Annotated in this window: 53 protein-coding genes (1 of these 53 running past the window's edge); 31 read left to right on the top strand and 22 right to left on the bottom strand. The window is 72.7% G+C overall.

Translation table 11 applies throughout. The features are described from left to right. Positions 1-99, top strand: the end of a protein-coding gene (locus ACFQS7_RS19340) for a glycoside hydrolase family 5 protein (RefSeq protein WP_380068763.1). 1,029 nt of this gene lie to the left of the window's left edge; only the last 99 of its 1,128 coding nucleotides appear in the window; its start codon lies off the left edge, out of view; the stop codon is at positions 97-99. A gap of 270 nt (positions 100-369) precedes the next feature. Continuing rightward, entirely contained in the window at positions 370-777 is a 408-nt protein-coding gene (locus ACFQS7_RS19335) for an ester cyclase (RefSeq protein WP_380068762.1), read from the top strand. A 111-nt stretch (positions 778-888) separates the two neighbouring features. Here ACFQS7_RS19335 and ACFQS7_RS19330 read toward each other — a convergent pair whose 3' ends face one another. The 8 genes from ACFQS7_RS19330 to ACFQS7_RS19295 all read right to left on the bottom strand — a co-directional run bounded on the left by ACFQS7_RS19330 (position 889) and on the right by ACFQS7_RS19295 (position 10,147). Next, entirely contained in the window at positions 889-1,671 is a 783-nt protein-coding gene (locus ACFQS7_RS19330) for a WecB/TagA/CpsF family glycosyltransferase (RefSeq protein ID WP_380068761.1), read from the bottom strand. A gap of 11 nt (positions 1,672-1,682) precedes the next feature. Continuing rightward, positions 1,683-2,789 carry a hypothetical protein gene (locus ACFQS7_RS19325; protein ID WP_380068760.1) on the bottom strand — a complete coding sequence of 369 codons (1,107 nt, stop codon included), beginning with the start codon at positions 2,787-2,789 and terminating at the stop codon, positions 1,683-1,685. Beyond that, the gene (gene wecB / locus ACFQS7_RS19320) at positions 2,786-3,982 is read right to left on the bottom strand and encodes a non-hydrolyzing UDP-N-acetylglucosamine 2-epimerase (RefSeq protein ID WP_380068759.1); all 1,197 of its coding nucleotides are present in this window, start codon (positions 3,980-3,982) and stop codon (positions 2,786-2,788) included. The genes ACFQS7_RS19325 and wecB overlap by 4 nt, the downstream gene beginning before the upstream one ends. A gap of 428 nt (positions 3,983-4,410) precedes the next feature. Then, on the bottom strand, positions 4,411-6,324 hold the full coding sequence (locus ACFQS7_RS19315; RefSeq protein ID WP_380068758.1) for a PHA/PHB synthase family protein: 1,914 nt from the start codon (positions 6,322-6,324) through the stop codon (positions 4,411-4,413). Positions 6,325-6,506: 182 nt separating this feature from the next. After that, complete coding sequence (locus tag ACFQS7_RS19310) at positions 6,507-6,869, bottom strand: HPF/RaiA family ribosome-associated protein (protein WP_380068757.1); 363 nt, start codon at positions 6,867-6,869, stop codon at positions 6,507-6,509. A 57-nt stretch (positions 6,870-6,926) separates the two neighbouring features. Further along, positions 6,927-8,492, bottom strand: a complete 1,566-nt coding sequence (locus ACFQS7_RS19305; protein ID WP_380068756.1) for an alpha-amylase family glycosyl hydrolase — start codon at positions 8,490-8,492, stop codon at positions 6,927-6,929. Positions 8,493-8,497: 5 nt separating this feature from the next. Then, positions 8,498-9,154: an HAD family hydrolase gene (locus tag ACFQS7_RS19300; RefSeq protein WP_380068755.1), complete on the bottom strand. Its 657-nt coding sequence runs from the start codon at positions 9,152-9,154 to the stop codon at positions 8,498-8,500. 54 nt (positions 9,155-9,208) lie between these two features. Further along, positions 9,209-10,147, bottom strand: coding sequence for an NAD(P)/FAD-dependent oxidoreductase (locus ACFQS7_RS19295; protein WP_380068754.1), 939 nt, complete (start codon positions 10,145-10,147; stop codon positions 9,209-9,211). Between the two features lie 168 nt (positions 10,148-10,315). Here ACFQS7_RS19295 and ACFQS7_RS19290 point away from each other — a divergent pair, with 168 nt between their 5' ends. Further along, positions 10,316-10,834, top strand: coding sequence for a DUF4142 domain-containing protein (locus ACFQS7_RS19290; protein WP_380068753.1), 519 nt, complete (start codon positions 10,316-10,318; stop codon positions 10,832-10,834). 105 nt (positions 10,835-10,939) lie between these two features. On the opposite strand, the gene gmk is transcribed toward ACFQS7_RS19290, so the two are convergent. Together gmk and ACFQS7_RS19280 are read right to left on the bottom strand one after the other, a co-directional pair. Then, a complete protein-coding gene (gmk, locus tag ACFQS7_RS19285; protein WP_380068752.1) occupies positions 10,940-11,575 on the bottom strand; it encodes a guanylate kinase in 636 nt (211 codons plus the stop codon). Further along, the gene (locus ACFQS7_RS19280) at positions 11,572-12,453 is read right to left on the bottom strand and encodes a YicC/YloC family endoribonuclease (protein WP_380068751.1); all 882 of its coding nucleotides are present in this window, start codon (positions 12,451-12,453) and stop codon (positions 11,572-11,574) included. Before ACFQS7_RS19280 ends, gmk begins: the two co-directional genes overlap by 4 nt. A 48-nt stretch (positions 12,454-12,501) precedes the next feature. Here ACFQS7_RS19280 and ACFQS7_RS19275 point away from each other — a divergent pair, with 48 nt between their 5' ends. The 5 genes from ACFQS7_RS19275 (at position 12,502) to ACFQS7_RS19255 (ending at position 18,556) form a co-directional block, all read left to right on the top strand. Beyond that, positions 12,502-13,314 carry an SDR family NAD(P)-dependent oxidoreductase gene (locus tag ACFQS7_RS19275; protein WP_380068750.1) on the top strand — a complete coding sequence of 271 codons (813 nt, stop codon included), beginning with the start codon at positions 12,502-12,504 and terminating at the stop codon, positions 13,312-13,314. A gap of 179 nt (positions 13,315-13,493) precedes the next feature. Then, on the top strand, positions 13,494-16,067 hold the full coding sequence (locus tag ACFQS7_RS19270; protein ID WP_380068749.1) for an ABC transporter permease: 2,574 nt from the start codon (positions 13,494-13,496) through the stop codon (positions 16,065-16,067). Positions 16,068-16,250: 183 nt separating this feature from the next. Next, a complete protein-coding gene (locus tag ACFQS7_RS19265) occupies positions 16,251-17,045 on the top strand; it encodes a Bax inhibitor-1/YccA family protein (RefSeq protein ID WP_380068748.1) in 795 nt (264 codons plus the stop codon). Positions 17,046-17,133: 88 nt separating this feature from the next. Continuing rightward, the gene (locus tag ACFQS7_RS19260) at positions 17,134-17,604 is read left to right on the top strand and encodes a DUF1348 family protein (RefSeq protein ID WP_380068747.1); all 471 of its coding nucleotides are present in this window, start codon (positions 17,134-17,136) and stop codon (positions 17,602-17,604) included. A 4-nt stretch (positions 17,605-17,608) separates the two neighbouring features. Next, the gene (locus ACFQS7_RS19255) at positions 17,609-18,556 is read left to right on the top strand and encodes a cation diffusion facilitator family transporter (RefSeq protein WP_380068746.1); all 948 of its coding nucleotides are present in this window, start codon (positions 17,609-17,611) and stop codon (positions 18,554-18,556) included. A 112-nt stretch (positions 18,557-18,668) separates the two neighbouring features. Here the strand turns inward: ACFQS7_RS19255 and ACFQS7_RS19250 are convergent, their stop codons facing one another. Further along, complete coding sequence (locus tag ACFQS7_RS19250) at positions 18,669-21,218, bottom strand: cation-translocating P-type ATPase (RefSeq protein ID WP_380068745.1); 2,550 nt, start codon at positions 21,216-21,218, stop codon at positions 18,669-18,671. Positions 21,219-21,412: 194 nt separating this feature from the next. Here ACFQS7_RS19250 and ACFQS7_RS19245 point away from each other — a divergent pair, with 194 nt between their 5' ends. The 5 genes from ACFQS7_RS19245 (at position 21,413) to ACFQS7_RS19225 (ending at position 24,493) form a co-directional block, all read left to right on the top strand. After that, positions 21,413-22,105: a CBS domain-containing protein gene (locus tag ACFQS7_RS19245; protein ID WP_380068744.1), complete on the top strand. Its 693-nt coding sequence runs from the start codon at positions 21,413-21,415 to the stop codon at positions 22,103-22,105. A 32-nt stretch (positions 22,106-22,137) separates the two neighbouring features. After that, positions 22,138-22,515, top strand: a complete 378-nt coding sequence (locus ACFQS7_RS19240; RefSeq protein WP_380068743.1) for a hypothetical protein — start codon at positions 22,138-22,140, stop codon at positions 22,513-22,515. Between the two features lie 33 nt (positions 22,516-22,548). Further along, positions 22,549-22,683 carry a hypothetical protein gene (locus ACFQS7_RS19235; RefSeq protein WP_380068742.1) on the top strand — a complete coding sequence of 45 codons (135 nt, stop codon included), beginning with the start codon at positions 22,549-22,551 and terminating at the stop codon, positions 22,681-22,683. Positions 22,684-22,778: 95 nt separating this feature from the next. Next, positions 22,779-23,948, top strand: coding sequence for a zinc-dependent alcohol dehydrogenase (locus ACFQS7_RS19230; RefSeq protein ID WP_380068741.1), 1,170 nt, complete (start codon positions 22,779-22,781; stop codon positions 23,946-23,948). Positions 23,949-23,956: 8 nt separating this feature from the next. After that, positions 23,957-24,493, top strand: a complete 537-nt coding sequence (locus tag ACFQS7_RS19225; protein WP_380068740.1) for a cyclase dehydrase — start codon at positions 23,957-23,959, stop codon at positions 24,491-24,493. An 84-nt stretch (positions 24,494-24,577) separates the two neighbouring features. On the opposite strand, the gene ACFQS7_RS19220 is transcribed toward ACFQS7_RS19225, so the two are convergent. The 5 genes from ACFQS7_RS19220 to ACFQS7_RS19200 all read right to left on the bottom strand — a co-directional run bounded on the left by ACFQS7_RS19220 (position 24,578) and on the right by ACFQS7_RS19200 (position 30,491). Beyond that, a complete protein-coding gene (locus ACFQS7_RS19220; RefSeq protein WP_380068739.1) occupies positions 24,578-24,994 on the bottom strand; it encodes a tellurite resistance TerB family protein in 417 nt (138 codons plus the stop codon). A 73-nt stretch (positions 24,995-25,067) separates the two neighbouring features. Further along, positions 25,068-27,860, bottom strand: coding sequence for an ATP-dependent DNA helicase (locus tag ACFQS7_RS19215; protein WP_380068738.1), 2,793 nt, complete (start codon positions 27,858-27,860; stop codon positions 25,068-25,070). Between the two features lie 39 nt (positions 27,861-27,899). Further along, positions 27,900-28,457: a histidine phosphatase family protein gene (locus ACFQS7_RS19210; protein WP_380068737.1), complete on the bottom strand. Its 558-nt coding sequence runs from the start codon at positions 28,455-28,457 to the stop codon at positions 27,900-27,902. A gap of 7 nt (positions 28,458-28,464) precedes the next feature. Continuing rightward, positions 28,465-28,971, bottom strand: coding sequence for a DUF29 family protein (locus ACFQS7_RS19205; protein WP_380068736.1), 507 nt, complete (start codon positions 28,969-28,971; stop codon positions 28,465-28,467). Positions 28,972-28,988: 17 nt separating this feature from the next. Next, on the bottom strand, positions 28,989-30,491 hold the full coding sequence (locus ACFQS7_RS19200) for a flavin-containing monooxygenase (RefSeq protein ID WP_380068735.1): 1,503 nt from the start codon (positions 30,489-30,491) through the stop codon (positions 28,989-28,991). A 235-nt stretch (positions 30,492-30,726) separates the two neighbouring features. On the opposite strand from ACFQS7_RS19200, the gene ACFQS7_RS19195 reads away from it, so the two are divergent. Continuing rightward, positions 30,727-31,458, top strand: a complete 732-nt coding sequence (locus tag ACFQS7_RS19195) for a YbaY family lipoprotein (protein ID WP_380068734.1) — start codon at positions 30,727-30,729, stop codon at positions 31,456-31,458. Positions 31,459-31,460: 2 nt separating this feature from the next. On the opposite strand, the gene ACFQS7_RS19190 is transcribed toward ACFQS7_RS19195, so the two are convergent. Next, on the bottom strand, positions 31,461-32,477 hold the full coding sequence (locus ACFQS7_RS19190; RefSeq protein ID WP_380068733.1) for a D-cysteine desulfhydrase: 1,017 nt from the start codon (positions 32,475-32,477) through the stop codon (positions 31,461-31,463). A gap of 527 nt (positions 32,478-33,004) precedes the next feature. Here ACFQS7_RS19190 and ACFQS7_RS19185 point away from each other — a divergent pair. Beyond that, positions 33,005-34,135: an acyltransferase family protein gene (locus tag ACFQS7_RS19185; RefSeq protein ID WP_380068732.1), complete on the top strand. Its 1,131-nt coding sequence runs from the start codon at positions 33,005-33,007 to the stop codon at positions 34,133-34,135. Between the two features lie 150 nt (positions 34,136-34,285). On the opposite strand, the gene ACFQS7_RS19180 is transcribed toward ACFQS7_RS19185, so the two are convergent. The 3 genes from ACFQS7_RS19180 to ACFQS7_RS19170 all read right to left on the bottom strand — a co-directional run bounded on the left by ACFQS7_RS19180 (position 34,286) and on the right by ACFQS7_RS19170 (position 37,325). Further along, positions 34,286-35,533, bottom strand: a complete 1,248-nt coding sequence (locus ACFQS7_RS19180) for an MFS transporter (RefSeq protein ID WP_380068731.1) — start codon at positions 35,531-35,533, stop codon at positions 34,286-34,288. Positions 35,534-35,540: 7 nt separating this feature from the next. Next, the gene (locus ACFQS7_RS19175; protein ID WP_380068730.1) at positions 35,541-36,164 is read right to left on the bottom strand and encodes a hypothetical protein; all 624 of its coding nucleotides are present in this window, start codon (positions 36,162-36,164) and stop codon (positions 35,541-35,543) included. Positions 36,165-36,326: 162 nt separating this feature from the next. Then, positions 36,327-37,325 carry an aspartate-semialdehyde dehydrogenase gene (locus tag ACFQS7_RS19170; RefSeq protein WP_380068729.1) on the bottom strand — a complete coding sequence of 333 codons (999 nt, stop codon included), beginning with the start codon at positions 37,323-37,325 and terminating at the stop codon, positions 36,327-36,329. Positions 37,326-37,450: 125 nt separating this feature from the next. On the opposite strand from ACFQS7_RS19170, the gene ACFQS7_RS19165 reads away from it, so the two are divergent. Together ACFQS7_RS19165 and ACFQS7_RS19160 are read left to right on the top strand one after the other, a co-directional pair. Further along, positions 37,451-39,049, top strand: coding sequence for a lysine--tRNA ligase (locus ACFQS7_RS19165; protein WP_380068728.1), 1,599 nt, complete (start codon positions 37,451-37,453; stop codon positions 39,047-39,049). Further along, positions 39,046-40,995, top strand: a complete 1,950-nt coding sequence (locus ACFQS7_RS19160; protein ID WP_380068727.1) for a lysylphosphatidylglycerol synthase domain-containing protein — start codon at positions 39,046-39,048, stop codon at positions 40,993-40,995. Before ACFQS7_RS19165 ends, ACFQS7_RS19160 begins: the two co-directional genes overlap by 4 nt. Before the next feature lie 9 nt (positions 40,996-41,004). On the opposite strand, the gene ACFQS7_RS19155 is transcribed toward ACFQS7_RS19160, so the two are convergent. Then, the gene (locus ACFQS7_RS19155; RefSeq protein ID WP_380068726.1) at positions 41,005-41,652 is read right to left on the bottom strand and encodes a helix-turn-helix transcriptional regulator; all 648 of its coding nucleotides are present in this window, start codon (positions 41,650-41,652) and stop codon (positions 41,005-41,007) included. Positions 41,653-41,833: 181 nt separating this feature from the next. On the opposite strand from ACFQS7_RS19155, the gene ACFQS7_RS19150 reads away from it, so the two are divergent. From ACFQS7_RS19150 to terL, 12 genes are all read left to right on the top strand, one after another. Next, positions 41,834-42,268: a hypothetical protein gene (locus ACFQS7_RS19150; RefSeq protein WP_380068725.1), complete on the top strand. Its 435-nt coding sequence runs from the start codon at positions 41,834-41,836 to the stop codon at positions 42,266-42,268. After that, complete coding sequence (locus ACFQS7_RS19145) at positions 42,265-42,729, top strand: hypothetical protein (RefSeq protein WP_380068724.1); 465 nt, start codon at positions 42,265-42,267, stop codon at positions 42,727-42,729. The genes ACFQS7_RS19150 and ACFQS7_RS19145 overlap by 4 nt, the downstream gene beginning before the upstream one ends. 142 nt (positions 42,730-42,871) lie before the next feature. Further along, a complete protein-coding gene (locus ACFQS7_RS19140) occupies positions 42,872-43,093 on the top strand; it encodes a hypothetical protein (protein WP_380068723.1) in 222 nt (73 codons plus the stop codon). Positions 43,094-43,098: 5 nt separating this feature from the next. Next, on the top strand, positions 43,099-44,490 hold the full coding sequence (locus ACFQS7_RS19135) for a portal protein (RefSeq protein WP_380068722.1): 1,392 nt from the start codon (positions 43,099-43,101) through the stop codon (positions 44,488-44,490). Between the two features lie 5 nt (positions 44,491-44,495). After that, the gene (locus tag ACFQS7_RS19130) at positions 44,496-45,200 is read left to right on the top strand and encodes a capsid assembly protein (RefSeq protein WP_380068721.1); all 705 of its coding nucleotides are present in this window, start codon (positions 44,496-44,498) and stop codon (positions 45,198-45,200) included. Between the two features lie 266 nt (positions 45,201-45,466). Further along, positions 45,467-46,300 carry a phage capsid protein gene (locus tag ACFQS7_RS19125; RefSeq protein WP_380068720.1) on the top strand — a complete coding sequence of 278 codons (834 nt, stop codon included), beginning with the start codon at positions 45,467-45,469 and terminating at the stop codon, positions 46,298-46,300. Positions 46,301-46,367: 67 nt separating this feature from the next. Then, entirely contained in the window at positions 46,368-46,937 is a 570-nt protein-coding gene (locus ACFQS7_RS19120) for a hypothetical protein (RefSeq protein ID WP_380068719.1), read from the top strand. A 3-nt stretch (positions 46,938-46,940) separates the two neighbouring features. Next, entirely contained in the window at positions 46,941-48,815 is a 1,875-nt protein-coding gene (locus ACFQS7_RS19115) for a hypothetical protein (protein ID WP_380068718.1), read from the top strand. Continuing rightward, positions 48,815-49,213 (top strand): hypothetical protein, encoded by a 399-nt coding sequence (locus ACFQS7_RS19110; RefSeq protein ID WP_380068717.1) that lies wholly within the window; start codon positions 48,815-48,817, stop codon positions 49,211-49,213. Before ACFQS7_RS19115 ends, ACFQS7_RS19110 begins: the two co-directional genes overlap by 1 nt. A 35-nt stretch (positions 49,214-49,248) precedes the next feature. Further along, positions 49,249-51,567, top strand: coding sequence for a phage tail fiber protein (locus tag ACFQS7_RS19105; RefSeq protein WP_380068716.1), 2,319 nt, complete (start codon positions 49,249-49,251; stop codon positions 51,565-51,567). A 5-nt stretch (positions 51,568-51,572) separates the two neighbouring features. After that, complete coding sequence (locus tag ACFQS7_RS19100) at positions 51,573-51,893, top strand: hypothetical protein (RefSeq protein ID WP_380068715.1); 321 nt, start codon at positions 51,573-51,575, stop codon at positions 51,891-51,893. Next, positions 51,868-53,310, top strand: coding sequence for a phage terminase large subunit (gene terL, locus ACFQS7_RS19095; protein WP_380068714.1), 1,443 nt, complete (start codon positions 51,868-51,870; stop codon positions 53,308-53,310). The genes ACFQS7_RS19100 and terL overlap by 26 nt, the downstream gene beginning before the upstream one ends. Here terL and ACFQS7_RS19090 read toward each other — a convergent pair. After that, positions 53,307-53,531 (bottom strand): hypothetical protein, encoded by a 225-nt coding sequence (locus ACFQS7_RS19090; RefSeq protein WP_380068713.1) that lies wholly within the window; start codon positions 53,529-53,531, stop codon positions 53,307-53,309. The genes terL and ACFQS7_RS19090 overlap by 4 nt on opposite strands. 72 nt (positions 53,532-53,603) lie before the next feature. On the opposite strand from ACFQS7_RS19090, the gene ACFQS7_RS19085 reads away from it, so the two are divergent. Together ACFQS7_RS19085 and ACFQS7_RS19080 are read left to right on the top strand one after the other, a co-directional pair. Beyond that, complete coding sequence (locus tag ACFQS7_RS19085) at positions 53,604-53,936, top strand: hypothetical protein (protein WP_380068712.1); 333 nt, start codon at positions 53,604-53,606, stop codon at positions 53,934-53,936. Beyond that, positions 53,933-54,379, top strand: coding sequence for a cell wall hydrolase (locus tag ACFQS7_RS19080; RefSeq protein WP_380068711.1), 447 nt, complete (start codon positions 53,933-53,935; stop codon positions 54,377-54,379). Before ACFQS7_RS19085 ends, ACFQS7_RS19080 begins: the two co-directional genes overlap by 4 nt. Positions 54,380-54,995: the final 616 nt, after the last annotated feature.

Genomic DNA, 54,995 nt, shown 5'->3' with positions numbered 1-54,995 from the left:
TGGGGCTATGGCGACATCATGGGCTTCCCGGCCCGGCCGGGGCCGCATCCGGCCCGGCTGGACCCGGCCCTGCTGCGGGCGCTCGGGCTGGGCGGCTGATGCCGGTGCCCGCATTGCACGGCCTGCGGCGGGCGAACGGCGCCCGCCGCCCGGGCGCGCAGCGGGCCGTGCCAGCGGTCATCGACGTCGACCGCCGGCACTAGCGCAGCGGCGCAGACAGGCGGTTCAGCGGTGGATGACGGTGCCTGCTGGCTGCCAAGCTTGCCCCTGCACCCTCCAATTGTTGGGGTTGCTCCACGGTTCGATGAGGCGATGATACGGGCTCGCGGGCAACGGAGGCCGGACCCGCTCTCGTGAGGGAAGGCGCGCATGCCTACGGAACAGAACAAGCAGCTCATTCGCGGGTTCATCGAGCAGGTCATCAACGAGGGTAACCTGGACGCCGCGGGAAATTTCATGGCGGACGATGTCGTTGAGCTTGAGCCCTTCCCTGGGCAGCAACCTGGGCTTGCTGGCGTGAAGGACGTTCTGCGGGGAATGCGCGTCGCATTCCCTGATATGCGGTGGACTGTGGAGGAGCAGATTGCCGAGGGCGACAAGGTGCTTACGCGCTTTGTCTGGACCGGGACACACGCGGCCGAGTTCTTCGGGGTCCCAGCCACGCACCGCCGAGTTTCAGTCCGGGGCATGGTGATCGACCGAATAGAAGCTGCAAAGGTGAAGGATACGCGAATTCAAATGGACGTTTTCGGGCTGATGCAGACGCTTGGGGCTTGAGCGTCCAGTGCAGCGACACGGACAGGTGGTTCAACGGGTCGACGACGGTGCCTGCTGGTTGCCCGGTCCGACCCTGCGTCCTCCGATTGTGTCGCTGCACTGGCCGCCGGCTCAGCGTTGGACCGCCACCTGCTGCCGGCGGAAGCGGTCCCGCAGCACCAGCCCGATGAACCGGCTGTTGCCGACCAGGTAGCGCCGCCAGAGCCGGCGCGGCTCCAGCAGCATCCGCCAGGCCCATTCCAGCCCGGCCGCCTGCATCCAGCGCGGCGCCCGCGGCACCAGGCCGGCCAGCACGTCGAAGGCGCCGCCCACCCCCATGATGAACTTCACGCCCAGCTGGCCCCGGTGCCGCTCGCACCAGATGTCCTTGAAGGGGGAGGGCATGGCGACGAACAGCAGGTCGGCGCCCGATTCCGCGATCTGCCGCACCACAGCCTCGTGCTCGGACGGCGCGAAGTAGCCGTCGCGCCAGCCCGCCAGGTCCAGCCCGGGATAGTCCGCCCGGCACTGCGCGACGAAGCGCTCCAGCACCTCCGGCTTCGCGCCCAGCAGGAAGACGCGCAGGCCGTGGGTCGGCGCGTCGCGCAACAGGGCCTGCAGCAGGTCGATGCCCGCCACCCGCTCCGGCACCGGGCAGCCGAGCAGCCGGCTGGCCCAGACCAGGGACATCCCGTCCGCGACGACGCAATCCGCCGCCGCGGCGGCCTGCCGCAGCCCCGCATCGTCCTGCAGCGCGACCAGGTGCGAGGCATTGGCGGTGAGCAGGATGCGGGCGCGCTGGCTGGTCCGGCCGGTCTCCAGGCACCAGTCGAGCGCCTCCGGCATGGTCATCGGATCGACCGGGCAATCGAGGATACGGACCGGGGCGGGCCGGGCGGACTTGGCCTGGGACATCGGCGCGCGCCTCATACGATGTGGCCGCCGGGGGCGGCGCTGGCCTCGATGGCCGTGGCATAGAGCAGCCAGCCCCATTCATAGGGCCGGATCTCCCGGTTCAGCCGGAAGCGCGGCTGCGCCGGCTCCGCCGCCGGGCTGGCCAGCAGGATGCGCGACTGGCGCAGCCGGTGGCCGACGCTGCCCTCGTCGCGCTCGATGCTGCGCCAGATGATGCCGGAGGCGGGCTCGACCATGTCGATGCCCAGTTCGTTCGCGTGCAGCCAGGCGCGGCTGCGGGCGGCGGCGGCGGCATGGCAGCGGCCGCCGGCGACCGCGAGGGCGCGCAGCGCCATCGGCGCCATGCTGTGCTGGTGCACCGAGTAGACCGGGTAGCGCTCGATCACCTCGCCGGTCGAGGCGTCGTGGTGCCACCACCACTGGCCGAGCGGCCCCTGCGCCGCGACCAGGCGGGCGCCGCAGCGCTCCGCCAGGTTGCGCCGTTCCGCATCGCCATGGGCGATGGCGGCGAAGGCCAGCGCCTGCAGCGGGTAGACCTGGTCGGCGAAATTGGCGATGCGGCCGCGCAGCCGGTGGCGCAGCGGCGCCGCCGCGCCGGCATGGCGGAAGACCAGCGTGCCCGGGTGCAGCCGCTCGTCGAGCTCGCGCAGCGCGGCGCAGCAGGCCGGCCGCAGGCTGGCGATGTCGGCATGCAGCAGGCCGCTCGCCAGCCAGGCCACCTCCATGGTGGTGAGGCCCGGGATCGCCTGCTCCAGCGTCACCGGGTCCAGCCCGGCCTCGGCCAGCAGGGCGAGCGGCGCGGCAGCGCCGATCGCGCTGTTGGCCCAGAGCACCAGGCCGATGCCGCCCGGATAGGCTTCCTCCCGCACCCGGGCGGCGAGGTGGATGCAGAGCTCGACCGGGTCGTCGACCACGGCGCGGAGCGGGATGCCCGCGCGGCTCAGGCCGATGAGGCAGATGGCGGAGCTGGTGATGCTCTCGGTGCCGAGGGTCGGCGCCCAGGCGCCGGCGCGGATCTGCCGGGCGAAGCGGCCGGAGTCGGGATCGATGCAGTCGCGCAGCCGGGCGAGGCAGAGCGCGTGCAGATCGGGGATGGCGGTGTCCAGGACCTGGCTCATGCTGTGACGGTTCCATCGGTGACGGGCAGGAAGATCGGCGGCGGCATGGCGGCGACGACGCGGGATGGGGCGCGCCGCGGCCGGGCGCTTTTGCCGACCGCGGCGGCGACCAGCGCGGCGATCCGCTCCGCCGCGCGGCCGTCGCCATAGGGCGAGACGCCCTTGGCCATGGCGGCATAGGCGGCGGGCGAGGTCAGCAGGGCGGTGGCCTCGGCCAGGATGCGGTCCGGGTCGGTGCCGACCAGCTTCGCCACGCCCAGCTCCACCGCTTCCGGCCGTTCGGTCGTCTCGCGCAGCACCAGGACCGGCTTGCCGAGCGCCGGCGCTTCCTCCTGCAGCCCGCCGCTGTCGGTCAGGACCAGGGTGCAGTGCCGGATGGCCGCGACCAGCTCGGGATAGGCGAGCGGCTCGGTCAGCGTCACCTGCGGATGGCCGCCGAGCCTGGCATGGGCGAGGTCGCGGATATTGGGGTTGGGATGCACCGGGTAGAGGATGTGCAGGTCCGGGAAGGCGGCGCAGAGCCGCTGCACCGCGGCCATCACCTGCTCGGCCGGCGGGCCGAAGCTTTCGCGCCGGTGCATCGTCATCAGCACCAGGCGGCCGTTGCGCGGCAGGCCGGCCGGCAGGGCGGGCGCCCGGCGGGCGACGTCCATCAGCGCGTCGATGACGGTGTTGCCGGTGACATGGACGCTCTCCGGCGGCACGCCCTCCCGCAGCAGCGCGCGGCGGGCGCCTTCGGTCGGGGCGAAATTCAGCGTCGCGGCGCGGCCGGCGACGATGCGGTTGAACTCCTCCGGGAAGGGGTTCTGCAGGTCGCCGGTGCGCAGCCCGGCCTCGACATGGCCGAAGGGGACGCGGCGGTGGAAGCAGGCGATGGCGGCCGCCATGACGGTCGTGGTGTCGCCCTGCGCCAGCACCATCGCGGGCGGGTCGCGCGCCAGCAACGGGTCCAGCCCGTCCAGGATGCCGGCGGCCAGGCCGGAGAGGCTCTGGTTCGGCCGCATCAGGTCGAGATCGACATCGCCGGCAAGACCGAAGGCGGCGAGCGCCTGGTCGAGCAGCCCGCGGTGCTGGCCGGTGAGGAGGAGGCGCACCGAGAGGCCGCGGCGGCGACGCAGCGCATGCACCACCGGCGCCATCTTGATCGTTTCTGGTCGGGTACCGACCACGCACAGCAGTTTGCCGGAGACCATCGCCTTACCCTCGACTGAACGTCGACAATGTTCCTTCTCAGAATAGAATCATAAAGTAACATTTCCGCTTTTTAATGCAACCAATTTGGATAGCCGCAAATTATACTCGGGTTTTTGATCTGGATGGCTTTTCGCATTCGCAGTCTTACATGAAGACGGCACCGGGCGCAGACCATGGCGCCGCGTTCCTCACGCCCGTTACACGAATTCCCGGAGGCATCATCTTGGGTGATGCTGACATGCAAACGAACATTACATTAGCCCATGCCGTGGCGAATGTAACGTGCGCGTGTCCATTAGGGGCTTCGCATGCATGTGAAATGATGGACCTGGCACGCAACGCCACGCCAGGCGCAGGCGTTGGGGCGCGCCTGGCTTGCCGTCAGGGCAGGCGGCATGCCGGGCGGCGCGCCGCCCGGCGCACGGCGCTACTTCTGCAGCACGTAGGTCCCCGGCGCGTCGACCAGCGGCGGGTGCGCCTTGCTGCCCATGCCGGGCGGCTTCACCTTGCGGCCGGACCGCTCGGCCAGCCAGGCCGACCAGTCGTGCCACCAGCTGCCGTCATGCTTCGTCGCGGCGCGCTTCCAGGCGCCGGCGGTCTCGGCCCCGGGTTCCGAGGTCCAGTAGCTGCCCTTGCCGCCCGGCGGGTTGATGACCCCGGCGATATGGCCGGAGGAGCCGAGGATGTAGCGCACGCGGCCGCCCGCCAGCCGGGAGATCTGCCAGGCGGCGTCCCAGGGGACGATGTGGTCCTTCTCGGCGCCCACGGCGTAGATGTCCTGGGTGATGGCGCCGAGGTCGAGCGGCTGGCCCTTCAGCACCACGCGGCCGGGCACCATCAGGTTGTTCTCGACATAGGTGTTGCGCAGGTACCAGGCATGCGCGGCGCGGGCCATGCGGGTGCCGTCGCTGTTCCAGTAGAGCAGGTCGAAGGCCGGCGGCTTTTCGCCGAGCAGGTAGTTGTTCACCACGTTCGCCCAGATCAGGTCGTTCGAGCGCAGCAGGTTGAACATGTTGGCCATCTCGCGGCTGTCGAGGTAGCCGCGCTGCAGCATCTGCGCCTCGATCGCGTCGATCGCGCCGTCGCCGAGGAAGATCGCGGTGTCGCCGACGCGGGAGAAGTCCTGCAGCGAGACCATGAAGGTCACCGCGTTGAAGCGCTTGTCGCCCTCGGCCGCCAGCCAGGCCAGCACCATCGCCAGCAGCGTGCCGCCGATGCAGTAGCCCATGACGTTCAGCGTGTCGGACCCGCTGATCTCGCGCACCACGTCGCTAGTCTCGATCACGCCAAGCTCCATGTAGTCCTCGATCATGGTGTCCTCCATCGACGCGTCGGGGTTGCGCCAGGAGACCACGAAGACGGTGAAGCCCTGCTTGACCATGAAGTCGACCAGGCTGTTCTTCGGCTGCATGTCCATGATGTAGAACTTGTTGATCCAGGGCGGCAGGATCAGCAGCGGCCTGGCATGCACGGTGGGCGTCTGCGGGGTGTACTGGATCAGCTCGACCAGCTTGTTCCGGTGCACCACCTTGCCCGGCGTCATCGCCAGGTTGCGGCCGGGGGCGAAGGCGGTCGCGTCCACCATGGACAGCCGGCCGGCCTGGACATCCTCCAGCAGGTTGCGCGCGCCGTTGGCCAGGCTGGCGCCGCCGGTCTCCATCGCCCGCTTCAGCGCCACCGGGTTGCTGGCCAGCAGCAGGGTCGGGCTCATCGCATCGACGAATTGGCGCAGGTGGAATTCCAGCCGCTGGCGTTCGGCGGCATCCAGCCCGGGGCTGTCCTTGCCGCGCTGCACCAGCCATTCGGAGGCGAGGAGGTAGGATTCCTTCAGCGTGCGGAAGACCGGGTTGGCCTGCCATTCAGGGGCGGCGAAGCGCTTGTCGAAGGCCGGCTTGCCCCCCTGCCCGCCCTCGGGCGCCGCCTCGCCCAGCCAGCGCTTGCCGGCCTCGCCCCAGGCGTCGAGCGCGGCGCGGAAGACATTGGCGCCGAGCGTGGTGGCGGAGGTGAGCATCGCCGCCGGGTCGGCGAAGGATTGCAGCCAGACGACGCGCAAGGACCGCGCAACCTCGGCCCAGTCGACCGGGATGACGTCCCGCATCGGGTTGGCATTCCACATCGCATCGACCGATTTCAGCAGCGGGTCGCGGTCGATCAGCGCCTTGGCCTGGCGCAGCGCCTCGGCCACCGCGGCGTCGCTCAGCAGGCCGGCGCCCTGGTTGGCCGGCATCGCCGCGGTCCAGGAGGCGAGCGAGGACAGCATCGCCTCGGCCCCCGGGATGGCGCCGAGGCCGAGCGGCCCGCGGTTACGGCCGGGGTTCGCCGCAGTGTCGTCGTCGGCCATGCTCATGCCTCCTCAGCAATCCTGTCGTGGCGTGCCGCGCCGCGAGGCCGTGCGGCCACCGGCGCCGCGGCGGGCCTGGCCGGCCGGTCAGCCGCCTCGGCCATGCGCCCCAGCATGCGGCATGGGCGGCCTGCGGCGAAGGGGCCATGATCCAGCGCAACGTCCGCAGCGGGGGCGCCCGGCTACAGCACCCCGTCGCGGGTCGGGTTGACCGGCTTGTCCTCGCGCAGCTCCCGCTTGCGGCGGCGCAGCTGCTTGGCGACATGTTCCAGCGCCAGCGCGAAGGCGCCGGGGGCGGCGGCATGTTCGGCGGTGCCCTCGAAGAACAGGCCGCGGCCGCTATGCAGGCGGATGGCGCAGCCGAAGCCGCCGCTGCCGGTGCGGGAGAAGGTGCAGGTCGCATCCTCCGCCCGGTCGAAATACTTGTGGCCAAGCGCGTCCAGCTGTTCCGTCGCATGCGCCCGCAGGGTGTCGCCGACATCGACCTGATGGCCGGAGATGACGATGCGGGACGTGGCGTCGTTGGTGGCCGGATCCGGCTTCATGAGGTCCCTCCCCTGGTTGGGGAGGGAACGCCCGTGGCCAGGGGATGTTGCCCCGGCTCAGTCCAGTTCGATCACCAGCCCCTCATGCGGCCGCAGCCGGCGCGGGTTGCCGAAATCGCCGTGGGTCGAGAGCAGCGGCGTGCCGCCGCCGTCGAGCGCCTGCTCGGCGTCGCCGAGGTTGAGCGCGACCAGCAGCCGGCGGCCATCCGCCGGGTCGGTGCGGATGTAGCGCAGCACATCGCCCAGGGCCTCGACCGCCGCGATGGGCCCGAGCGACAGCGCCGGCTCCCGCCGCCGCAGCGACAGCAGCGCGCGATAGAGCCAGAGCATCGAATCCGGGTCGTGCGCCTGCGCCGCGGCATGCAGCGGGCGGTGGTCCGCCCCGACCGGCAGCCAGGGGGTGCCGCTGGTGAAGCCGGACTGCGGCGCGTCCTCCCAGGGGATCGGCGTGCGCACCGGATCGCGGCCGAGGCCGAGGCCGGGGACGCGCTGCTCCCAGGGGTCCCGCACCAGCTCGGGCGGGATCGGCACATCCGCCAGGCCGAGTTCCTCGCCCTGGTAGAGCGTCGGCGTGCCGCGGAGCGTCAGCAGCAGCATGGCGGCGACGCGGGCCTGGGGCCCGCCAAGCCGGCTGGCGACGCGGCTGCGGTCATGGTTGCCCAGCACCCAATTCGGCCAGGCGCCCTGCGGCAGCGCGGCCTCGTAGCGCCGCACCAGCCCGGCGACCGCCGCGGCGGTCCAGGGCGTGGTGATCAGGTGGAAATTGAACGGCAGGTGGAAGCCGGCAAGATCGACGCCGTAATAGGCCATCAGCCGGTCGATCGGCAGCCAGGCCTCGCCGATCAGCAGGCGCTGGCCCGGATAGCCGTCCGAGACACGGCGCATGGCGGCGATGGCCGACTGCACCTCCGGCTGGTCCATGGTGCGGTCGCGCCGCAGCCGGCGGGCGGGCGACATCCCCGGCCGCCAGTCGGGGTCGGGCGGGTTGTCGCGCAGTTCCAGGTCTTCGAACAGGTGGTGGACCGCATCCACCCGGAAGCCGTCCACGCCGCGGTCGAGCCAGAAGCGCAGCACGTCCAGCATGGCGTCCTGCACCGCCGGGTTGCGCCAGTTCAGGTCGGGCTGCTGCGGCAGGTAGGCGTGATAGAAATACTGGCCGGTCGCGGGGTCGAGCGTCCAGGCGCTGCCGCCGAACTCGCTCGCCCAGTTGTTCGGCGGGCCGCCATCCGGGCCAGGGTCGCGCCAGATGTACCAGTCGCGCCGCGGATCGTCGCGGGATGCGCGGCTTGCGGCGAACCAGGGATGGGTGTCCGCGGTGTGGTTCGCCACGTAATCCAGCAGCACGCGCAGGCCGCAGTCATGCGCCGCGGCGACCAGCGCGTCGAAATCGGCGAGCGTGCCGAAGGCCGGGTCCACGTCGCAATGGTCGGCGACGTCGTAGCCGAAATCGGCCAGCGGCGAGGGATAGATCGGCGAGATCCAGATCGCGTCGATGCCGAGCCCGCGCAGGTGGTCGAGCCGCCGCGCGATGCCGCGCAGGTCGCCCACCCCGTCGCCGTCGCTGTCCTGGAAGGATCGCGGCCAGACCTGGTAGATCACCGCGCCCTGCCACCAGGCCGGCATGCGGCTCAGCCCCGCCCCAGCGGGGAACGGTCGTACTCCGCCAGCAGCGCCGCCGGGTCGCGGTAGATGGCCATGCAGCCGGCCTCCCGCAGCACCGCCTCGGGGAAGCCGCCCGAGAGCAGGCCGATGGTCCGCAGCCCGGCCTTGCCGGCGGCCTCGGCGTCGTAGGGCGAGTCGCCGACGACGATCGCCTCGCCGGGCGGCAGGCCATCCAGCGCGGCGAGGAAGATGTCGGGAAAGGGCTTCGACCGCTCGGCATCGGCCGAGGTGGTCGCGGCATCGACCAGCGTCTCGATCTCGGTAAGCCGCTGATAGTGCGCCAGCTCGTCCGGCTTGCCGGAGGTGGCCAGCACCACCCGCCGGCCATCGGCGCGGATCCGGCGGAAGAGCGCGGCGACGTCGGGGAAGCCGCGGGCCTGGCCGATCATCTCGCGCATGTAGAGGTCCTTGCGGAAGGCCTCCATCGCCTTGCCGTCCCGCTGCACGACGTCCTCGGGCAGGAAGACCGGCATCAGCTGGTCGCCGCCCTTGCCGATCTGGGCGCGGACATCGGCGACCGCGACCTCGTGCCCGAAATGGCGGAAGGTGGCGGCCCAGCTCTCGGCATGCAGGTCGACGGTATCGACCAGGGTGCCATCGACGTCGAAGATCACGGCCTGCACGCGGAGCCCTCCGGGGGTAAGGCAGCGCAACCTGCCAGCGCCGCGCGGGTTCCGTCAGCGGTTGTCGGCTTCGTCCTCGGTCGGCAATTCGCAGCGGTCGTGGACATGCGTCGCCGCCACCGCCGCATGCGCCATGGCGACGACGATCTGGTCGAGCCCGCGGACGATGTCGCCGGCGGCGTACAGCCCGCGCACCGTGGTCTGGTTGTGCGCATCGACCTGCAGCGCGCCGCGCGCGTCGTGCGCCGCCCCCAGCGCCACCGCCAGCTCCGACCGGTAGTGCAGGCCGGGCGCGGAATAGAGCAGGTCGAAGCGGTGCTCCTCCTCGGCGCCGCGCAGCGCGGCGATGCGGCCATCGCGGATGTCGAGGCCCTGGATCGGCTGGCACACCACCTTCAGCCGGTGCCCGGCCACCGCGGCGCGCTGCTTGTCGTCCAAATCCAACGGGCAGCCGAGGGTCAGCAGGGTGACGTCGTCCGAACAGGTGCGGGCGATGAACAGCGCCTCGCCCAGCCCGCGCTCGCCATGGCCTATGACGGCGATGCGCCTGCCGCGCGATTCGAAGCCGTCGCAGATCGGGCAGTAGCGCACCAGGCCCTGCCGCACCGCGTCCGGCAGGTCGGGTTCCACGTCCACCGCCCCGGTCGCCAGCAGCACGCGGCGGGCGCGCGCCGTGCGGGACCCGCCGGCAGGGGACCGCACGGCCGCGGTGAAGCCTCGCGCGTCGCGCCCGAGGCGCGCCACCGTGCCGGCCTCGACCCGCACCCCGTGGCGGTCGGCGGTGTCGCGGCCGCGGCGCAGGATCTCCGGCCCGGCGATGCCATCGGCGAGGAAGGGGATGTTGTGGCTGGTGGGAATCCAGGCGGCGCGCGGCGTGCCGCTGTCCACCACCAGCACGCGGCGGCGGAAGCGGGCCAGATGGATGGCGGCGGTCAGCCCGGCCGGGCCGGCGCCGATGATCAGGCAGTCGAGCGGCGCCAGGTCGTCCGGCATGGCAGGGGTTCCTCGGCGATGCTGCGGTGCAACGCGGCGGCGCGGCGAAAGCCCCGGCGGGCCGTGATCCTTCCGGCCGTGCTGGCGAACCTGGGCGCGCGGCGGCCGTTGTGGGCGCAGTGCCCGGGCGATCTGTCCGGGCGAAACCCGCGCATAAGGAATGATGACATGGATCGACGTGGCATCCTGCTCGGCTCTGCCGGGCTTGCGGCGCTGTCCTTCAGCCTCCGGCCGCGTATCGCACTGGCGCAAGGCACGGCGCATTGGCTCTCGGGCGCCCAGTACACCGCGATGACGCTGATGGCCGGGACGCTGGCCAAGCAGACCAGCCAGCTCGCGCTGGAACGCGCGCAGAACCAGCGGGTGAAGCAGTTCGCGGCCTTCGAGATCGCCGAGCAGACCGCCATGGCGCAGGTGCTGACCAACACCGACAGCCCGCCGCCGGTGCCGCTGGATGCCGAGCATGCCGCGGTGCTCAAGACGCTGGAGGCGCAGTCCGGCCCGGCCTTCGACCGTGCCTATATCCTCGGCCAGCTCAACAGCCACCAGGAGCTGCTGCAGATCCAGCAGGGCTATCTCGACAACACCAACCGCAGCACGGACACGCAGCACATCGCGGTGCTGGCGCGGATGTCGATCCAGCAACACCTGACCATGCTGCAGGAGATCCAGCAGCAGCTGGCATAAGGGCGCCCTGGAAGGAAGCAAAGGGCGGGGCGGAAGTCCCCTCCCGTCGGACGCGGTGGCGCCACCCCCCTCCTGTTCCTGGGGGGTTGGCGCCCGCCGCGCGCATCAGTCGCCCAACAGGCCGGCGACGAAGCCGGCCAGCCAGGGCTGCCGCGTGCGGTGGGTGCGGGCGGCATGCAGCACGGCGCGGACCGCGGCGACGGTCGCGGCGAAATCCTCGTTCACCAGCACATGGTCGAACTCGTCCCAGTGCCGCATCTCGGTCCGGGCGGCGACCATGCGGCGGGCGATCTCGTCCTCCGGGTCCTGGTTGCGGCCGCGGAGGCGCCGTTCCAGCTCCGCCAGGCTCGGCGGCAGCAGGAAGATGCCGACAACGTCCTGCGCCATCGTCCGCTGCAATTGCCGGTGGCCCTGCCATTCGATGTCGAACAGCACGTCGCGGCCGGCGGCCAGGGCGTGCTCGACCGGCACGCGCGGCGTGCCGTAGGACCGGCCGAGGAAGCTCGCATGCTCCAGGAATTCATCGGCGGCGACGCCCTCGGCGAATTGCTCCGGCGTCCGGAAGAAGTAGTGCTCCCCCTCCCGCTCGCCCGGCCGCGGCGCCCGCGTGGTAGCGCTGACCGAGAGCGATAATTCCGGTTCCGTCTCCAGCAGGGCGCGGGACACGCTGGTCTTGCCGCCGCCGGGGGCGGAGGCGAGGACGAGGCAGATGCCCCGGCGGGTGGGAGCAGCCTGGCTCATTCGACGTTGGCCGCCTGTTCCTTCAGCCGCTCGATCGCCGCCTTGAGGTCGAGGCCGATCCGGGTCAGCGGCACCGAGGCCGATTTCGAGCACAGCGTGTTGGCCTCGCGGACGAATTCCTGGGTCAGGAAGTCGAGCTTGCGGCCAGCGCCCTCCCCGGCGTCCAGCAGGGCACGGGCGGCGTCGATATGGGCGGAGAGCCGGTCCAGCTCCTCCCGCACGTCGGATTTCTGCGCCAGCAGCGCGACCTCCTGGGCCAGGCGCTCCTCCGGGACGCGGGCGCGGCCGCCCTCACCCAGCAGCGCTGCCAGGGCTTCCAGCAGCTTCTGGCGCTGCGCCTCGGGCTGGCCGGCGGCCTCGGCGGCGGCGGCATCGCGCAGGCCGGCGATCTCCTCCAGCAGGCCGGACAGGATCACCTGCAGCTTGGCGCCCTCCGCCTGGCGCGAGGCGGCGAGGCCGGCCAGCGCCGCCTCGTATGCCGCGGCCAAGGCGAGGCGCTTGGCCGCCTCCTGCGCCTCGTCCGGCTCCACGACCTCCGTGCGCATCACGCCGGGCAGGGCCAGCAGCGCCTCGGCGGCCGGGGCGATGCTGCCGCGGATCCGGCTGGCGAGGTCCAGCGCCAGGGCCAGCGCCTGTTCCAGCGCCGCCTTGTCCACCGTCAGCCGCGGCCGTTCCTCCCGCTTCAGGGTCAGGGTGGCGGAGACGTTGCCGCGCTTCAGCCGCTTGCCCGTCGCGTCCCGCAGCGCCGGTTCCAGCGCGTCCTGGCCGTTCGGCAGGCGCAGCCGCAGGTCGAGGCCGCGGCCGTTCACGCTCCGCAACTCCCAGGCGAAGGTGGTGCCGTCGGCCAGCGTGCCACTCTCGCGCGCGAAGCCGGTCATGCTCATAAGGGTGCCCATGCCGCGGGTTGTCCCGCCTTGAAGGGTCTGATGCAAGCGATGGCGACAACCACCTGGCCCTGGCGGCACGTCCTGGTCACCGGCGCGTCCTCGGGCATCGGCCGGGCGTTGGCCCTGGCCTGCGCCGCGCCGGGGGTGACGCTGCATCTCGGCGGGCGGGATGCCGGGCGGCTGGCGGCGACCGCCGAGGCCTGCGCCGCGGCCGGGGCGACCGCGCTGCCCCGGGCGGTGGACGTGCGCGACCAGGCGGCGATGGCGGGCTGGATCGGCGGCGCCGGGCGGCTGGACCTCGTCGTCGCCAATGCCGGGATCTCCGCCGGCACCGGCGGCGCGACCGAACCCGCCGACCAGGCGCGCGCCATCTTCGAGACCAACGTCACCGGCGTGCTGAACACCGCCCTGCCGGCGCTGGGGGCCATGGCGGCGCAGGCGCCGGGCCCGGGCGGGGTCCGCGGGCGGATCGCCGTCATCGCCTCGATCGCCGCCTTCATCGCGGTGCCCGGGGCGCCGGCCTATTGCGCCAGCAAGGCCGCGGTGCAGCGCTGGGCGGAGGCGCTGGACGCGACCGAGCGCCGGCGCGGCATCCGGCTGCACGCGGTCTGCCCCGGCTATATCCGCACGCCGATGACCGACGCCAACGCCTTCCCCATGCCCTTCCTGATGGAGCCGGAGGCGGCGGCGCGGCGCACCCTGGCCGGCATCGCCGCGGGGAGGCTGCGGATCGCCTACCCCTTCCCCACCTACCTGGCGGCGCGGCTCGGCGGCGCCCTGCCGCCGGGGCTGCGGGCCGCGCTGTTCGCGGCGGTGCCGGCGAAGGGGTCGATCCTGCCGCGGGTGGGGTGACCCGCCGGCGCCGTTCACGGCGGCGATCCGGGATGCCCAGGTCGGCGCAAGCCGGGCCAGGCCGCCCGGGCACGCCCCGGCCGCGGCAACGCTTCGTCACCGAAGCCGCTCTCGGCCGGCCTTTTTTCGGCGCGGCAGGGCCCCACTTGCTGGTTGGACCAGCTTCGGAGCGTATCGTCTTGGGATTTGCCGGCCAGCTCGCACTCGGCCTCCGGCTGGCGCGGCGTGAATTGCGTGGCGGCATCCGCAGCCTGCGGATCGTGCTCGCCTGCCTGGCGCTCGGCGTCGCCGCCATCGCCGCGGTCGGCACGCTGCGCGCCGGCATCCAGGCCGGGCTGGCCGCCGATGGCGCCCGCATCCTCGGCGGCGATGTGGAACTGCGCAGCGGCAACCGCCCGGCGACGCCCGAGGCGCTGGCCTGGATCGCCGCGCGGGGTGGCAAGACCTCGGCCGTGGTCACCCTGCGGTCGATGCTGGTGGCGCCCTCCGGCGAACGGATGCTGGTCGAGATGAAGGCCGTCGATCCGGCCTATCCGTTGTTCGGGGCGCTGGAGCTGGACCCGCCGGTGCCGCTGGCGACCCGGCAGGAGCTGAACGCCGTCCCCATCCTGCAGCAGCCACCCGCCGAGGAGGCCGCGGCCAATGCGCCCCGCGTGGCGCTCGACCCGCTGGTGGCGGAACGGCTGGGGCTTGCGGTGGGCGACATGGTGCGGATCGGCGAGGCCTCCTTCGCCTTCGCCGCCCTGGTCCGGGCGGAGCCCGACAAGGCCACCAGCCCGGCGCTGTTCGGCCCGCGCGCCCTGATCACCGAGGCGATGCTGGCCCGCACCCGGTTGCTCCAGCCCGGCAGCCTGGTGCAGCACGACCTGCGCATCCGCCTGCCCGAGGGCACCCCGCGCGCCCGATTCGCCGCCGAGCTGCGGACCGCCTTCGCCGCCGAGGGCTGGCGCATCCGCACCGCCGACCAGGCGGAGCCGGGGGTGAACCGCTTCCTCGACCGCGCGGCGTCCTTCCTGACGCTCGCGGGGCTGACCGCGCTGCTGGTGGGCGGCATCGGCGTCGCCACCGGGGTGCGCGGCTGGCTGGATGCGCGGGCGCGCTCGATCGCCACCCTGCGCTGCCTCGGCGCGCCGTCCGCGGTCATCTTCCTGACCTACCTGATCCAGGTGCTGGCGCTGGCCGCCCTGGGCATCGGGATCGGGCTGGTGGGCGGCTACGGGCTGACCTGGGCGGCGGCGCAGGCGCTGGCGGGGTCGCTGCCGGTGCCGCCGCGGCTGGCGCTGTACCCCGCGCCGCTGGCCCTGGCGGCGCTCTATGGCTTGCTGACGGCGCTGGCCTTCGCGCTCTGGCCGCTCGGAAGGGCGGCGCGGATCTCGGGTGCCGCGCTGTTCCGCGATGCGGTGCAGCCCAGCGGCACCTGGCCGGGCGGCGCGGTGCTGGCGCTGAACGTCGGCGCCGCCGTGGCGCTGGTCGGGCTGATCGTGGCGACCTCCGGCGACCGGCCCTTCGCGCTGGGCTTCTGCGCCGCCGCCATCGCCGCACTCGCGCTGTTCCGCGGCGGCGCCTGGGCGCTGGCGGCCGGCGCCCGGCGGCTCGGCCACCTGCGGCGGCCGGCACTGCGGCTGGGCCTGGCCAACCTGCACCGGCCGGGCTCGCCGGCGGCGCTGCTGGTGGTCTCGCTCGGCATCGGGCTGACCACGCTGGCCGCCATCGCCCAGATCGAGGGCAACCTGCGCCGGCAATTGGCCGCCGAGATGCCGGCCCGCGCGCCCAACTTCTTCTTCATCGACATCCAGTCCGACCAGGCCCAGCGCTTCGATGCCACCGCCCTGGCGCTGCCCGGCGTCACCGAGGTCAAGCGGGTGCCGAGCCTCCGCGCCCGGGTGGTCGCGGTGAAGGGCGTCCCGGCCGAGCAGGTGACGGTGACCGAGGAGACCACCTGGGCGTTGCGCGGCGACCGCGGCCTGACCTATGCCGCAACGCCGCCGGAGGGCACCAAGCTGGTCCAGGGCGACTGGTGGCCGGCCGATTACCGCGGCGCGCCCTTGCTCTCCTTCGATGCCGGCATCGCCCGCGGATGGGGGGTCGGCATCGGCGACAGCATCACCGTCAACGTGCTGGGCCGGACCATCGACCTGCAGGTGGCCAACCTGCGGTCCGTGGATTGGCGCGGCCTGGGGATGAACTTCACCCTGGTCGCCTCCCCCGGCCTGCTGGAAGCCGCGCCGCACACCCATATCGCCACCGTCCGCGGCGATGCGGCGCAGGACAGCGCCGTGCTGCGGGCGCTGACCGACGCCTTCCCCAACATCTCCGGCATCCGGGTGCGGGACGCGCTGGAGGCGGTGGCGGCGCTGCTCGGCCGGGTCGGGACCGCGCTGTCGGCGACCGGCAGCCTGACCCTGCTGGCCGGCGGCCTGGTCCTGGCCGGCGCGGTCGCCGCCGGGCAGCGGCAGCGGGTGCGGGATGCGGTGATCCTGAAGACGCTGGGCGCCACGCGGGCGCAGATCCGCGCCGCCTGGCTGGTGGAATTCGCGCTCATCGGCCTGGTCGCCGGGCTGCTGGCGGCGATCGCCGGCAGCGCCGCGGCCTGGGCGGTGATCACCTTCGTCATGCGGGCGGAGTGGGTGCTGTTGCCGGGCACCCTGGCGGCGACGGTGGTCGGCTGCGCCCTGCTCACCCTGGCCTGTGGACAGGTCGGCACCGCGCTCGCGCTGCGGGCGCGGCCGGGGCCGTTGTTACGGAACGAGTAGCGATTCTCCACGTTTCGCTACATGGACTGTGACGACGGAGCGCCTACACTGCCCCTGCCGGCCTTCCCGCGCGCCGGCTGGGGTCGCTGCCGCTTTCACGCGAAATCCCGTTGAAACGGGTTACAGCTTCTCCATATAAACACCGTCGCGGGGATTGCCCCCCTTGGGAGGTTCGAGACACCTATGGCCCTTCAACCCGACTATCGATACCAGACGGGTGCGCCTGGCTGGGGTCGCACTGCGACCGCCGACGCGGCCGCCGTCGATGCCGGGCTCCGGGCGTACATGCTCCGGGTCTACAACTGGATGGCTTCCGGCCTGTTGCTGACCGGCATCGTCGCCATTGCGGTCGTCAGCGTGCCTGCGCTGCAGGAGCTGTTCTACACCGCCGCCCGCACCCAGTCCGGCCGCATCGTGATGCAGCCGACGATCCTCTTCTGGGTCGCCGCGCTCTCGCCGCTCGCTTTCGTCCTGGTCATGAGCTTCGGCTACAACCGGCTGAGCAAGACCGCGTCGCAGGCGCTGTTCTGGACCTTCTGCGTCTGCATGGGCGCCAGCCTGAGCAACCTGGCCTTCCGCTACACCGGCGCCAGCATCGGCACGACCTTCTTCATCACGGCGGCGATGTATGCCTCGGTCAGCCTCTACGGCTACACGACCAAGGCCGACCTGACGAAGATGGGCAGCTTCATGATGATGGGCCTGATCGGCATCATCATCGCCGGGCTGGTCAACATGTTCATGCAGTCCTCGGCGCTGCAGTTCGCCATCAGCCTGATCGGCGTGGTCGTGTTCGTCGGCCTCACCGCCTACGACACCCAGCGGATCAAGGCCGACTACATCGAGCATTCCTACGCGGAAGGCACCGAGGAAGCCGGCAAGCGCAGCGTGATGGACGCGCTGGGCCTCTACCTGAACTTCATCAACCTGTTCCAGATGATGCTGCAGCTGGTCGGCGTCCGCCAGTCCAGCGACTGAGCCAGGGCCCGTCCGGTCCGGCACGGCCCCGGGGGGAAACCCCCGGGGCTTTTTTTTGTGCGCTATGCTCGCCTCCGGAGGCTTCGCCATGACCGCCCGTCCGCCCGTCCCGCCCTTCACCGCCGAGACCGCCGCGCAGAAGGCCCGCGCCGCCGAGGATGGCTGGAACAGCCGCGACCCCGCCCGCGTCGCGCTGGCCTATACCGAGGACAGCCGCTGGCGGAACCGCGCCGAGTTCTTCTCGGGGCGTGAGGCGATCACCGAATTCCTCACCCGCAAATGGGCCCGCGAACTGGATTACCGGCTGATCAAGGAGGTCTGGGCCTTCGCCGGCAACCGCATCGCCGTGCGCTTCGCCTATGAATGGCGGGACGACAGCGGCGCCTGGTACCGCTCCCACGGCAACGAGAATTGGGAATTCGACGACGGCGGGCTGATGGCCGCGCGCCATGCCAGCATCAACGACGTGCCGATCCGGGAAGCCGGCCGGCTGTTCCGCTGGCCGGCGCCGGGACCGCGGCCGGCCGACCATCCGGGGCTGACGGAGCTGGGGTTGTAGCAACATGGCGCACGATCATCATGGCCACGCGCATGACGACCATGGGCACGGCCACGCGCACCACCAGCACGGGCCGCGGCCGGAGGAGCGGGGCTTCGCCCTCGGCGTCTCGGTCAACCTCGGCTTCGTGGTGCTGGAGGTCGTGGCCGGCCTGGTCGCCGGGTCCATGGCGCTGCTGGCGGATGCCGGCCACAACCTGTCCGACGTGCTGGGCCTGGTCCTCGCCTGGGTCGCGGTGCGGTTGGCCCGCCGGCTGCCGAGCCGGCGGCGGACCTATGGCTTCCACCGCGGCACCATCCTGGCGGCGCTGGCCAATGCCATGCTGCTGCTCGTCGCGGTCGGCGCCATCGCGCTGGAAAGCATCCAGCGCCTGCTGGAACCAGAGCCGGTGGCGACCGGCTGGATGCTCTGGGTCGCCGCCGTCGGCATCCTGGTGAACGGCGGCACGGCGCTGCTGTTCATGCGGGGACGGGAGGCCGACCTCAACCGCCGCGGCGCCTACCTGCACATGGTCGCCGACGCCGGCGTCTCGGCCGGCGTGGTGGTCGGCGCGCTGCTGATCCAGGCAACCGGCTGGACCTGGGTGGACCCGGTGCTGGGCCTGGTGATCGCCGGCGTCATCCTGGTGGGCACCTGGGGGCTGCTGCGGGAATCGACCGACCTGGCGATGGATGCGGTGCCCGCGGCGATCGACCCGGCCGCGGTCGCGGCCTTCCTCGCGGCACAGCCGGGGGTGAGCGAGGTGCACGACCTGCACATCTGGGCGCTTTCCACCACGCAGACGGCGCTGACCGCGCATCTGGTGCGGCCGGAGGCGACAGCGGATGACGGCTTCCTGGCCGGGCTCTGCACCGAGTTGCAGGCGCGCTTCGGCATCGGCCATGCCACCTTGCAGGTGGAACGCGGCGACCCGGCGCATCCCTGCGTGCTGGCGCCGGCGGCGACGCTGTAGGCCTGGCGCGGCTCGGCACGACCCGCGCGGCGGATGCCGGGCCCGGACGAGCAAGGGCGGGACTGGACGCAGGCGTCCCCCGGGAGACGAGGCGTCTGCTCCCCGGCCGTCCTCAACTCACGAAGCGCCGCCGCCAATGCGGCTTGGCCAGATCGAGCAGCAGGATCGTCAGCAGCCCCACCGCCAGGGTCGCCGCCAGGTCGTCCAGGTGCAGCGGCCCGAAGCGGAACAGCCGCCGCGCGAGGGGCCACAGCAGCGTCGCCGCCAGCAGCGCCGTGACCCCCAGCAGCACCCAGCGGAAGGCCGCGTTGCGCCGCCGGAAGGCCACGGCGATCGAGGCGCTGAAGGACCGGTTGACGAAGACCAGCCCGATGATGCCGAGCACCAGGCAGAAGAAGGCCAGCGCCCGGACCTCCGCCTCCGGCATCCCGCGCCACAGCCCGCCGAGGAAGGCGCCCCCGGCCAGCAGCAGCACCACGCCGCCCTGCAGCAGGCTCCAGCCGATCAACGCGCCGGAGAACAGCGGCGCCGCCGGGCTGCGCGGCGGCCGCTGCATGATGCCCTCCTCCTCCTCCTCGGCCTCGAAGACCAGGGTGCAGACCGGGTCGATGATCATCTCGAGGAAGGCGATGTGCACCGGGCCGAACAGGATCGGCAGGCCGAAGACCAGCGGCAGCAGCGCCAGCCCGGCGATCGGCACATGGATCGCCAGGATGAAGCCCATCGCCTTGCGCAGGTTGTCGTAGACCCGGCGGCCGAGCCGCACCGCCTGGACGATGGAGCCGAAATCGTCGTCCAGCAGCACCAGGGAAGACGCCTCCCGCGCCACGTCGGTGCCGCGGCCGCCCATGGCGATGCCGATATGCGCCGCCTTCAGCGACGGCGCGTCGTTCACCCCGTCGCCGGTCATCGCCACGACCTCGCCATCCGCCTTCAGCGCGGCGACGATGCGCAGCTTCTGCTCCGGCAGGATGCGGGCGAAGACGGTCGCGGTGCGGGCCCGCGCCGCCAGGGCCGCGTCGTCCAGCGCCGCCAGCGCCTCGCCGGTCACCAGGTCGTCCGCCGCCAGCCCGGCCTCGCGGGCGATGGCGCGGGCGGTGGCCGGATAGTCGCCGGTGATCATCACCACGCGGATGCCGGCCGAACGGCATTCGCCCATCGCTTCGGTCACGCCGGGGCGCAGCGGGTCGGCCAGGCCGACCAGCCCCAGCAGGGTGAAGGCGAAGTCCGGCTGCGTCTCGGGCAGGGCGCCTGCCGCCGCCTCGGCCCGGGCCACGCCCAGCACCCGCATGCCCTGCGCCGCCATGGCCTCGACCGCGGCGTCGAATGCGGCGCGGGCCGCCTCGTCCAGCCGGCAGAGCGCGGCGATCGCCTCCGGCGCCCCCTTGGCGGCGACCAGCAAACGCGCATCCGCCGCGCCGGTGGACCAGGCATGGGACATCGCCAGCAGGTCGGGCCGCAGGCCGTAGGCGCGCACCAGCGTCCAGCCCGGCGGCGCCGCGGCCAGGTCGTGGAAGGCCTGCTCCATCGGATCGAAGGGCTGCGGCGCGCTGGCCAGCATGCCGGCCTCGACCAGCCGGCGGAACGGCTCCGCCAGCGTCGCCCCGCCGGGGCGCGGCGTGACGGCGCCGGGCCGCAGCGTCGCGCCGTCCGGCCGCCAGAGTGCGGCCACCGACATGCGGTTCTGCGTCAGCGTGCCGGTCTTGTCGGTGCAGAGCACGGTCGCCGAGCCCAGCGTCTCGATCGCCGCGCCGCGCCGGGTCAGCACCCGGGCGCGGGAGATCCGCCAGGCGCCCATCGCCATGAAGACGGTCAGCACCACCGGCAATTCCTCCGGCAGCATCGACATCCCCAGCGCGATGCCCGACAGCAACGCATCCAGCCAGCCGCCGCGCAGCGTGCCGTACAGCGCCACCGCCAGCAGGCTGACGGCGCCGCCGGCGATGGCGCAGAAGGTCACCAGCCGGCGCATCTGCGCCTGCAGCCGCGGCGGCTCCGGCGCCAGGCTGCCGAGCGACTGGCCGATGCGGCCGATCTCGCTGCGCGCGCCGGTCGCGGTCACCTCGGCCTCGCCGCTGCCGCGCACCACCAGGGTGCCGGAGAACAATTGCGGCAGGTCGTCGCCGCCGGGACGCGGCGCCACGGCCGTGCCGGATGCGGCGGGGCGCTTCCGCACCGGCACGGATTCGCCGGTCAGCAGGGATTCGTCGGTCTGGATGTCGTCGCCGCGCAGCAGCCGGCCATCGGCCGGCACCCGGTCGCCCTCGGCCAGCAGCATGATGTCGCCGCGCACCACCTCCCGCCCCGCGATGCGCACCCGGGCGCCGTCGCGCAGCACCAGGGCGCGCGGGCTGGTCAGGTCGCGCAGCGCCTCCATCACCCGTTCGGTCCGGCTTTCCTGCACCACGGTGATGCCGATCGACAGCAGCGCGAAGACCAGCAGGATCACCGCTTCCTCCGGGCTGCCCAGCAGCAGGTACAGCACGCCGCCGCCCAGCAGCAGCGCCAGCATCGGCTCCCGCAACACTTCCAGCGCGATGCGGAAGGGCGTGCGCCGGCCGCCATGCGGCAATTCGTTGGGGCCCTCGGCGGCGAGGCGGGCCGCGGCCTCCGCTCCGCTCAACCCCCGGGCCGGCGCGGCGGCTGCGGTATCGGGCGACATGGGGCGATCCTCTGGCGCGCGCGCTGGCGGAAGCCGGTCGGCAGCGACGCAATCGCATGCGCGTGACACAATCTGCTCGCACGCTTGGGTGATACCATGCCTTGCGCTGCCGCAATCCCATCGACAGCGCCGGCGCTATGATCCGGTTGGCGCCCTCGGCCCGGCGCCCCACGACAATGAGGGATGACACCGCCATGCAAGCCCGGGATCTGATGTCGAAGACGCTGGTCGTGGTGACGCCGGAGACGCCGGTCACCGCGGTGGCCGAATTGCTCGCGGCGCGCGGGATCTCCGCCGTCCCGGTCGCCGATGCGGCCGGCACCGCGCAGGGAATCGTCACCGAAGGCGACCTGATCCGCCGCCTGGCGGACCGGCCGCCGGGGCCGCTCGACTGGTTCCTGCGGCTGTTCCGCAGCGCCAAGCCGCAGATCGCGCAGTACAGCAAGGCGCATGGCCTGACGGCGCGCGACGTGATGTCCACCAAGCTGGTCAGCGTCGGCGGGGAGGCCTCGGCCGAGGACATCGCGCGGTTGATGGAGCAGCACGGCATCCGCCGCGTGCTGGTGCTGGAGGAGGGCAAGCTGCTCGGCATCGTCAGCCGCGCCGACCTGCTGCGCGCCATCCTGCGCGGCCCCGCGCCCAGCGACGCCGCGACGGATCCGGCCGGCATCCAGCGCGCCCTGCTGGCGGCGATGCGGGAACAGGCCTGGGTCGACAACAGCTGGGTCTTCCCGGATGTCGTGGGCAGCGTGGTGACGCTGTACGGCTATGCGCGGTCGGACGAGATGCGGCAGGGCCTGGTGCTGCTGGCGAAACGCGTCCCCGGCGTCACCGCGGTCGAGGACCGGATGGAGCCGATGCCGCTGCTGCTGCGCGCGACGCTCTGACCCGCCGGGTCGGCAACCCGGGAAGCCGCGCCGTGTCCACCATGGAACGCCTGCGGGCCCGGCGCGCGGTGCTGGCCGGCCTCACGGTGGCGGCCTTCGCCACCGGGGAGGCCAGGGCGATCCATGCCTGGCTCGGCGACGCGGTCGCCCTGGTCATCGCCGGGCGGCTGGTCGCCGCGCTGGCGGGGCTGCGGCAACTCGGCCTGGCGCGCTTCCACCGGCAATTCGACGGGCTGCGGCTGGGCACGGCGCTGACCCATCCGGCGATCAGCCGGACGATCCTGGCCGGCATCGCCGCCAGCCTGATCGCGGTGACGGCGACCGGCATCCAGCTCGACGGCGGCCGCACGCCTGGCTTCGGCGTGGCCGCGGGCGGCCCGGCGGGTGTGGCCGCGGGTGGCCCGGCCTAGGCCGGCGGCCGGGACGGGCACGACGGCGGCCTGGTGGAGGCGGCGCGCGAGGCCCTGGCCAACCTGCCGGTCGGCCTGCATGTCGTTTACCTGTTCGTCAGCAAGCGCAGCCTGGTGCTTCTCATGCTGTTCCGGGCCCCGGCCGGGCGGCCGCCCACGCCGCCGTAGCCCGCATCGTTTTCGGTCCAGGCACAACCTCTCGGCCCGGCCTGCGTTGCTGCGGTTCTGGCGGCCCTACCGGACGCCACCCGAGGAAGAACGCCATGCGCGCACTGGTCTGGCACGGCAAGCAGGACATCCGCTGCGACAACGTCCCCGATCCGACGATCGAGCAGCCGCGGGACGCGATCATCCGCGTCACCTCTTGCGCCATCTGCGGCTCCGACCTGCATCTGTACGACAACTTCATGCCTGGCATGAAGAGCGGCGACATCATGGGCCACGAGACCATGGGCGTGGTCGAGGAGGTCGGCGCGGGCTGCACCAACCTGAAGAAGGGCGACCGCGTGGTCATCCCCTTCACCATCATCTGCGGCGAGTGCGAGCAGTGCCGGCGCGGCAATTTCAGCGTCTGCGAACGGTCCAACCGCAACAAGGAGATGGCCGACAAGGCCTTCGGCCATGCCCCGGCCGGCCTGTTCGGCTATACCCACATGACCGGCGGCTATGCCGGCGGCCAGGCGGAATACCTGCGGGTGCCCTTCGCCGACAAGACCCACATCAAGGTGCCGTCCAGCCTGACGGACGAGCAGGTGCTGTTCCTGTCGGACATCTTCCCGACCGGCTGGCAGGCCGCGGTGCAATGCGACATCCAGCCCACCGACACGGTGGCGATCTGGGGCTGCGGCCCGGTCGGCCAGATGGCGATCCGCAGCGCCATCCTGCTCGGCGCGAAGCAGGTGATCGCCATCGACAACGTGCCCGAGCGCCTGTCCATGGCGCGCGCCGGCGGCGCCATCACGCTGAACTTCGACGAGGACAGCATCATCGAGCGGCTGAACGAACTGACCCAGGGCAAGGGGCCGGAGAAGTGCATCGACGCCGTGGGCATGGAAGCCCATGCGACGGCGACGCTCGACAGCATGGTCGACCGCGCCAAGCAGGCGGTGATGCTGGGGACCGACCGGCCGCACGTGCTGCGGGAGATGATGTATGTCTGCCGCCCGGCCGGCGTGCTGTCGGTCCCCGGCGTGTATGGTGGGGTGCTCGACAAGGTCCCCTTCGGGATGGTCATGAACAAGGGCCTGACCATCCGCACCGGGCAGACGCATGTGAACCGCTGGTCCGACGACCTGCTGCGGCGGATCGAGCAGGGCCAGATCGATCCCTCCTTCGTCATCACCCATCGCGTCGGGCTGGAACAGGGGCCGGAGATGTACAAGACCTTCCGCGACAAGCTGGACAGCTGCATCAAGGTGGTGATCCGGCCATGAGCAGGCGCGTGGCACGGTCCCGCGCGCGCGGCGCGGACACCACGATCGGCCTGGCGCAGGGGCTGGGCTGGTTCAGCCTCGGGCTCGGCATGGCGCAGCTGCTGGCGCCGCATGCGGTGTCCCGCAGCCTCGGCCTGCGCGGCCAGGAAAGGCTGGTCGCCAGCTACGGCGCGCGGGAGATCGTCACGGGCATCGGCATCCTCGCTTCCCGCGACCCGACGCCCTGGATCTGGGGCCGGGTCGCCGGCGATGCGCTGGATATCGGCACCCTGGCCGGCGGGCTGGCGATGGGTCGCGGGCGGGAACGCAGCATCGCCGGACTGGCGATCGCCGCGGTGGCGGGCATCACCCTGCTGGACGTGCTGTGCGGCCGGGCGCTGAGCGCGCGGAAGATCACCGAGCGGAAGCGGCTGGCGTATGATTACAGCAGCCGCCGCGGCATGCCGAAGCCGGCCGCGGCGATGCGGGGCGCGGCGAGCGACTTCGAGGTGCCGCGCGACTTCCGCATCCCGGAGCCGCTGCGGCCCTGGGGCAGCGTGGCCTGAAGGAAGCTCGGCACCCGCCGCGCGGCAGATGCCAACCTGCAGGAACAGAGGTGGGCTCCAGGGAGGATGCTTCCTCCCTGGCCTTCAGATGACCTGGTACCGCGCCTTCGCCGCCCGCTCGATCGCGCCGGCGATCAACCGGTCGAGGTCGAGCGCGATGCGCAGGTCCTGCAGGAATTGCAGCTCGGCCTGGGACGCCTCGCCATCCGCCGCGGCGACCTCGCAGGCCAGCAGGTAGGCGGTCTCGCGCAGCCGCTGCGGCAGGGCGTCGCGGATCAGCGTCATGGCGCGGTCGAGCCCGTCCTCGCGGTCCAGCAGGCCGAGGCAGGTCTCCGTCACGCTGGCGATGCGCGCCGGATGGAAGTCGCCGAACACCGGCAGCTCCTGCACCAGGCGGGACATCATCCCGACCTCGGCATCGGTCATGTTCCGGTCTGACGCCGCCATCAGGACCATGGCGCAGACCAGCGCCTCCTGCGGGTTGAAACGGGTGTTGGGCATGGGGCCTCGCTCTCCGGCAGCCCGTCGTCGCGCCGGCGGGGGTTCACGTCAATGCTTAGTCTTGTAACATTGCTCACGCCTCGCTCAGGAAGTCGCGCGTCTCGGCGACCACCTGGCTGAGGCCGAGGCGCCGCACCGGCACGCCCTCCGGCAGCCCGGCCAAAAGCCGGGTGGGGCAGGAACGGTCGAGCAGCACGAAGACGCCGCGGTCGTCGCCGCGGCGGATCAGCCGGCCGAAGGCCTGGCGCAGCCGATGGCGGGCCTGGGCGTCGTCATAGGCCGAGGGCGACCCACCCGAGAGATGGATGCGCCGCTCCCGGTGCAGGATCGAGGGCCGCGGCCAGGGGACGCGGTCGAAGACCAGCAGCCGCAGCGACCGGCCCGGCACGTCGACGCCGTCGCGCATCGCATCCGTCCCCAGCAGGCAGGCATCCTCCTCGGCGCGGAAGACATCGACCAGGGTGGCGTTGTCCATCGCGTCGACATGCTGGGCATAGAGCGGGATGCCCGCGGCCTCGAGCCCCGGCGCCATGTGGCGGAAGCTGTCGCGCAGCCGGCGGATGGCGGTGAACAGGCCGAGCCCACCGCCGCCCGAGGCCAGGAACAGCGCCTGCATCGCCGCCGCCACCTGGCCGTTGCGCGCCTTGTCCACGTCGGTGACGACGAAGGCGCGGGTGCGCGACGCATAGTCGAAGGGGGAGGCAACCGCGGCGCGGATCGCCGGCATGGCCAGGTGGCTGGCGCCGGTGCGCGCCTCGGCCGCGGCCCAGGCGGCCTCGGCATCCTCCAGCAGCCCGTTGTCGCGCAGGGTGGCGGAGGTGATGAGCATGCCGTGCGAAGGCGCCGCGACGGTCAGCGCGAAGGGCGTGGTCGGGTCGAGCCAGTGGCGGTGCAGGCCGGCATCGACCTCCCGCCCCTCCCGCCGGGTCAGCGCCAGCCAGTCGACGAAGTCACGGCGGGCGCCGGGTGCCGCCGGCGGCTCGCGCAGGGCGCGCAGCATGGCCTGCCAGGCCTTCAGCGGCATCAGGGCGCGGCGCTCGATGCCCTTCGCCGCGGTTTCGATGCGGATGCGGTCGCCGGTCTCCAGCTCCTCCACCTCGTCCTCGAGCCGGGCCATCAGCCGGTCGCGCAGCCCGGCGAGCGGCTCCTCGACCCGCTTGAGGGCGCGTTCCAGCGCCTCGGCGGCCTCGGGGACATCCTCGCCGAGCGGGTGGAGGTCGCATTCGACGTCGTACATCCCGTCCTCCTCCCGCGCCCGGGCCAGGACCTGGCGGCGGACGGCGCGAAGGAAGAGCTCGGTCGGGTTGGCCAGGCGTTCGGCGGCGGCTTCGCTGGTCGGCTCGCGGGGTTCCTCCGACAGCCGCGTCACCCAGCCGAGGCCGGGCAGCGCGCGGGCGGCCTGCAGGGCGGCCTCCATCGGCGCGAGGAGTTCGGGGATGTCGCCGGCCAATTCCTCGATCCGGCGGCGCAGGCCGCGGGCGCGGCTGCGGCCGCCCTCGGCGCCGAGCAGCCAGCGGCGCAGCTCGGCCGTCTCCGCCCCGCTGATGGCGGCGCTGAAGGCGGCATCCGCCGCGTCGAACAGGTGGTGGCCCTCGTCGAAGACGTAGCGCAGCGGGCGGCCGTCCTCGCCGCCGCCGAGGGCGGCCTGCACCATCACCAGCGCATGGTTGGCGACCACCAGCGACGCGGTGCGGGCGCGGCGGATCGAATGCTCGACGTAGCACTGCTTGTAGCGCGGGCAGGCGGAGCGGATGCACTCGCCGCGCCGGTCGGCCAGCGGCCAGATGGCGGCCGGGCCGTGGAGCTCGACGATCCAGCCGGGGAAGTCGCCGCCCATCAGGTCGCCGTCCCGCGTCGCCAGCGCCCAGCGAGCCACGAGCCCGAGCGGCACGGCCATCTCCGGATGCCCGGCCTGGCCCAGTGCCTCCTCCAGGTTCAGCAGGCACAGGTAGTTCTCCCGCCCCTTGCGGACGACGACGCGGCGGCGGCGCTCCTCCGGGTCCGGGTAGAGCCGGCCGAGCTCCTGGTCGATCTGCCGCTGCAGGTTGCGGGTGAAGGTCGAGATCCAGACCGGCGCGCCGTTGCGCTCCGCCCAGAGGCTGGCCGGGGCGATGTAGCCCAGCGTCTTGCCGGTGCCGGTGCCGGCCTCGGCCAGGACCACATGCGGCGCGCCCTGGTCGGCGCGCGGGGCGAAGGCGCCGGCGGCGGCCGAGGCATAGTCGGCCTGCTGCGGCCGCTGCTCCGCGCCCTCGCCCAATATCTGGCCGAGCCGGGCGCGGGCCTCGGTCGGCGAGACGTCGAAGCTGGCCGGCGGCTGGGCCGGGCCGGGGTCTTCCCAGTCGGGCAGCCGGCGCCAGACCTTGTAGGGGTCGAGCGAGGGCTTCTCCTCCCCGGCGCCGAGCGCGGCCAGCACCGAATCGGCCCAGGGCCAGGCGGCGGCCTTCCGCAGCTGCGCCGCCAGGATGCCGGCATCGCGGTTCATCGGCTGGCCGCGGCCGGCGGCCAGGCGGCGCAGCAGGATGGTCGCCATCTCCGGCAGCAACGCCGCGGCAGCGGCATCGTCGGCCGGCGGGTCGAGGTCGAGCGCCATGGCCAGGCCGCGCGGCGTCGGCGCGGCGGGCCGCGCGGGGAGGCAGAAGGCGAAGAGCTCCAGCAGGTCGAAGCAGGCGTCGAAGCGCGGCAGGTCGAGCCGCCGCGCGGTGGCGGGGCCATGCACCAGCAGCGGCGGCGCGCCGTCCAGCGCCCGGCGCAGCTCGGCCGAGGGGATGTCGAGCAGCTCGCCATCCGGGGTCAGCAGCGTGGCGCGGCCATGGCCGGCGATCAGGGCCGGGGCGTCGGGCAGCAGCAGGCGGGGGGGGAGGGCCATGGAGTCGGCAGGATAGCGCACCCGGGGCCGCGGGTCGCCTCAGGCGGTGATGCGGCCGACCACGACCAGCGCGTCGCCCGCCCGCCGCAGCACCACGCCCTCGCCCGAGGCCGGGTGGATGCCGCTGAGCGCGGTGATGTTGACCTGGTGGGTGACGGCCACCAGCGCGCCGGGCCCGGCCCAGCCGAGCAGGATGGCGCGGGCGGCTTCCGTCTGCGCCGCGGCCGAGGCGCGGTCATCGAAGAAGGAGTTGAAGGCCGGCTCGGCCCGGACGCGGCCGGGGAAGGCCAGTTCGGCGGTCTCCAGCGTGCGGCACCATGCCGAGGCGAGGACGCCGCCGACCGCGACGCCGCGCCCCCGGACCGCTGCGCCGATGCGCCGGGCCTGGTCGCGGCCCGCCTCGTCGAGGTTGCGCTGGGTGGCGCAGTCGCCCAGCCGCATCCCCGGCGGGTCGCCGAAGCCGGGGGCCTGGGCGTGGCGGAACAGCACGATGCCGCCCGTCCGCAGCGCATCCCAGGCGGCGGCCTCGGTCGCGGCGGCGGGAAAGGGAAGGAGGGCAAGCGCCAGGGCGGCCCGGCGTGGGAATGGGCTGGGCATGGCCGGTTCAGGCTGAGGGCAACGGCGGCCCGAGGCGGGCGGCGAGCCGCGCGGCCAGCGCCCGCGCATCGGCCGTCTCGCCGACAAGCTCCTCGATGCCGAAGGGCAGGTCGGCCGGCGGCGGCGGCATGGCATGGCCATCGAATTCGAGGTCCGCGGCGGCGTCGCGGCGTGCCCAGGCCAAGATCCTCGCCGGCGCGATCACCCGCCGCATGGAGGGGCGGCAGCGCCGCGCGGCATCGGTCGGGAAGGCATCGGCCTCCTCGATCCCATGCCGCGCGGCCTGATCCTGCGGCAGCGCCACGACCTTGATCCGATGGTCCAGCGCCTGGCCGAGGTTGCTCTCGACCTGGAAGCGCTGCTCCTTGCCCAGATCCTCGATCTCCTCCGCGACGTGCTCAGGGTCGAGGTCGTTGGGCAGGCGGGCGCCCGCCCCCGCCCGGGCGCGCAGCACCCGCGCCTGGTGCTGCGACCAGGCGTGGATGTCTTCGTCGTACAGCGCGGCCTGGCCCATGCGGCGCTCCGGGGCGCCTACTTGTAGACGAACTCCGCCCCGTCCAGGTCGATGGCCGGGAAGATGTCCTTCTCCGCCCAGTAGTCCTGGGTGTGCTGCCACTCCGGCTTGGCGCCGCGCCTCGGCAGCAGGTGCATCCCCCGCATCAGGTAGCCCGGGTTGAAGTTCTCCGGGTCGATCCAGGGCAGCAGCGGCATGTCGCGGTCCTCCGGCCGCAGCGCGACCTCGACCCGCCCGGCGCCCTTGCTGTCCATGTGGCCGAGCAGCCGGCAGACGAAGTCGCCGACCAGGTCGGCCCGCAGGGTCCAGCTGGCGCGGAAATAGCCGAAGACCCAGACCATGTTCGGCACGCCGGTGAACATCATGCCGCGGTAGGTCACCGTGTCGTGGAAGGCCAGCGGCTTGTCGTCGATCGAGAATTCGATGTCGCCGAGGACGTTCAGGTGGAAGCCCGTCGCGGTGACGATGATGTCGGCGTCGAGGTGCTGGCCGGACTTCAGCTGGATGCCGCCCTCGTCGAAGGTCTCGATCTCGTCGGTGACGACGCTGGCCTTGCCCGAGGCGATGCCGTGGAACAGGTCGGCATCGGGGACGAAGGCGATGCGCTGCCGCCACGGCCGGTAGTCCGGGGTGAAATGCCGGTCGAGGTCGTAGTCGGGGCCGAGGATGGAGCGCAGGTTGGCCAGCATCTCCGCCTTCACCTTGTCCGGCTCGGCGAAGCAGCGGTCGGTGAACTTCGATTGCTCCAGCAGGATCTTGCGGCGGACGATCTCGTGGATCCAGTGCTCGTCCACCTGCAGCGCGCGCAGTTCCTCGGCGATCTCGATGGCGTTGCGGCCGGTGCGGAAATAGGTCGGCGTCCGCTGCAGCATCACCACATGCGCGGCCTTGTCGCACATGTTCGGCACGATGGTGGCGGCCGAGGCGCCGGAGCCGATGACGACCACCCGCTTGCCGGTGTAGTCCAGGCCTTCCGGCCAGGTCTGCGGGTGGATGATCTGGCCCCTGAAGCGGTCCATGCCGGCCCATTCGGGGGTGTAGCCTTCCGAATGCCGGTAGTAGCCCTGGCACATCCAGAGGAAGCGGGCGCTGATCACCACCGCCTCGCCGGTATCGGTGCGGGTCGCCTCGATGGTCCAGCGGTTCTCGGCGCTCGACCAATGCGCCGAGCTGATCCTGTGGTTGTAGCGGATATGGCGGTCGAGGCCGTTCTCCTCGATCACGTCGCCCATGTACCTGCGGATCTCGTCCGCGGTGGCGATCGGCGTGCCGGTCCAGGGCTTGAAGCGGTAGCCGAAGGTGTGCAGGTCGCTGTCCGAGCGGATGCCGGGATACTTGTGCGTCCACCAGGTGCCGCCGAAGGTCTCCTGGCTTTCCAGCACCACGAAGCTGGTCCCCGGGCGCTGGGTCTTCAGGTGGTAGGCGCCGCCGACGCCGGAGATGCCGGCGCCGACGATCAGCACGTCGACCTGCTCGGCGGGTCGGGCGGTGGGGCGCTCGAGGGTTGCTGCCTCGGACATCGGGTCTCGTCCTCCGTGAATGCTTGGGCGCCAGCCTAGCCGGTTGCGGGCGGTTTGCACCGCAGATATGGGCGGCGGAACGGAAAGCCAGGCGCGTCTTGCGGGCAGGCTACGCGCGCCTGGGTCCGGATGCCTTGATCCGGATCAAGTCGGTCGATCGACCTGGAATGGTAGCCCTCGCCCTGCCCCGATCGGACGCTATCCTTGCCGTGACGATCGGGCCAGGAGCACGGCGATGCAGCGGCGGAGCGTGATCAGCCTGGCGGCGGGCTTGGCCATGGCCAAGGGAGCCCGGGCCCGGCAGGCGGCGATCCGCGGCAGCGCCGCCTACCGCGAACGCATGGCCCTGCCGCCCGGCGCGGTGCTGGCGGTGGCGCTGCAGGACATCTCCCGCGCCGACGCGCCGGCCGAGACCATCGCCGAGGCGCGCACCGTCATCGAGGGGCAGGTGCCGATCGCCTTCGCCCTGCCCTACGACCCGGCCCGCATCCAGCCCGGCCATCGCTATGCCGTGCGCGCGACGATCGAGATCGAGGGGAAGGTGGCCTTCCGCACCGAGGCCATCCACCCGGTGCTGACCGGCGGCGCCGACGAGGCGGTGGAACTCCGCCTGGTCCGCGCCGCCGAGGCGCCGACCCTGGTCGGGCCGGAATGGGTCGCCGAGGAGATCGGCGGCCGCGGCGTGGTGGACCGGGCGAGGACCAGCCTCGCCTTCACCGCGGACGGGAAGGTTTCCGGCTCCGGCGGCTGCAACCGCATCGCCGGCAGCGTCACCGTGGCGGGGGAGACGATCGCCTTCGGCCAGATGATCTCCTCCATGATGGCCTGCGCCCCGTCGATCGGCGAGCAGGAGGCGCGCTTCATGCGGGTGCTGGGCCAGGCGAGGCGCTGGCGGATCACCCCGGCGGGCAAGCTGGAACTGCTCGACCCGGCCGGGGTGCTGCTGGCACGGCTGGCGCGCCAGTAGGTTCAGCGCGCGGTGTCGCCGGCCAGGCCGAAGGCCGCCGGATAGCCGAACAGGCCGACCTGGCCGCCGGTATGCAGGAAGACCACGTTCTGGTCCTTGCCGAAGAAGCCCTTGCCGATCAGGTCGATCAGCCCGGCCATGCCCTTCCCGGAATAGACCGGGTCGAGCAGGATGCCCTCCTGCTCGGCCACCAGCTTGACGGCCTCGACCATGCCCTCGGTCGGGATGCCGTAGCCCTGGCCGACATAGTCGCAATTGGCGACGACGTGCTCCGCCTTGACCAGCGCCGGCAGGCCGAGATGCGCCATGGTGCGCTCGGCCAGCGCCAGGACATTGGCCTCCTGCTTCGGCTTCGGCGCGCGCACGCCGATGCCGAGCACGGGGATGCCGCTGTTCAGCGCGACCAGCCCCGCGACCAGCCCGGCCTGGGTGCCGGCGCTGCCCGTCGCATGCACCAGATGGTCGATGCGCAGTCCCATGTCGGAGGCCTGGGTGACCAGTTCCTGCGCCGCGTTGACATAGCCGAGCGCGCCCACGGGGTTCGAGCCGCCGCCCGGGATGACGTAGGGCGTCCGGCCGGCGGCGCGCATCTCCTCCGCCACCGCCTCCATCTCCGCCTGCATGTCGGTGCCGCCGGGGCGGCGGGAGACGCTGGCGCCGTGCAGCCGATCCATCAGCACGTTGCCGGAATTGACATAGGCCGGGTCCGTGTAGCCGGTCCGGTCCTCCAGCAGGATATGGCAGGCGAGGCCGAGCTTCGCCGCCGCCGCGGCGGTCTGCCGGGCGTGGTTGGATTGCGTGGCACCCTGGGTGATCAGGATGTCGGACCCTTGGGCGACGGCATCGGCGCAGAGGAATTCCAGCTTCCGCGTCTTGTTGCCGCCGGTCGACAGGCCGGTGCAGTCGTCCCGCTTGATCCAGAGCTGCGGCCCGCCGAGGTGTTTCGTCAGGTTCGGCATGGGCTCCAGCGGGGTCGGCATGTGGCCGAGCCGGATGCGCGGGAAGCGGGCAAGGTTCATGGGATGGCGTTCCTCGGACAGCGCGGCGCCGGAGTGGCGGCCGGCCTGGGCAGCGGCATCGGGGCCGCGTCGGGGGAAGGCTAGAACAGCCTCGGCCCGACTGGAACGGCACGCCGTTCCAGTCGGGCCGGGATAAGCTGCGCCGGCAGCGGACACCCTGGGGCGGATCGCGGAAGGCGGTTAGGCCCGTCCGGAAAGCGTCCGGTTGCAGCGGCGCTGCGAACCGGTCCGGATGCAAGCCGCCGGACCGCGCCACGCCCGCCGCGCGATCCAGGAAAAGGCACCGCGGTTGCCGCATGCTGCCGCCCCGATACCCCGAGCCGTGCCGGCGCGACGGATCGATGCGTAATCTGGGGCTATCCGTCCGCAGGGAAATCTCACCGTACAGGCGACAGGGCCCGAACGCCGCCAGCAAATCACCGCAACGCAACATAACGCCTTGCGCAGAGGTGATTGGAACTCAACCAGGTGCGACGCCTCGGGGCGTTCCGGTCTGGTAGCGTACGGATGCCGGGTGGGGGGAAGCCATGGTGGAAAAAGCCGGGCCAGTCGATACCGGGGCGGCGCGAGTCGGCTTCATTCCGGAATTGCACGCCTTGCGGGGCGCTCTGGCCTTCTGGGTCTTCGCCGCGCATCTCCTCGGCGATGCGGAGGGCACGCTGGCACTGCGCGTGCTCGGTGCCGGGGGCCTCGCGGTGGACGGCTTCATCATGCTGTCGGGCTTCGTCATCGCCATGACGCTGCGGGACGGCAAGGTCAGCTACCGCGCGTTCATCACCCGCCGCGTCTTCCGGCTGTTCCCGGTGCTTGCGGTCTGCGTCGTCCTCGCCCTGGTCGTGCACGCGCTCGCCGGGCCGAGGCTGGTGCGCGAATTCCCGGACACGCCGCTGCGCATCCTGCTGGTGCTGGGGATGGTGCAGGGCATGGTGCCGGACGCGCTGTTGAGCTGCGCCGCCCGGTCGGTGCTCGGCCCGGCCTGGAGCATCTCGCTGGAATGGCAGTTCTACCTCATCGCCCCGGCGCTGATCGGCTTCATGGGCGCAGGGGCCGGCAGCGCCCATGGCGGGCGGCCGATCGCGCTCGGGCGGACCATGATCGTCGCCGCCGGCACCCTGGCCGGCGCCTGGGTCAGCTTCCGCATGCTGAGCTTCTGCGGCACGAGCTCCTTCCTGCCGATGCGGCTCGGCTACTTCCTGGTCGGCATCCTCTCGGCCCAGGCCTGGCTCGCGCTCCGCGGCGCTGGGGCCGAGACATTGCACCTGGTCTTCGCCGGACTGGTCGCGCTGATCTTTGCCTTCATCCCCTCGATGCAGCTGCTGACGCTGCTGCCCTGGGTCGCCGTGCTCTATGCCAGCCTCGCCGAGCGGGACCCGCTCGCGCGGCCGCTCCAGGCCCTGCTGCACACCAGCCCGATACAGCAGCTCGGCAGCATCTCCTTCAGCCTCTACCTCGTGCACATGCCGGTGATCCATGCGGTGCAGGTACTTGCCGATGCCACCACCCTGCCGCCGTTCTGGCGCGCCGGCCTGATGGTGGTTCTGGCCGTCGTCATCACCCTGGTGGCGGCGGCGGGAATCTGGAAATGGGTGGAACTGCCGTGCATCGCCCTGGGCCGCCGCGTCGCGGCGCTCGGCAGGCCGGTGGCGCATCCCGCCTAGCGCAGACCGCGCGAGGGCTTGGATCCGCCCTGCGAACGAGGAGCACCGGCGGTGCCGCGTTCACTTTCGCACGCAAGCCGCTGCCGCACGACCCGGGCAGTCTGACGTCAGGCGCGCAGCCACCGGATGCGGCGCCTCCGGCGCCGCCGGTCAGGCCGGCTCGCGCGCCGGCTGCGCCGCCGGCCGGGCGTCCTGCCCGGGGCCTGCCGCCGCATCCGGCGCGGTCTCCGGCATCGCGCCCCAGGCGAGCGCCAGCGCGGCGAGCCCGGCCCCCGCCAGGGCGGTGAAGGCCACCCCGGCACCGAACTCGGCCGCGAGGAACCCCGCGGCCGTGGTGCTGACCGTGGCGCCGAGGCCTGCCGCGAGGCCGAAGACCCCCATGCAGGTGTTGAACCGGTTGGTGCCGCGCGTCAGGTCGGCCGCCAGCAGCGGCAGCAGCACGCCGAACACCGCGGCGCCGATGCCGTCGAGCGCCTGCACGAGCACCAGGCCGAACGGATGGTCGATGACCGCGAGCAGCAGCCCGCGCACCGGCAGCGCGCCGAGGCCGAGCAGCAGCACCAGCCGCCGCCCGCGCCGCTCCGCCAGCCGCCCCATCCAGGGCGAGATCAGCGCGACGACGAGCTGCGGCGCGACGATGCAGGCGGCGATCACCAGGTTGGCCATGGAGCCGGTGCGCGCCGTGACCTCGGTGCCCGCCAGCGGCAGCATGGCCGCGTTCGACAGCGCGAACAGCGCGCAGCAGCCGGAGAAGACCAGCACGCCGCGACTGCGCAGCAGGTCGCGCAGGCTGCCTGGGTCGGGCGCCGCCTCCTCCTGCGGGGTGGCCGCCGGGCGCGGCGCCAGGTCGCCGGCGCGGATCCGGGACAGCGCCAGCATGGCCGGCAGGGTCAGCGCGGCGGTCAGCCAGAACACCGCGGCACCCGACACCCAGGCGCCGACCGCGCCCATCAGCCCGGCCGACAGCCCGTTGCCGAGCGCGCGGTAGCGCGCATTGCGCCCCAGCCGCTCGCCCAGGCCGGCGCGGCCGACCAGCACCAGGCTGATGGCCGCGACCGCGGGGGCGAGCACGCAGCTGGCGAAGCCGTGCAGCACCTCCGAGGCCATGACGGGCAGCGTCGTCGGCCAGGCGGCCAGCACGAGGGCGCTCAGTGCCAGGCTGACCAGGGCGGCGAAGACGGCGAGGCGCTTGCGCGGCGTGGCGTCCACCACCATGCCCGCCGGCACCTGGCTCACCAGGGCGGTGAGGGTGCCGAGGCTGAGGGCGAGGCCGATCTGGAATTCCGTCCATTCCTGCGTCGCGAGGTAGACGGCGATGAAGGGGCCGAAGCCGGTCTGGACATCGGCGACGAAGAAGTTGAGCCAGTCGAGCGCGCGCTCGCTGCGCCGAGGCGCCATGCCCCGGCTAGTCCCGCGCCGCGGCGGGTGCGGCGGCCTCCGGCGGGGCCGGTGCGGCCTCCAGCGGGGCTGGTGCTGCCTCCGGCGGGGCCGGTGCTGCCTCCGGCGGGGCGGCGACGACGAGCGGGCCGTCCGGCTTGAACTCCGGGAAATTCGTCAGCTGGTCCGGCCCTAGAGCGAGGCTGATGGCGCCCGCCTGCTGGCCGGGCGCGAAGCGCAGGGCGCGCCAGGCGACCGCGATGCGGCGCTTGCCGACGCCGAGGAAGCCGCCGTAGTCGAGGATGGCGGCGCGCGGCAGGCCGGCGGCATCGACCAGCACGTTCACGACCTGGGCGACCACCTGCCCGCCCGGCCCGGTCACCTCGCGCCCGAGCAGGCGGACCACCGAGCCGGTCGGGAGCGTCTCGCTGGCCGCGGGGCGCACCGGCTTCGCGGGATCGTCCTGCGCCAGGGCGGCCGGCATCCAGGCCAGCAGGCAGGGCAGCAGGAGGCCGGCGGCGCCCGCGCGGAGCGACCGAGGCGCGGCGCCTGCCCGGGCGGTCCCGCCGGACGGCGCATGCCCCGGCGGCCCGGCTCGCCGGTGGATCGGCAGGGGCCGGGATGGCCATTCCTCCGAAGCGGCGGTGCTCATGCTGTCCTCCGTGGCGCGGGGCGATGCGCGGGGAGAACAGGACGGCGGCGGGGACGTTCCCGGCGGCCGGCGCGGCCCGGCCGGCAACCGGGCGAAGCCGGTTGCGCCGGACCGGCCGAAGCCGGCTGCGCCGGACCGGGCGAAGCCGGCCGCGCCGGGCGGTCAGCCCAGCTTCATGCGCTCGGCGATCTGCACCGCGTTCAGCGCCGCGCCCTTCAGCAGCTGGTCGCCGCAGAGGAAGAAGTCGAGCCCGCAATCGCCGAACACCGGGTTGGCCCGGATCCGCCCGGCCTCGACGTCGTCCTGGCCGGTCGCGGTGATCGGCATCGGGTAGCGCTGCTGGGCCGGCTCGTCCACCAGCTTGACGCCCGCGGCCCGCGCCAGGACCGCGCGCGCTGCCTCGGGCGTCACCGGCCGTTCGGTCTCGATCGTCACCGCCTCCCCGTGCACCCGGAAGGTCGGGATGCGGACCGCGGTGCAGGAGACCAGCAGATCGGGCATCCCCATGATCTTCCGGCTCTCCCAGGCGACCTTCATCTCCTCCCGCGTATAGCCGTTCGGCTGGAAGCTATCGATCTGCGGGATGACGTTGAAGGGCAGCGGGTGGGCGAAGACCGAATGCCCGGCCGGGCCGCCCTCGACCAGCACCCGGCGGGTCTCCTGCTCCAGCTCGGCCATGCCCTCGGCGCCGGCGCCGCTGGCGGCCTGATAGGTGGAGACGATGACCCGCTTCAGGCCGAAGGCCTGGCGCAGCGGCTCCAGCGCCACCACCAGGATGGCGGTGGTGCAGTTCGGGTTGGCGATCAGCTTGTGGGCGCCGATGGCCTCGGCATTCACCTCCGGCACCACCAGGGGGACGTCGTCCTCCAGCCGCAGGGCGGAGGAATTGTCCACGACCGCGACGCCCTGCACCGCCAGCTTCCTGGCATGCGCCTTGGCGAAGTCGCCCGAGACGGCCAGCAGGGCGAGGTCCAGGCGGCCGGCGGCGGCCTCCGAGTATTCCTCTATCGTCACCTCGCCCCAGGGGGTCGCCTGCTTCAGGCCGGCGCTGCGGGCGGAGGCGAACAATTTCAGCGCGGTGACCGGGAAGCGCCGCTTGCCCAGGACCTCGACCAATTCCTTCCCGACCGCGCCCGTGGCCCCGATCACGCCGACCCGCATGACACCCATTTCCTTCCGCGAAGCCGGCGGTTTAGCCCGGGTTTCACGGCACCGCCACTGTCCCGCGGGGATGGCAGCCCCGCCGCCGCGTTGACCCCGCCGCCGCCCCCTGCCATCTGGCCCGGATGAACGCCGATCCATCGCTCCGCAGCGTCAAGGCCTGGCCCTTCGAGGAGGCCGCCAAGGTCGCCGATCGTCTCGCTGCCAATCCGAAACCGGAAGGCGCCCCAGGGGGAGCATTGTTCGAGACCGGCTACGGCCCCTCCGGCCTGCCGCATATCGGCACCTTCGGCGAGGTGGCGCGCACCACCTGGGTGCGCCGTGCCTTCGAACGCATGACCGGCCTGCCCGCCCGGCTGATCGCCTTCTCGGACGACATGGACGGGCTGCGCAAGGTGCCGGACAACGTCCCCAACAAGGCCATGCTGGCGGAACACCTGGGCCGGCCGCTGACCGCCATCCCCGACCCCTTCGGCACGCATCCCAGCTTCGGCGCGCACAACAACGCCCGCCTCCAGGCCTTCCTCGACACCTTCGGGTTCGAGTACGAATTCGCCTCGTCCACCGATTACTACCGCGGCGGCCGGTTCGACGCCGCGCTGCTGCGCATGGCCGAACGGCACGAGGCGGTGAGGACGGTGATCCTCCCCACCCTCGGGGCGGAACGGAAGGCCACCTACTCGCCTTTCCTGCCCATCCATCCGGAGACGGGCGTGGTCATGCAGGTGCCGATGGAGGAGGTGCGGCCGGAGGACGACCTGCTGGTCTGGACCGACCCCGCGACCGGCCGGCGGCACGGCACCCGCATCACCGGCGGCGGCTGCAAGGCGCAGTGGAAGGCCGACTGGGCGCTGCGCTGGTTCGCGCTCGGCGTCGACTACGAGATGTCGGGCAAGGACCTGATCGATTCGGTGAAGCTGTCGGGGCAGATCTGCCGGGTGCTCGGCGGCACCCCGCCGGCCAGCTTCACCTATGAGCTGTTCCTCGACGAGAACGGCCAGAAGATCAGCAAGTCGAAGGGCAACGGCCTGACCATCGACGAATGGCTGCACTACGCCCCGCCGGAATCCCTGGCGCATTTCATGTACCACGCGCCGCAGCGGGCCAAGCGGCTGTTCTTCGATGCCATCCCGCGCGCGGTGGACGACTACCTCGGCAACCTCGACAAGCTGCGCACCCAGCCGGACCCGGCCAACCCGGCCTTCCACATCCACAACGGCAGCAGCAACGACCCGGGATCGCCCATCCCCTTCACCATGCTGCTGAACCTGGCCAGCGTCATCAACGCCACCGGGCCGGAGATGCTCTGGGGCTTCATCCGCCGCTACGCCCCGGACGTGACGCCGGAGAGCCACCCGATCCTCGACCGGCTGGCCGGCTATGCGGTGGCCTACTACCGCGACTTCGTCGCCCCCACCCGGCGCTACCGGGCGCCCACCGACCTGGAGCGCACCGCGCTGGCCGACCTGCTGCAGGTGCTGCGCAGCCTGCCCGAGGACAGCACCGCCGAGGCGATCCAGGATAGGCTCTACGAGATCGGCAAGCGGCACCCCTTCGCCACCCTGCGCGACTGGTTCGGCTGTCTCTATCAGGTGCTGCTTGGCGCCCAGGAAGGCCCGCGCTTCGGCGGCTTCGTGGCGCTGTACGGCATCCCCGGCACCATCGGGCTGATCGAGACGGCACTCGCCCGCGAGTCGCCCGCCCCCGAGACCCCCGCCGCGTGAGCCCCCGCCTCGCCTGGCTGCGCCGGAACGGGCCCGCGGTCTTCGGCGTGGTCCTGCTGGCGGCGGCCATCTTCGTCGTCCAGCGCGAATTCCGCACGCTTTCGGTCGCCGAGATCCGCACCGCCATGGAGGCGCTGCCGGCCGTGGCACTGTGGCAGGCGGCGGGCTTCACCGTGCTCGCCTACCTGGTGCTGGCGATCTACGACAAGCTCGGCTCGATCTATGCCGGCCACCCCGTCTCCTGGCCGAAATCCTTCCTCGCCTCCTTCTGCGGCTACTCGCTTGCCCACAACCTCGGCTTCGCCGCCGTGTCGGGCGCCGCGGTGCGCTACCGGCTGTACTCCGCCTGGGGGCTGACGCCGCTCGAGATCGCCAAGGTGGTCGGCTTCACCAGCCTGACCTACGGGCTCGGCGGCATGGCGCTCGGCGGCCTGGTGCTGGTCTTCGAGCCGGAGGTGGTGCCCTGGTTCGGCACCCACCTGCCGCATTGGGCGCTGCAGGCCATGGCGGTGCCGCTCTGGGGCGTCGTCGGCACCTACGTGGTGATGAGCCGCTTCAAGCGTCACGTCCGGCTGTTCGGGCACGAGATCGACCTGCCCCAGCCGCGCATGGCCTTGATGCAGACCGGCCTCGCCACCGTGGACGTCGCGGTCACCGCCGCCATCTTCTACGTCCTGCTGCCGCCGGCCGAGGGGCTGACCTTCCTGCGCTTCGTCGGCATCTACCTGGCGGCCTATTCCGCCGGCATCGCCGCCCATGTCCCCGGGGGCCTCGGCGTCTTCGACGGCGCCATCCTGCTCGGCCTGCAGCCCTACATGCCGGCACCCGAGGTGATCGGCGCGCTGCTGGTCTTCCGGCTGTACTACTACATCATCCCGCTGTTCATCTCCGGCACGCTGTTCGTCAGCTTCGAGCTCGGCCAACGCCGCAACATCTTGCAGCGGGTCACCGCGCTGGGCCGCGGGGCGGAGACGCTGGAGGTGCCGGCGATCGCCTCCCTCGTCGCACTCGCCGGCGCGCTGCTGATCTTCCTCGGCGCGCTGCCGACCAAGGGGACGATCATCGAGGCCTGGGCAGGGCACGCCGCGGCGCTTGCCTCCCACTTCGCCGCCTCGGTCGTCGGCTCGCTGCTGCTGGTCATGGCCTATGGGCTGCTGCGGCGGCTGACCATCGCCTGGGGGATGACGCTGTTCCTGCTGGCGAACGGCGCCGTCATCGGCTGGCTGCGCGGCGAGGCCTGGTGGCTCTGGGCCGGCTTCCTGGTGCTGGCCGGGCTGGTCGCCAGCCTGCGCGGCGCCTTCTACCGCGACAGCCGGCTGATGCGCGAACCGCTCTCGCCGGAAGCCGTGGTGCCGATGACCGCGGTCGCCGCCTGCGGCATCACCCTGGCGCTGGTCGCCTATGGCGGCAAGGTGTCCGAGACCGCCTGGTGGGGCGTGGTGTTCAGCGAATGGGCGCCGGACAGCCTGCGCTTCACTGTCGGCCTCACCGGTGTGCTGCTGCTGGTCGGCATGGTGCGGCTGCTGCGGCCGGCCCGGCACGCGCCGCTCGACTGGGATGCGCCGACCCGGGCGCGGCTGGCCGCGCTCGGCGGCCAGGCGCCGGCGGAGGCGGACGGCGCGGTGTTCGGGGAGAACGAGCTCGCCGGCTTCGCCTTCCTCAAGCGCGAGGGCGTCTGGCTGGCGCTGGGCGACCCGGCGGGGGAGCGGCGCGACGCGATCTCGGCGATCTGGCGCTTCCGCGACCTCTGCGAGCGGGCTGGCGTCGACGCCGCCTTCTGGCGCGTCGGCCCCGACTACCTGCGGGTCTATGCCGATATCGGCCTGCATGCGGTGCCGCTGCGGGCGGCGGAGACGGACCCGCCCTGCTACCTGGCGCTGCGGGCGGAGCGCGACCTCGAGAGCCTGCGCCCGCTGCTGCCGCCGGAGCTGCGGCGGGCGGCCTGAACGGGTTGCCTACTGCGTCGCCCAGACCACCCGGTGCATCCAGGTGATCTCCGGCAGCTCGAAGCTGTAGTCCGGATGCACCGGGTTCAGGCTGCGCAGGTCGATCCGCTTGGCGGATTGCCGCTTCAGCTCCTTCGCCATCACTTCCCCCTTCTGCGTCCGCACCACCACGCGGTCGCCGCGCCGCACCGGCGCGCCGGGGGAGACGATGACCACGTCGCCGTCGCGGAAGACTGGCTCCATGCTCTCGCCCGAGATCTCCAGCGCATAGGCATTCGGGTCGCCGATCTCCGGCACCGCGATCTCGTCCCAGCCGCCGCCCACCGGGTAGCCGCCATCGTCGAAATACCCCTCGCCGCCGGCCTGGGCGAGGCCGATCAGCGGGATGCGCCGGCCCGCCAGCCCACGCCCGCCGCGCGGCAGCGCCGCGATCCCGGTGACGAGGGAGGCGAATTCGGAGAACCCCGCCCCGGTCGCCGCCAGCACCTTGGCCACGCTTTCGGTCGAGGGCCAGCGCGCCCGTCCATCGGCGCCGATGCGCTTCGAGGGGTTGAAGGCGGTCGCGTCCAGCCCGGCCTTGCGGGCGAGGCCCGAGGCGGAAAGCCCGTTCTCGGCGGCGAGCGCGTCGAGCGCGCGCCAGATATCCTCATGCGTCACGGCATCGTCCCTGCGGGCGCGGAGCCCGCCACATCGTGGTTCGCTTCATGGGGATAACATCCTAGGGATGGTGTCAGAGTGCAATAGGCTAATTTTCCTCAATTTCTCTTGCCTTCGGGATTATTGCGCGCATAAGTTCACGATGTGTTCCCGCACAGCGCGAGAGAGGAAAATCCCCCCGATGCCCACTTTGCCCCGCCCCGCCGCCGTCCCCGCCCCCCGCGGCCGTGCCGAGACCAAGCCCTTCCGCAGCGCCGAGGAAGCCTGGTTCTGGACCATGGCCGCGCTGACCGCGCGGCGCGACGGCGCCCGCATCGTCTCCGGCGCCGGCCTGGTGCAGCGGCCCTGCGAGGCGGACGACGTGGTGAAATGCCTCGACCGGCTGTACCGCCAGCGCCGCATCGACCTGCAGCATGCCCGCATCCTGCGGATCTGGGGCGAACGGCAGCAGGCACCCGACCCGCGGTATCCGCGCGAGCGCGGCGATTCGCGGCTGTGGCGGGAAGCGATGGCGCGCCTGGACTGGCCGCTGCGGGTCAAGGGCATCGTCGACGGCCCCGCGCTGCCGATGATGGAGTCCGCTGACATAATCCCGTTCCCCGGCAATCCGCGGTGACCGCGGGGGCTGCCGCGCCGGCCGCCGCGCGGCCGGCGCATCGCCGCGCGGCGGAGGCCGGGCAGCGCGCCTTCATCGTCTTCGGCGGCACCGCCGACCAGCCCTGGCTGCGCCTGTTGCGGCCCGGCTTCCGCCACTGCTTCGCGGTGCTGGCGGATGCCGCCGGCTGGACCGTGCTCGACCCGCTGTCGGGCCGGCTGGTGGTGGCGCGGCTGGAGGTGCCGGCGCAGTTCGACCTGCCCGGCTTCTATCGCCGCGCCGGCTTCGCCGTGGCCGGTCCCTTCGCGCCCGGCCGCCCGCGCTGGCGGCTGCTGCCGCCGCTCGCGCCCTTCACCTGCGTGGCGCTCTGCCGCTCCGTGCTGGGCACCGGCGCGCCCTTCGCCGTGACGCCCTGGGGGCTGTTCCGCGCCCTCGCCGGCACTAGGAAAAATATCTTGACAACCGCTGCGCGATCGCGTTAATCCTTCGTTCGTCAACGGGCGATCTGCGCCCGGCGGCATCCTCCGATCCCTCCCCCGACCTCACCACGGGCCCGCCCCCCTCGCCGGGGGCGGGCCCGTGGGCGTTTCGGGCTGGGCTCCCCAACAGATCGAGGTGACGCGCATGGGTGGCCTGTTCCGCGCCCCGAAGCCGGTCGTCGTCCCGCCGGCGCCAACCCCCGACCCGGCGCCTGCCCCACCCCCGCCCGAACAGCAGGGCGCGACGGCCCACGCCGAGGCCCGCAGCCGCGCCGCGCGCGGCCTGGAGGGCACCATCGCCACCAGCGCCCGCGGCGTGCTGGCGGCACTGCCGGCCACCCCGCGCAAATCCCTGCTGGGGGAATGAACCGCATGGACCCGACCGAGATCCTCGCCCGCCATGCCGCGGCGCTGGAACGCCGCCGGCCGCTCGAGCCGCTCTGGCAGGCCTGCTACGACCACGTCCTGCCGGGCCCCGCCGCAGGTGCGGCGCTGTTCGACGCCACCGCGGCGGATGGCGCCGAACAGCTCGCCGCCTCGCTGCTGGCCGAGCTGACCCCGCCCTGGTCGCGCTGGTTCGGGCTGGCCCCGGCCCGGCCGACCGAGGACCGCGCCACGGCGGAAGCCCTGGAAGACGCGGCGGCGACGCTGCAGGGGCATCTCGACCGTTCCAACTTCACCGTCGAGATGCACCAGGCCTTCCTCGACCTGGTCGTCGCCGGCACCGGCCTGTTGCTGGTCGAGGAAGCCCCGCTCGGCGAGGCCTCCGCGCTGCGCTTCACCGCGGTGCCGGTGCGGTGCGCGGTGCTGGAGGAAGGCCCGGACGGCCGGCTCTCCACCATCTACCGCCAGGCCCGGCTGACCGCGGCGCAGATCCGGGCGCGCTTCCCCGCCGCCGCGCCGGCGGGCGACGCCGAGGACCCGACGCTGCACCCGGTGCTGGAAGCGGTCTGGCCGGACCGCGGCACCGCCCGCTACGCCGCGATCCTCGCCGACCCCGCCGACCCGCGGCTGCTGGCCGAGGGCCGCTTCACCGAAAGCCCGGCCATCGCCTTCCGCTGGCTGAAGGCGCCTGGCGAGGTCTACGGCCGCGGCCCGGTGATGAAGGCGCTGCCCGACATCCGCACCGCCAACAAGGTGGTGGAGCTGGTCCTGAAGAACGCCTCCATCGCCGTCACCGGCATCTGGCAGGCCGAGGACGACGGCGTGCTGAACCCGGACACGGTGAAGCTGGTCCCTGGCGCCATCATCCCGAAGGCGCCGGGCAGCGCCGGGCTGACGCCGCTGGCGGCGCCCGGCAATTTCGACGTCTCGCAGCTCGTGCTGCAGGACCTGCGCGCGCGCATCCGCACCGCGCTGCTGGCCGACCGCATCGCGCCCCTGCAATCGGCGCCGATGACCGCGACCGAGGTGCTGGAACGCGCCTCCCAGGCGGCCCGTCTGCTCGGCGCCACCTATGGAAGGCTGCAGACCGAGCTGCTGACGCCGCTGGTGACGCGCTGCCTGGCGATCCTGCGGCGCCGCGGCGAGATCCCGCCGCTGCTGCTGGACGGGCGCGACGTGGCGCTGCGCTACGAAAGCCCGCTGGCCCGCGTGCAGGGCCGCGCCGATGCGGCGAACACGCTGCTCTTCCTGCAATCGGTCGGCTCGCTCGGCGGCACCGCGGCGGCGCAGCTCGATGCCGCCGCGGCGACGCGCTGGCTGGCGAAGACGCTCGGCGCGCCGGCCGAGGTGCTGATCCCCATCAACCCCATCCGGGAGTGACCCGCATGCCCGAGGACCTGCTGCAGCCGACCGAGGCCGTACTGGACGTGCCGGAGAAGTTCCGCGACTCGACCGGCGCGGTGCGTATCGACGCGCTGCTGAAATCCTATCTCGAACTCGAACGCCGCATGTCGCAGCGCGCCGGCCGCCCCGCCGCGGATGCGGCGCCGGAGGATCTCGCCCGCTTCCGCCAGGCGATGGGCATCCCGGAGGCGCCGGAGGGCTATGCCATCGCCGCGCCGCACGACCTCTGCTGCGCCGATGCGGAGATCAACGGCCGGCTGCACGCGGCCCACTTCTCCAACGACCAGGCGCAGCTGGTCTACGACCTGGCGGCGGAGCGCCTGCTGCCGCTGATCGCCGAGGCCGCGGCGCAGTACGAGGCCGACCGCCAGCGCGCCGTGCTGATCCAGCACTACGGCGGGGAGGACGGCTTCCGCCGCATGGCGGCGCAGCTCGCCGCCTGGGGCCAGGCCAGGCTGCCGCCGCCGGTCTATGCCGCGCTGGCCTCGACCGCCGAGGGCGTCATGGCGCTCGAGCAGATGATGCGCGGGCAGGAGCCCGGCCTCGGCCGCGACACCGCGGCGCCCGCGGCCGAGAGCGAGGGCGAGCTGCGGGCGATGATGCGCGACCCGCGCTACTGGCGCGCGCGCGATCCGCAATTCATCCAGCGCGTGACCGACGGCTTCCGCCGCCTGGTCGGCAGCTGATCCGGCGGGGCTCGAGCGTCCCTCCCCCCGACTGACGCTCGCCCCGCCGCCGGGGCCCCCGCGCGGCTAGCCGCGTGGGGTGCCCCGTTCCGGGGGCGGGCGGCTGCGCCGGCCGATCGGCTGCCGCGCACCGCCCGCCCCCGCCCCATCCCACGGCCGCGCCCAACCCGCCGATGCGGGCGCGCGGCCGCGCCCGCCGCGCCGGCCCGGCACGACCGGCCAACCGATGCGGCGTGCATCCCCCCACCCGTCAGAAGGACCGCAGCATGTCCGCTTCGATCGACCAGGCCTTCATCAAGCAGTACCAGGCCGAGGTGCAGGAGGCCTACCAGCGCCAGGGCTCCAAGCTGCGCCCCACCGTGCGCAGCAAGTCCGAGGTGCGCGGCGCCTCCACCGTCTTCCAGAAGGTCGGCACCGGCACCGCCGCGGCCAAGGCGCGCAACGGCGTCGTCCCGGTGATGAACATCGACCACAGCTCGGTCGAGTGCTTCCTGCAGGACTACTACGCCGGCGACTGGGTCGACCGGATGGACGAGCTGAAGACCAACATCGACGAGCGCACCGTCGCCGCCAATGCGGGTGCCTATGCGCTCGGCCGCAAGACCGACGAGCTGATCATCGCCGCGATGGACAGCGGCACGCGGGAAGCGGTCGGCACCGGCAGCAGCGAGACCGACGCGGATGGCCTGACCCGCGCCAAGGTGCTGCTGGCCTTCCAGATGCTGGGCAATGCCGACGTGCCGGATGACGGCCAGCGCTATGCGGTGGTCGGCTGGAAGCAGTGGAGCGAGCTGCTGACCATCCAGGAATTCGCCAACGCGCAGTATGTCGGCGATGCCGAGCTGCCCTGGAAGGGCACCCAGGCGAAGCGCTGGCTCGGCGCGACCTGGATCCCGCACAGCGGCCTGACGAAGACCGGCGCGCTGCGCTACTGCTACTTCTACCACAAGACCGCCATCGGCCATGCCGCGGCGGCCGAGATCGGCACCGACATCACCTGGCACGGCGACCGCGCCGCGCATTTCGTCAACACGATGATGAGCCAGGGCGCCGTGCTGGTGGCCGATGCCGGTCTCGTGCGGATGCGCTGCAAGGAATAGCGGCGCCTCCCGGCCCCGTCCCGTCCGGGACGGGGCCTTTTCCCCCGTCCATTGCCGGAGTCCCCCGATGGCCCTCTCCGCCCTCGCGCTCTGCGCGCGCGCGCTGCTGAAGCTCGGCGCGCAGCCCATCGCCTCGCTCGACGAAGGCACCGCCGAGGCCGAGGTCGCGGCCAACCTCTATCCCGGCCTGCGCGACGCGCTGCTGGCGGCCCACCCCTGGAGCTTCGCCACCGGACAGGCGACGCTGCCGCGGCTGGCGGCGAGGCCCACGGCGGATTTCCGGCACGCCTTCCAGCTGCCCGCCGGGTTCCTCCGCGCGCTGTCGGCCGGCAGCCCCGACCGCGGCCGCGGCCTGACCTACCGCATCCTCGAGGACCGGCTGCACTGCGACGCCGGGCAGGTGGTGCTGACCCATATCTTCCGCCCCGACGAGAGCGGCTTCCCGCCGCATTTCGCCGCCGCCCTGGTGGCCCGCCTGGCCGCCGAATTCTGCATCCCCCTCACCGAGAACACCGCGCGCGCGCAGCTGCTGGCGAACCAGGCCGAGGCCGAGTTCCGCGCCGCCCGCCGCGCCGACAGCCAGCAGGCGACGCCGCGCGCGATCGAGGATTTCCCGCTCATCGCGGTGCGGGGCTGAGCCATGGCGCAGACCCGCACGCTGAAGACCAGCTTCACCGCCGGCGAGCTGGCGCCCGAGCTGCTCGGCCGGCCCGACTTGCGCGCCACCGCCAACGGCGCGCGCCGCCTGCGCAACGTCTTCATCCAGCCGACCGGCGGGGTGACCCGCCGCCCCGGCCTGCGTCACGTGGCGATGCTGCCCGGTCGGGCGAAGCTGATCGCCTTCGAGTTCAACACCGAGCAAGCCTACCTGCTGGTGCTGACCGAAGGCACGCTCGGTGTCTTCGTCGGCGATGCGCAGGTGGCGCAGGTCGCCGGCCCCTGGACCGCGACGATGCTGCCGCAGCTCGCCTACACGCAGAGCGCCGACACGCTGCTGCTCTGCCATCCCGACATGCCGCCGCAGCGGGTGACCCGCACCAGCCACACGAGCTGGACGGTGGCGCCGTGGAGCTTCACGCGGGAGCCCTTCTACCGCTTCTCGGATGCCACGCTGGCGGCTTCGGCCATCACCGGCACGGTGACGCTGACCGCCTCCGCCACCGTCTTCCAGCCTGGCCATGCCGGCGTCCGCTTCCGCCTCGGCGGCAGGCGGCTGCTGGTCACCGCGGTCGCCAGCCCGACCCAGGCGACCGCGACGGTGGAGGAGACGCTCCCCGGCACCGCCGCGACCACGGACTGGGACGAAGCCGCCTTCTCCGCCCTGCGCGGCTGGCCGGTGACGCTCTGCTTCCACCAGGACCGCCTGGTGCTGGGCGGCTCGCGCGACCTGCCGAACCGGTTGTGGCTGTCGCGCACCGGCGACCTGTTCAACTTCGACCTCGGCACCGGGCTCGACGACCAGGCGATCGAATTCGGCCTGGTCTCGGACCAGGTGAACGCCATCCGCGGCGTCTTCTCCGGCCAGCACCTGCAGGTCTTCACCTCGGGCGCCGAGTGGATGGTCTCGGGCGCGCCGCTGACGCCGGGCAGCATCCAGCTCAACCGGCAGACCCGCGTCGGCTCGCCGGTCGCGCGGCTGGTGCAGCCGGTGGACGTGGACGGCGCGACCATCTTCGCCGCCCGCACCGGGCGGGGGATCTTCGAATTCGCCTATACCGACCTGCAGCAGCTCTACCAGGCGAACGACCTGGCCCTGGTCTCGCAGCATCTGGTGCGGGACCCGGTGGCGATGACCTACGACCAGCGCCGGCGCCTGCTGCACGTGGCGATGGCCGACGGCACGCTGGCGACCTTGACGCTCTACCGCGCCGAACAGGTCACCGCCTGGACCCGGCAGGAGACCGACGGCCTCGTCCGCTCGCTCGCCGACATCGAAGGCGCGGTCTGGGCCGTGGTGGAGCGCGACGGCACGCCGCGGCTCGAACGCTTCGACGAGACGCTGGCGCTCGACGCAGCGCTGACCGGCAGCGCGGCGACCGCGCAGGACACTTGGACCGGGCTCGGCCATCTCGGCGGCCGCAGCGTCGGCATCGTCGCCGATGGCGCGCCGCGCGGCGCGGCGGTCGTCGCCGATGCCGCGGTCACGCTCGACCCGCCGGCGCGCACGGTGCAGATCGGCCTGCCCTTCGCGCACGAGATCGCGCCGCTGCCACCCGATCTGGCCATTCCCGGCGGCACAGGTGCTGCGCCGCTGCGGCTGGTCTCCGTCACCTTCCGCCTGCTGGACACCAGGGCGCTCGCCGTCGATCTCGGCCGCGGGCCGGTGCCCGTCACCTTCCGCCGGCTCGGCGCCGCGCTGCTCGACGCGGCGCCGCCCGCCTTCACCGGCGACGTCCGGCTGCGCGCCATCGGCTGGCGGCGCGACGCGCTGGCGCCGCTCTGGCGTATCGCCGACGACACGCCGCTGCCGATGACGCTGCTTTCCGTCACCACGGATATGAGGATCACTGACTGATGGGCGCTCTCGCCTCACTCGCCACCCTCGCCGGGGCTGGCGCTTCGATCTACGGCAATGTCCGCCAGGCGCAGCAGCAGGGTGCCCTGAACAGGGCGCAGGTCGGGATCGCGCAGCAGCAGGATGCGCAGCAGCGCCAACTGACGCTGGCGAAGACCATCGCCACGACGCGGGCACGGCTGGCGTCGGGTGGCGTCGCGCCCGATGCCGGCTCGGCCGCCGCGCTGGCCGCGGGCCTGACGCAGGAAGCCGCCGCGGCGCAGGGCGCCGACGATGCGACGCTCCGCGCCCGCCTGGCGCAGGGCCGCATCAGCCTGCTGAACCCGGACGGCACCTTCAACGCGCTGCTGCAGAGCGGCCGCACCCTGGGCTCGGTCACCCGCAGCCTCCTCGACTAGCGGCACCCCAACCCCTTTTCGGAGTCCCTCGCCCGATGGACGAGCACATCAGGATCGGCGACGTCGCGCCGCGCGTGCAGTACCTGGCCGATGGCACCCAGGCGCACTTCACCTACCCCTTCCCGATCTTCGCCGCCGCGGATCTCGAGGTCCGCCTCGACGGCCTCGTCCTCGCCTCCGGCTACGCCGTCACCGGCGCCGGCGCGTCCGAAGGCGGCAGCGTTGTGTTCGACACCGCGCCCGCCGCCGCGCGCCGCGTCACGCTGCGGCGCAACTTGGCCGTCGTCCGCACCAGCGACTTCCAGGAGAACGGCATCCTCCGCGCCCGCACCCTGAACGACGAGCTGGACTACCAGGTCGCCGCGCTGCAGGAGGTGAAGGAGGAACTCGGCAACGCGCTGCGGCTCGATGCCTCCGAGGTCGGCGGCGCCGCTGCCCTGCCGCTGGCCGCGGCCCGCGCCAACCGGCTGCTCGGCTTCGACAGCGTCGGCGCGGTCACGGTCTTCGACCGCGGCGAGGCCACCATGACCGCCCCCTTCCCCGGCGGCATCCCGCGCACCGTGGAGGACAAGCTGTCCGAGCACCTCTCCGCCCGCGACTTCGGCGCGGTCGGCGACGGCGCGGCGGATGACGGGCCGGCGCTGCAGGCGGCGATGAACGCGGCGGCCGCCAGCGGCAAGCTGCTGGAGATCGGCGAGGGCAGCTTCCGCACGACCATGCCGCTGCTGCTGCCGGGCGCTGCCGCGGGGCTCTCGATGCGCGGCACCATCCTCTATGCCGGGCCGGGCGGGAATGCCGCGCTGACGCTCGGCGACGGCGGCACGGCCAACAACCAGCGCAAATCCTATACCGGCCTCGCCGTCTTCCGTGCGCTGCAGAGCGACTGGATCGACGAGGCCGATGTCGGCATCCGCATCCGCAACATCGATGCCTGCATCGTCGATGTCCGCCGCGCCGAGCGCTTCACCATCGGCGTGCAGCTGGTGGGCGACGCACGCGGCTGCGAGGACAGCGACCTGCGCTACGGCCGCATCGTCGACAACCGCATCGGCCTCGACCTGCGGACGCTGACCGCCGGCGCCTGGATGAATTCGCTGCGCCACCAGGGCGGGCACTTCGCCTGCTCCGGCGCCACCAACCCCGGCATGGGCCGCTTCGGCGTGCGCCTGTCGGCCGCGTCCGGCGCCTATAGGCTGCACAATACGCATCTCTTCACCGGCCCGGCCTTCGAGCTGCAGCGGCAGGGCACGCCCGGCACGGTCGATGCCATCCCCTTCCTGCTGGAAGTGGACGGCCGCGGCCTGATCGCCACCGGCATCCGGATGGAGGCCTGCTCGCCCTTCGTCGCGCGGCACACCGGCGGGTTCTCGGACGCGCGCTACGAGGTCGCCTATGTCGGCACCTACGGGTTCGCCGGCTGCGCCGTGGACTATGCCGGCGCGACGCGGGCCGGCGGCACGGTGCTGCCGCTGCACCAGGCCACCGCCGCGCTCGGCACGCCGCGGCTGGTCGCCGAGGCGTCGAATGTCCGCGCCCGCGCCTTCCGCTGGGACGCCGCCTCGACCGGCTTCGAGGGCCTGGCCGTGCTGTCGGGCAACCCCGCCGGACCGCCTGCGACGCTCAACGGCTTCTGCTTCGCCGGCCTGTCCAGCATCGGGCTGAACGCCGACACGGTAACGCTGCCGACCAGCCGGGCGCTGGCCTTCGTCGTCGATTGCTCCGGCTGCAAGGAGTTCTTCCTCGCGGCCGAGGGCAGCGCGCTGCGGCCGATGGCGATGCAGTTCGATGCGGCGGAGAATGTGCTCGACGGCAGCGCGCCGGCGCTCTGGTCCAACATGAACGCCGTGTTCCAGGGCAGCCCGTCCTATTGGTGGGAAGGCAACGCGGACCTGGACAGCCTGACCGGCGGCCTGGCGCTGAACCGGTTGCAGCGCGTCACCTTCGCACCCAATGCCGCCTACGCCGTCATCGGCGTGCGCGGCGGCGGTGCCGCCTCGGTGCTGAAGTCGCTGCGGCTCTACGTGCCGGCGACCGAGGCGCCGATGGTGCTGGCCGGCGCCGGGCGCGGCTGGGGAACGCGGGAACTGGCGGCCTCGCTTGACCATGACCCGCCGGGCCTCGCCGCCGGCGCCAGTGCGACGCAGGCGGTGGCGCTGCCGAACGTGCAGAACGGCGACTTCGTGCAGGCCGGCTTCACCGGCGGCGCCTCGGCCTTCGTCGAATGGACCGCCGCGGTCACCACCACCGGCGCCGCCGGGACGGTGACCGCGCGCGCCACCAACCGCCATGGCACGCTCGCCATCGACCTCGCCGCCGGGACGCTGCTCGTCCGCGCGGTGAAGCCGCGGGCCTGACGCGGATGGCCGGCAAGCGTGGGCTGCAGCGCGACCTCGACTACGCCGCCGCGGCGCGGCTCGTCTTCGACGCCTATATCGACTTCCTCACCACCCCGGTCGCGGCGGCGGAGCGCGGCGATCCGAAGGCCGTCACCGCCTGGCACGGTGCCGGCCGCTCCGCGCTGGCGCATCTCGCCGAGCTCGAGAAGCGCGCGATCTCGATCGGCGACGACACCCAGGCGGAGGAGATCGGCGGCCTGCTCGCCGAGGCACGCCGCAGTCTCGCCGACGACCCCAACGAGGAGAAGGAGGACCCGGATGGCGACCCAGGAGGCGCAGCCTGACTTCCTCGAATTCGTCTGGATCTGGAACCGCCTGCAGGGCCAGCCGACGCCGGCCCCGCATCGTCGCGTCGCCCGCTGGCTGCAGGCGCGGCGGGATGCGGACGACCGCCGCCTGCTGTTGATGGCCTTCCGCGGCTGCGGCAAGTCGACGCTGGTCGGGCTGTTCTGCGCCTGGCGCCTGCTGCGCGAACCCGACACGCGCATCCTGGTGCTGGCGGCCGACCAGGCGCTGGCGGTGAAGATGGTGGCGCAGGTGCGGCGCATCCTGGAACGCCATCCGCTCTGCGCCGCCTTGCGGCCGGACCGCCCGGGCGACTGGGCGATGGACCGCTTCACCGTGCAGCGCCGCGCGGTGCTGCGCGATCCCTCGATGCTGGCGCAGGGGCTGGGCGGCAACATCACCGGAGCGCGGGCCGACCTCATCGTCTGCGACGACGTCGAGATCGCCGCCAATTGCGACACGCCGGCGAAGCGGGAGGAGCTGCGCACGCGCCTCGCCGAATGCGAGTTCATCCTGGTGCCCGGCGGCACCCTGCTGTTCGTCGGCACGCCGCATGCCGCGGAGACGATCTACGCCCCGCCGACTGCGGACGGCGCCTTCCTGCAGGGCTATCGCCGCCTGGTGCTGCCGCTGCTGGACGCGAACGGCGAGAGCGCCTGGCCGGAACGCTTCACGCCGGCGGGGATCGAGGCGCTGCGCCGCCGGGTCGGGCCGCTCGCCTTCGCCCGGCAGATGCTGCTGCAGCCCGTCGCGGCCGAGGCGCTGCGGCTCGATCCCTCGCTGATCATCCGCTACGCGGAGGAACCGGAGTACCGCGAGGCCGGCGGCCGGGCGCAGCTCTCGCTGCTCGGCCGCCGGCTGCTGTCCGGCAGCGGCTTCTGGGATCCGGCCTACGGCCGGCCCGGGGTCGGCGACGGCAGCGTGCTCGCGGTGGTCTACGTGGACGGCGAGGCGAACAGCTACCTGCACCGGCTGGCCTGGCTGACGCACGACCCGGACAGCGCGACCGACCCGGCGACGCAGCAATGCCAGGCGGTCGCCTGCGTGCTGCGCGATCTGCTGCTGCCGGTGGTGCGGGTCGAGACCAACGGGCTCGGCCGCTTCCTGCCGGCGCTGCTGCGGCGCGAGCTGGCGCGCGCCGGCGTCGCCTGCACCGTGCTGGACCACAGCAGCCGGCGCGCCAAGGCGGAGCGCATCCTGTCGGCCTTCGACCCGGCGCTGGCCGGGCGCCGGCTGCACGCCCATGCCGGCGTCTTCCGCACCCGCTTCGCCGCCGAGATGGCGGCCTGGCGGCCGGATGCGCCGAATGGCCGCGACGATGCGCTGGATGCGGTGGCCGGCTGCCTGCTGAACGAGCCGGTGCGGCTGCCGCAACTGCCGCCGGCGGTGCGGGGGATGCCGTGGCGGGGCGTCTAGCCGGCGCTCCGCAGCACGTCCCGCGCATGCCGCGCGGTGCCGGCCGCGGTCATCTCCCAGCGCCCGTCCTGGCGCCGCCTGGCCAGGCCCATGCCGTCGAGCCGCGCCAGGCACGGCCCGTCCTTCAGCCCGTCCGGCCTGCCCGGCGGTCCGACCAGCGTCAGCCGGTGCAGGGCCGAACGGCAGCAGCTTTCCAGATAGGGCTCGTTCCAATCCGTCACGGAGTTCGCTCGTCCCGGTTGCGCATCCCCGCAGGGTGGGCGTGCCGGACCCACCCTTCAAGGAGACCCGCCATGCAGATCGAGCCGACCTGGTGGATCACGGCGATCGAGGCGCCGATCGTCGCCGCCCTGTTCCATATGCTGCACGGCCTGCGCCGCGACCTGCAGGACCGGATCGAACGCAGCGACCAGCGCGAGAGCGACGTCGTCACCCGCACCCGCGACGAGCTGGCCGAGTTCAAGCTGGAGGTGGCGCGGGCCTATGTGCCGCTGTCGCTCATCCGCGACGTCGACCAGCGGCTGTCGCAGCACCTGCTGCGGATCGAATCCAAGCTGGAGGAGGTGAAGCGCTGCACCGCGCCGCCCGGCCGCCACCGCGGCGTGGTGGGGGAGGACGTGGCATGACCGCGCCCGAGATCCTCGCTTTGACCCTGCGCGCCGAGGCAGGCGGCCGGCCGGTGCGCGCCATCGAGGCACTGGCCGCGCTGGTGGTGAACCGGGCGCGGCAGGCGGCGGCCGATGCGGCGGACCTGGCCCGCTTCGCCCCGGGCGGCGCCCCGGGGGAGGCCTGGACGGCGCTGCTGGCACGGGCCTGCCGGGCGCCCTTCCTGTTCGGCTGTTGGCGGCCGGGGCACCCGCGCCGCGCGGCGCTGCTGGAGGCGGCGCGCGCCGAGGACGGCGCCCTGGCGATCTGCCGCCGGGTCGCGGCGCGGGCGGTGGCGGGCGTCCTGCCGGATCCGACGGAAGGGGCCACGCATTGGCACGACGCGGCGGTGCTGCCGGGTTGGGCGGTGGGGCGGGTGCCGAGTGCGGAGATCGGCGGGCTGGTGTTCTATCGGCTGGCGTAGAGGCAAGGTCGGGGAGGGAAACGTATTCCCTCCCCGAACCCCTCGCTTCCTTTTTGCCCGTCCGGCACCCGTCGCGCGGCAGGTGCCGACCCACAGACATGGAGGAGGGTCCAGGGAGCCTGGAGCCGCCTATGGCGAACAATCTTGTAAGCCCGACCACAACGTTACCAAGGTTGGGGTCGAGGGTTCGAATCCCTTTGCCCGCTCCAGTCGTTATCCCGACAACCTGTCTCTTCTAAGTTAGACTCCGCGCTAAGGCGCAGGTTTCCGGCCGATTTTAGCCGCTACCTTGATGGTGCTGATCCGGAATTAGGGCGTGTTTTCTCTCCAAAACGCTGGGGAGTCTCCGAACCTTGAGGGTAGCCTGATTTAACCCTCAAGCTTTAACGCGTTGAAATAAAGCAATCTTCAGGCGGCGCACTGGTCCTCCATTCAGTAAGCCCATCCCTTATCGGTCGAAGCAGCGAAACAAATCGCTTTCGCCGCCCCCCAAGCTCTTGCCCTTAGCGTAGCGCGGATAATCCGCCTGGATCCGTCTCGACGGCACCCTTGTGTCTGGCGGGACCACTGGCATCGCTCAGCCGGCCCGCTGACACGTCTCCAGCGCTGGAGGTGC

This window comes from Dankookia sp. GCM10030260, from assembly GCF_042666655.1.
Classification (GTDB): domain Bacteria; phylum Pseudomonadota; class Alphaproteobacteria; order Acetobacterales; family Acetobacteraceae; genus Paracraurococcus.
The sequence above is the reverse complement of the archived record's forward strand: the minus strand, read 5'-3'. Positions and strand labels throughout refer to the sequence as shown.

Excerpts from the sequence above, each read along its gene's own strand:
- ACFQS7_RS19335 (WP_380068762.1), top strand. The coding sequence starts at position 370 with ATGCCTACGGAACAGAACAAGCAGCTCATTCGCGGGTTCATCGAGCAG.
- ACFQS7_RS19330 (WP_380068761.1), bottom strand. The coding sequence starts at position 1,671 with ATGTCCCAGGCCAAGTCCGCCCGGCCCGCCCCGGTCCGTATCCTCGAT.
- ACFQS7_RS19325 (WP_380068760.1), bottom strand. The coding sequence starts at position 2,789 with ATGAGCCAGGTCCTGGACACCGCCATCCCCGATCTGCACGCGCTCTGC.
- wecB (WP_380068759.1), bottom strand. The coding sequence starts at position 3,982 with ATGGTCTCCGGCAAACTGCTGTGCGTGGTCGGTACCCGACCAGAAACG.
- ACFQS7_RS19315 (WP_380068758.1), bottom strand. The coding sequence starts at position 6,324 with ATGGCCGACGACGACACTGCGGCGAACCCCGGCCGTAACCGCGGGCCG.
- ACFQS7_RS19310 (WP_380068757.1), bottom strand. The coding sequence starts at position 6,869 with ATGAAGCCGGATCCGGCCACCAACGACGCCACGTCCCGCATCGTCATC.
- ACFQS7_RS19305 (WP_380068756.1), bottom strand. The coding sequence starts at position 8,492 with ATGCCGGCCTGGTGGCAGGGCGCGGTGATCTACCAGGTCTGGCCGCGA.
- ACFQS7_RS19295 (WP_380068754.1), bottom strand. The coding sequence starts at position 10,147 with ATGCCGGACGACCTGGCGCCGCTCGACTGCCTGATCATCGGCGCCGGC.
- ACFQS7_RS19290 (WP_380068753.1), top strand. The coding sequence starts at position 10,316 with ATGGATCGACGTGGCATCCTGCTCGGCTCTGCCGGGCTTGCGGCGCTG.
- gmk (WP_380068752.1), bottom strand. The coding sequence starts at position 11,575 with ATGAGCCAGGCTGCTCCCACCCGCCGGGGCATCTGCCTCGTCCTCGCC.
- ACFQS7_RS19280 (WP_380068751.1), bottom strand. The coding sequence starts at position 12,453 with ATGACCGGCTTCGCGCGCGAGAGTGGCACGCTGGCCGACGGCACCACC.
- ACFQS7_RS19275 (WP_380068750.1), top strand. The coding sequence starts at position 12,502 with ATGCAAGCGATGGCGACAACCACCTGGCCCTGGCGGCACGTCCTGGTC.
- ACFQS7_RS19265 (WP_380068748.1), top strand. The coding sequence starts at position 16,251 with ATGGCCCTTCAACCCGACTATCGATACCAGACGGGTGCGCCTGGCTGG.
- ACFQS7_RS19260 (WP_380068747.1), top strand. The coding sequence starts at position 17,134 with ATGACCGCCCGTCCGCCCGTCCCGCCCTTCACCGCCGAGACCGCCGCG.
- ACFQS7_RS19255 (WP_380068746.1), top strand. The coding sequence starts at position 17,609 with ATGGCGCACGATCATCATGGCCACGCGCATGACGACCATGGGCACGGC.
- ACFQS7_RS19250 (WP_380068745.1), bottom strand. The coding sequence starts at position 21,218 with ATGTCGCCCGATACCGCAGCCGCCGCGCCGGCCCGGGGGTTGAGCGGA.
- ACFQS7_RS19245 (WP_380068744.1), top strand. The coding sequence starts at position 21,413 with ATGCAAGCCCGGGATCTGATGTCGAAGACGCTGGTCGTGGTGACGCCG.
- ACFQS7_RS19230 (WP_380068741.1), top strand. The coding sequence starts at position 22,779 with ATGCGCGCACTGGTCTGGCACGGCAAGCAGGACATCCGCTGCGACAAC.
- ACFQS7_RS19220 (WP_380068739.1), bottom strand. The coding sequence starts at position 24,994 with ATGCCCAACACCCGTTTCAACCCGCAGGAGGCGCTGGTCTGCGCCATG.
- ACFQS7_RS19215 (WP_380068738.1), bottom strand. The coding sequence starts at position 27,860 with ATGGCCCTCCCCCCCCGCCTGCTGCTGCCCGACGCCCCGGCCCTGATC.
- ACFQS7_RS19210 (WP_380068737.1), bottom strand. The coding sequence starts at position 28,457 with ATGCCCAGCCCATTCCCACGCCGGGCCGCCCTGGCGCTTGCCCTCCTT.
- ACFQS7_RS19205 (WP_380068736.1), bottom strand. The coding sequence starts at position 28,971 with ATGGGCCAGGCCGCGCTGTACGACGAAGACATCCACGCCTGGTCGCAG.
- ACFQS7_RS19200 (WP_380068735.1), bottom strand. The coding sequence starts at position 30,491 with ATGTCCGAGGCAGCAACCCTCGAGCGCCCCACCGCCCGACCCGCCGAG.
- ACFQS7_RS19195 (WP_380068734.1), top strand. The coding sequence starts at position 30,727 with ATGCAGCGGCGGAGCGTGATCAGCCTGGCGGCGGGCTTGGCCATGGCC.
- ACFQS7_RS19190 (WP_380068733.1), bottom strand. The coding sequence starts at position 32,477 with ATGAACCTTGCCCGCTTCCCGCGCATCCGGCTCGGCCACATGCCGACC.
- ACFQS7_RS19185 (WP_380068732.1), top strand. The coding sequence starts at position 33,005 with ATGGTGGAAAAAGCCGGGCCAGTCGATACCGGGGCGGCGCGAGTCGGC.
- ACFQS7_RS19180 (WP_380068731.1), bottom strand. The coding sequence starts at position 35,533 with ATGGCGCCTCGGCGCAGCGAGCGCGCGCTCGACTGGCTCAACTTCTTC.
- ACFQS7_RS19175 (WP_380068730.1), bottom strand. The coding sequence starts at position 36,164 with ATGAGCACCGCCGCTTCGGAGGAATGGCCATCCCGGCCCCTGCCGATC.
- ACFQS7_RS19170 (WP_380068729.1), bottom strand. The coding sequence starts at position 37,325 with ATGCGGGTCGGCGTGATCGGGGCCACGGGCGCGGTCGGGAAGGAATTG.
- ACFQS7_RS19165 (WP_380068728.1), top strand. The coding sequence starts at position 37,451 with ATGAACGCCGATCCATCGCTCCGCAGCGTCAAGGCCTGGCCCTTCGAG.
- ACFQS7_RS19150 (WP_380068725.1), top strand. The coding sequence starts at position 41,834 with ATGCCCACTTTGCCCCGCCCCGCCGCCGTCCCCGCCCCCCGCGGCCGT.
- ACFQS7_RS19140 (WP_380068723.1), top strand. The coding sequence starts at position 42,872 with ATGGGTGGCCTGTTCCGCGCCCCGAAGCCGGTCGTCGTCCCGCCGGCG.
- ACFQS7_RS19135 (WP_380068722.1), top strand. The coding sequence starts at position 43,099 with ATGGACCCGACCGAGATCCTCGCCCGCCATGCCGCGGCGCTGGAACGC.
- ACFQS7_RS19130 (WP_380068721.1), top strand. The coding sequence starts at position 44,496 with ATGCCCGAGGACCTGCTGCAGCCGACCGAGGCCGTACTGGACGTGCCG.
- ACFQS7_RS19125 (WP_380068720.1), top strand. The coding sequence starts at position 45,467 with ATGTCCGCTTCGATCGACCAGGCCTTCATCAAGCAGTACCAGGCCGAG.
- ACFQS7_RS19120 (WP_380068719.1), top strand. The coding sequence starts at position 46,368 with ATGGCCCTCTCCGCCCTCGCGCTCTGCGCGCGCGCGCTGCTGAAGCTC.
- ACFQS7_RS19115 (WP_380068718.1), top strand. The coding sequence starts at position 46,941 with ATGGCGCAGACCCGCACGCTGAAGACCAGCTTCACCGCCGGCGAGCTG.
- ACFQS7_RS19110 (WP_380068717.1), top strand. The coding sequence starts at position 48,815 with ATGGGCGCTCTCGCCTCACTCGCCACCCTCGCCGGGGCTGGCGCTTCG.
- ACFQS7_RS19105 (WP_380068716.1), top strand. The coding sequence starts at position 49,249 with ATGGACGAGCACATCAGGATCGGCGACGTCGCGCCGCGCGTGCAGTAC.
- ACFQS7_RS19100 (WP_380068715.1), top strand. The coding sequence starts at position 51,573 with ATGGCCGGCAAGCGTGGGCTGCAGCGCGACCTCGACTACGCCGCCGCG.
- terL (WP_380068714.1), top strand. The coding sequence starts at position 51,868 with ATGGCGACCCAGGAGGCGCAGCCTGACTTCCTCGAATTCGTCTGGATC.
- ACFQS7_RS19085 (WP_380068712.1), top strand. The coding sequence starts at position 53,604 with ATGCAGATCGAGCCGACCTGGTGGATCACGGCGATCGAGGCGCCGATC.
- ACFQS7_RS19080 (WP_380068711.1), top strand. The coding sequence starts at position 53,933 with ATGACCGCGCCCGAGATCCTCGCTTTGACCCTGCGCGCCGAGGCAGGC.